56 protein-coding genes are annotated in these 55,665 nt (G+C 70.7%); 26 read left to right on the forward strand and 30 right to left on the reverse strand.

Going from position 1 to position 55,665, the window contains the following annotated elements; all coding sequences use genetic code 11:
* Positions 1-422, reverse strand: a 422-nt coding sequence (locus ACM9LD_RS09925) for a limonene-1,2-epoxide hydrolase family protein (protein ID WP_415676506.1), incomplete at its 3' end; no start/stop codon positions are given.
* Positions 423-654: 232 nt separating this feature from the next.
* On the opposite strand from ACM9LD_RS09925, the gene ACM9LD_RS09930 reads away from it, so the two are divergent.
* From ACM9LD_RS09930 to ACM9LD_RS09945, 4 genes are read left to right on the forward strand one after another with little or no spacing between them, the layout of a single operon-like run.
* On the forward strand, positions 655-1,251 hold the full coding sequence (locus ACM9LD_RS09930) for a 50S ribosomal protein L25/general stress protein Ctc (RefSeq protein ID WP_415676507.1): 597 nt from the start codon (positions 655-657) through the stop codon (positions 1,249-1,251).
* A 5-nt stretch (positions 1,252-1,256) separates the two neighbouring features.
* Positions 1,257-1,835, forward strand: a complete 579-nt coding sequence (gene pth / locus ACM9LD_RS09935; RefSeq protein ID WP_415676508.1) for an aminoacyl-tRNA hydrolase — start codon at positions 1,257-1,259, stop codon at positions 1,833-1,835.
* Positions 1,832-2,374: a GNAT family N-acetyltransferase gene (locus tag ACM9LD_RS09940; RefSeq protein ID WP_415676509.1), complete on the forward strand. Its 543-nt coding sequence runs from the start codon at positions 1,832-1,834 to the stop codon at positions 2,372-2,374. The genes pth and ACM9LD_RS09940 overlap by 4 nt, the downstream gene beginning before the upstream one ends.
* A 43-nt stretch (positions 2,375-2,417) precedes the next feature.
* Entirely contained in the window at positions 2,418-4,022 is a 1,605-nt protein-coding gene (locus ACM9LD_RS09945; RefSeq protein ID WP_415676510.1) for a peptide chain release factor 3, read from the forward strand.
* 14 nt (positions 4,023-4,036) lie between these two features.
* Here ACM9LD_RS09945 and ACM9LD_RS09950 read toward each other — a convergent pair whose 3' ends face one another.
* Entirely contained in the window at positions 4,037-4,375 is a 339-nt protein-coding gene (locus ACM9LD_RS09950; protein WP_415676511.1) for a hypothetical protein, read from the reverse strand.
* Positions 4,376-4,518: 143 nt separating this feature from the next.
* Positions 4,519-5,130, reverse strand: coding sequence for a TetR/AcrR family transcriptional regulator (locus tag ACM9LD_RS09955; protein WP_415676512.1), 612 nt, complete (start codon positions 5,128-5,130; stop codon positions 4,519-4,521).
* A 51-nt stretch (positions 5,131-5,181) separates the two neighbouring features.
* On the opposite strand from ACM9LD_RS09955, the gene ACM9LD_RS09960 reads away from it, so the two are divergent.
* Positions 5,182-5,625 carry a PaaI family thioesterase gene (locus ACM9LD_RS09960; RefSeq protein ID WP_415676513.1) on the forward strand — a complete coding sequence of 148 codons (444 nt, stop codon included), beginning with the start codon at positions 5,182-5,184 and terminating at the stop codon, positions 5,623-5,625.
* 9 nt (positions 5,626-5,634) lie between these two features.
* Here the strand turns inward: ACM9LD_RS09960 and ACM9LD_RS09965 are convergent, their stop codons facing one another.
* Together ACM9LD_RS09965 and ACM9LD_RS09970 are read right to left on the reverse strand one after the other, a co-directional pair.
* Complete coding sequence (locus ACM9LD_RS09965) at positions 5,635-6,279, reverse strand: LysE family translocator (RefSeq protein WP_415676718.1); 645 nt, start codon at positions 6,277-6,279, stop codon at positions 5,635-5,637.
* Positions 6,280-6,347: 68 nt separating this feature from the next.
* On the reverse strand, positions 6,348-6,875 hold the full coding sequence (locus ACM9LD_RS09970; RefSeq protein ID WP_415676514.1) for a DUF6790 family protein: 528 nt from the start codon (positions 6,873-6,875) through the stop codon (positions 6,348-6,350).
* Positions 6,876-6,930: 55 nt separating this feature from the next.
* Between ACM9LD_RS09970 and ACM9LD_RS09975 the strand changes: the two genes are divergently transcribed.
* Positions 6,931-7,368 carry a MarR family winged helix-turn-helix transcriptional regulator gene (locus ACM9LD_RS09975; protein ID WP_415676515.1) on the forward strand — a complete coding sequence of 146 codons (438 nt, stop codon included), beginning with the start codon at positions 6,931-6,933 and terminating at the stop codon, positions 7,366-7,368.
* 47 nt (positions 7,369-7,415) lie between these two features.
* Here ACM9LD_RS09975 and ACM9LD_RS09980 read toward each other — a convergent pair whose 3' ends face one another.
* Positions 7,416-8,417 (reverse strand): enoyl-CoA hydratase/isomerase family protein, encoded by a 1,002-nt coding sequence (locus ACM9LD_RS09980; RefSeq protein ID WP_415676516.1) that lies wholly within the window; start codon positions 8,415-8,417, stop codon positions 7,416-7,418.
* 73 nt (positions 8,418-8,490) lie between these two features.
* Here ACM9LD_RS09980 and ACM9LD_RS09985 point away from each other — a divergent pair, with 73 nt between their 5' ends.
* Complete coding sequence (locus tag ACM9LD_RS09985; protein WP_415676517.1) at positions 8,491-10,320, forward strand: ABC-F family ATP-binding cassette domain-containing protein; 1,830 nt, start codon at positions 8,491-8,493, stop codon at positions 10,318-10,320.
* A 203-nt stretch (positions 10,321-10,523) separates the two neighbouring features.
* Positions 10,524-12,518 carry a serine/threonine-protein kinase gene (locus ACM9LD_RS09990; RefSeq protein ID WP_415676518.1) on the forward strand — a complete coding sequence of 665 codons (1,995 nt, stop codon included), beginning with the start codon at positions 10,524-10,526 and terminating at the stop codon, positions 12,516-12,518.
* A gap of 129 nt (positions 12,519-12,647) precedes the next feature.
* Here ACM9LD_RS09990 and ACM9LD_RS09995 read toward each other — a convergent pair whose 3' ends face one another.
* The 6 genes from ACM9LD_RS09995 to ACM9LD_RS10020 form a co-directional block, all read right to left on the reverse strand.
* A complete protein-coding gene (locus tag ACM9LD_RS09995; RefSeq protein ID WP_415676519.1) occupies positions 12,648-15,230 on the reverse strand; it encodes a heavy metal translocating P-type ATPase in 2,583 nt (860 codons plus the stop codon).
* Positions 15,231-15,262: 32 nt separating this feature from the next.
* Positions 15,263-16,225, reverse strand: a complete 963-nt coding sequence (locus tag ACM9LD_RS10000) for a heavy-metal-associated domain-containing protein (protein WP_415676719.1) — start codon at positions 16,223-16,225, stop codon at positions 15,263-15,265.
* A gap of 1,382 nt (positions 16,226-17,607) precedes the next feature.
* Positions 17,608-18,522: a 4-(cytidine 5'-diphospho)-2-C-methyl-D-erythritol kinase gene (locus ACM9LD_RS10005; protein ID WP_415676520.1), complete on the reverse strand. Its 915-nt coding sequence runs from the start codon at positions 18,520-18,522 to the stop codon at positions 17,608-17,610.
* A gap of 10 nt (positions 18,523-18,532) precedes the next feature.
* Positions 18,533-19,426, reverse strand: coding sequence for a 16S rRNA (adenine(1518)-N(6)/adenine(1519)-N(6))-dimethyltransferase RsmA (gene rsmA, locus ACM9LD_RS10010; protein WP_415676521.1), 894 nt, complete (start codon positions 19,424-19,426; stop codon positions 18,533-18,535).
* Between the two features lie 18 nt (positions 19,427-19,444).
* Complete coding sequence (locus ACM9LD_RS10015; protein WP_415676522.1) at positions 19,445-20,950, reverse strand: transglycosylase family protein; 1,506 nt, start codon at positions 20,948-20,950, stop codon at positions 19,445-19,447.
* Between the two features lie 106 nt (positions 20,951-21,056).
* Positions 21,057-21,905: a TatD family hydrolase gene (locus ACM9LD_RS10020; RefSeq protein WP_415676523.1), complete on the reverse strand. Its 849-nt coding sequence runs from the start codon at positions 21,903-21,905 to the stop codon at positions 21,057-21,059.
* A gap of 120 nt (positions 21,906-22,025) precedes the next feature.
* On the opposite strand from ACM9LD_RS10020, the gene ACM9LD_RS10025 reads away from it, so the two are divergent.
* Positions 22,026-23,210: a DUF7373 family lipoprotein gene (locus tag ACM9LD_RS10025; protein ID WP_415676524.1), complete on the forward strand. Its 1,185-nt coding sequence runs from the start codon at positions 22,026-22,028 to the stop codon at positions 23,208-23,210.
* Positions 23,211-23,279: 69 nt separating this feature from the next.
* Here ACM9LD_RS10025 and metG read toward each other — a convergent pair whose 3' ends face one another.
* Positions 23,280-24,830: a methionine--tRNA ligase gene (gene metG, locus ACM9LD_RS10030; protein WP_415676525.1), complete on the reverse strand. Its 1,551-nt coding sequence runs from the start codon at positions 24,828-24,830 to the stop codon at positions 23,280-23,282.
* A gap of 160 nt (positions 24,831-24,990) precedes the next feature.
* Here metG and ACM9LD_RS10035 point away from each other — a divergent pair, with 160 nt between their 5' ends.
* The gene (locus ACM9LD_RS10035) at positions 24,991-26,283 is read left to right on the forward strand and encodes a DUF998 domain-containing protein (protein ID WP_415676526.1); all 1,293 of its coding nucleotides are present in this window, start codon (positions 24,991-24,993) and stop codon (positions 26,281-26,283) included.
* Here the strand turns inward: ACM9LD_RS10035 and ACM9LD_RS10040 are convergent.
* A complete protein-coding gene (locus tag ACM9LD_RS10040) occupies positions 26,240-26,512 on the reverse strand; it encodes a hypothetical protein (protein ID WP_068524278.1) in 273 nt (90 codons plus the stop codon). The two genes, ACM9LD_RS10035 and ACM9LD_RS10040, sit on opposite strands and share 44 nt — an antisense overlap.
* Positions 26,513-26,669: 157 nt before the next feature.
* On the opposite strand from ACM9LD_RS10040, the gene ACM9LD_RS10045 reads away from it, so the two are divergent.
* Together ACM9LD_RS10045 and ACM9LD_RS10050 are read left to right on the forward strand one after the other, a co-directional pair.
* On the forward strand, positions 26,670-27,788 hold the full coding sequence (locus tag ACM9LD_RS10045; protein WP_415676527.1) for an aminodeoxychorismate synthase component I: 1,119 nt from the start codon (positions 26,670-26,672) through the stop codon (positions 27,786-27,788).
* 35 nt (positions 27,789-27,823) lie between these two features.
* The gene (locus tag ACM9LD_RS10050) at positions 27,824-28,294 is read left to right on the forward strand and encodes a hypothetical protein (RefSeq protein WP_415676528.1); all 471 of its coding nucleotides are present in this window, start codon (positions 27,824-27,826) and stop codon (positions 28,292-28,294) included.
* Here the strand turns inward: ACM9LD_RS10050 and rsmI are convergent.
* Entirely contained in the window at positions 28,267-29,109 is an 843-nt protein-coding gene (rsmI, locus tag ACM9LD_RS10055; RefSeq protein ID WP_415676529.1) for a 16S rRNA (cytidine(1402)-2'-O)-methyltransferase, read from the reverse strand. The genes ACM9LD_RS10050 and rsmI overlap by 28 nt on opposite strands.
* 15 nt (positions 29,110-29,124) lie before the next feature.
* On the opposite strand from rsmI, the gene ACM9LD_RS10060 reads away from it, so the two are divergent.
* Positions 29,125-30,726 carry a dolichyl-phosphate-mannose--protein mannosyltransferase gene (locus ACM9LD_RS10060; RefSeq protein ID WP_415676530.1) on the forward strand — a complete coding sequence of 534 codons (1,602 nt, stop codon included), beginning with the start codon at positions 29,125-29,127 and terminating at the stop codon, positions 30,724-30,726.
* Between the two features lie 185 nt (positions 30,727-30,911).
* On the opposite strand, the gene ACM9LD_RS10065 is transcribed toward ACM9LD_RS10060, so the two are convergent.
* A complete protein-coding gene (locus ACM9LD_RS10065; protein ID WP_415676531.1) occupies positions 30,912-32,114 on the reverse strand; it encodes an MFS transporter in 1,203 nt (400 codons plus the stop codon).
* Positions 32,115-32,206: 92 nt separating this feature from the next.
* Between ACM9LD_RS10065 and ACM9LD_RS10070 the strand changes: the two genes are divergently transcribed.
* From ACM9LD_RS10070 to ACM9LD_RS10095, 6 genes are read left to right on the forward strand one after another with little or no spacing between them, the layout of a single operon-like run.
* Positions 32,207-32,296: a potassium-transporting ATPase subunit F gene (locus ACM9LD_RS10070; RefSeq protein WP_074850389.1), complete on the forward strand. Its 90-nt coding sequence runs from the start codon at positions 32,207-32,209 to the stop codon at positions 32,294-32,296.
* Positions 32,296-33,954 (forward strand): potassium-transporting ATPase subunit KdpA, encoded by a 1,659-nt coding sequence (gene kdpA, locus ACM9LD_RS10075; RefSeq protein ID WP_415676532.1) that lies wholly within the window; start codon positions 32,296-32,298, stop codon positions 33,952-33,954. The genes ACM9LD_RS10070 and kdpA overlap by 1 nt, the downstream gene beginning before the upstream one ends.
* Complete coding sequence (kdpB, locus tag ACM9LD_RS10080) at positions 33,951-36,074, forward strand: potassium-transporting ATPase subunit KdpB (protein ID WP_415676533.1); 2,124 nt, start codon at positions 33,951-33,953, stop codon at positions 36,072-36,074. The genes kdpA and kdpB overlap by 4 nt, the downstream gene beginning before the upstream one ends.
* Positions 36,075-36,085: 11 nt before the next feature.
* Positions 36,086-36,667, forward strand: a complete 582-nt coding sequence (kdpC, locus tag ACM9LD_RS10085) for a potassium-transporting ATPase subunit KdpC (RefSeq protein ID WP_415676534.1) — start codon at positions 36,086-36,088, stop codon at positions 36,665-36,667.
* 25 nt (positions 36,668-36,692) lie between these two features.
* Positions 36,693-39,260, forward strand: coding sequence for an ATP-binding protein (locus ACM9LD_RS10090; protein WP_415676535.1), 2,568 nt, complete (start codon positions 36,693-36,695; stop codon positions 39,258-39,260).
* The gene (locus ACM9LD_RS10095) at positions 39,257-39,937 is read left to right on the forward strand and encodes a response regulator (RefSeq protein ID WP_415676536.1); all 681 of its coding nucleotides are present in this window, start codon (positions 39,257-39,259) and stop codon (positions 39,935-39,937) included. Before ACM9LD_RS10090 ends, ACM9LD_RS10095 begins: the two co-directional genes overlap by 4 nt.
* Before the next feature lie 173 nt (positions 39,938-40,110).
* On the opposite strand, the gene ACM9LD_RS10100 is transcribed toward ACM9LD_RS10095, so the two are convergent.
* Positions 40,111-40,548, reverse strand: a complete 438-nt coding sequence (locus ACM9LD_RS10100; RefSeq protein ID WP_415676537.1) for a PaaI family thioesterase — start codon at positions 40,546-40,548, stop codon at positions 40,111-40,113.
* A gap of 36 nt (positions 40,549-40,584) precedes the next feature.
* Here ACM9LD_RS10100 and ACM9LD_RS10105 point away from each other — a divergent pair, with 36 nt between their 5' ends.
* Positions 40,585-41,157, forward strand: a complete 573-nt coding sequence (locus ACM9LD_RS10105) for a TetR/AcrR family transcriptional regulator (protein ID WP_415676538.1) — start codon at positions 40,585-40,587, stop codon at positions 41,155-41,157.
* Between the two features lies 1 nt (position 41,158).
* Here ACM9LD_RS10105 and ACM9LD_RS10110 read toward each other — a convergent pair whose 3' ends face one another.
* From ACM9LD_RS10110 to ACM9LD_RS10130, 5 genes are all read right to left on the reverse strand, one after another.
* A complete protein-coding gene (locus tag ACM9LD_RS10110) occupies positions 41,159-42,118 on the reverse strand; it encodes an RNA polymerase subunit sigma-70 (protein WP_415676539.1) in 960 nt (319 codons plus the stop codon).
* A gap of 1 nt (position 42,119) precedes the next feature.
* Positions 42,120-42,539, reverse strand: coding sequence for a VOC family protein (locus tag ACM9LD_RS10115; RefSeq protein ID WP_415676540.1), 420 nt, complete (start codon positions 42,537-42,539; stop codon positions 42,120-42,122).
* Between the two features lie 114 nt (positions 42,540-42,653).
* Positions 42,654-43,928 carry an aspartate aminotransferase family protein gene (locus tag ACM9LD_RS10120; protein WP_415676541.1) on the reverse strand — a complete coding sequence of 425 codons (1,275 nt, stop codon included), beginning with the start codon at positions 43,926-43,928 and terminating at the stop codon, positions 42,654-42,656.
* A gap of 4 nt (positions 43,929-43,932) precedes the next feature.
* On the reverse strand, positions 43,933-44,871 hold the full coding sequence (locus ACM9LD_RS10125; protein WP_415676542.1) for a phosphotransferase enzyme family protein: 939 nt from the start codon (positions 44,869-44,871) through the stop codon (positions 43,933-43,935).
* Positions 44,868-45,299 (reverse strand): Lrp/AsnC family transcriptional regulator, encoded by a 432-nt coding sequence (locus ACM9LD_RS10130; protein WP_415676543.1) that lies wholly within the window; start codon positions 45,297-45,299, stop codon positions 44,868-44,870. The genes ACM9LD_RS10125 and ACM9LD_RS10130 overlap by 4 nt, the downstream gene beginning before the upstream one ends.
* 81 nt (positions 45,300-45,380) lie before the next feature.
* On the opposite strand from ACM9LD_RS10130, the gene ACM9LD_RS10135 reads away from it, so the two are divergent.
* The 3 genes from ACM9LD_RS10135 to ACM9LD_RS10145 are packed head-to-tail and all read left to right on the forward strand — an operon-like array spanning position 45,381 to position 47,127.
* Complete coding sequence (locus tag ACM9LD_RS10135) at positions 45,381-46,049, forward strand: AzlC family ABC transporter permease (RefSeq protein ID WP_415676544.1); 669 nt, start codon at positions 45,381-45,383, stop codon at positions 46,047-46,049.
* On the forward strand, positions 46,042-46,368 hold the full coding sequence (locus tag ACM9LD_RS10140; protein WP_415676545.1) for a branched-chain amino acid transporter permease: 327 nt from the start codon (positions 46,042-46,044) through the stop codon (positions 46,366-46,368). Before ACM9LD_RS10135 ends, ACM9LD_RS10140 begins: the two co-directional genes overlap by 8 nt.
* Positions 46,369-46,383: 15 nt before the next feature.
* Positions 46,384-47,127 carry an alpha/beta fold hydrolase gene (locus ACM9LD_RS10145; protein ID WP_415676546.1) on the forward strand — a complete coding sequence of 248 codons (744 nt, stop codon included), beginning with the start codon at positions 46,384-46,386 and terminating at the stop codon, positions 47,125-47,127.
* Positions 47,128-47,131: 4 nt separating this feature from the next.
* Here the strand turns inward: ACM9LD_RS10145 and ACM9LD_RS10150 are convergent, their stop codons facing one another.
* From ACM9LD_RS10150 to ACM9LD_RS10175, 6 genes are all read right to left on the reverse strand, one after another.
* Complete coding sequence (locus ACM9LD_RS10150; RefSeq protein ID WP_415676547.1) at positions 47,132-48,034, reverse strand: 3-hydroxyacyl-CoA dehydrogenase NAD-binding domain-containing protein; 903 nt, start codon at positions 48,032-48,034, stop codon at positions 47,132-47,134.
* 19 nt (positions 48,035-48,053) lie between these two features.
* The gene (locus ACM9LD_RS10155; protein ID WP_415676548.1) at positions 48,054-48,941 is read right to left on the reverse strand and encodes a hypothetical protein; all 888 of its coding nucleotides are present in this window, start codon (positions 48,939-48,941) and stop codon (positions 48,054-48,056) included.
* A gap of 129 nt (positions 48,942-49,070) precedes the next feature.
* Positions 49,071-50,054 (reverse strand): DUF2189 domain-containing protein, encoded by a 984-nt coding sequence (locus tag ACM9LD_RS10160; RefSeq protein ID WP_415676549.1) that lies wholly within the window; start codon positions 50,052-50,054, stop codon positions 49,071-49,073.
* A 75-nt stretch (positions 50,055-50,129) separates the two neighbouring features.
* Positions 50,130-50,903, reverse strand: a complete 774-nt coding sequence (locus ACM9LD_RS10165) for a lysophospholipid acyltransferase family protein (RefSeq protein WP_415676550.1) — start codon at positions 50,901-50,903, stop codon at positions 50,130-50,132.
* Between the two features lie 62 nt (positions 50,904-50,965).
* Positions 50,966-51,607 (reverse strand): NAD(P)-dependent oxidoreductase, encoded by a 642-nt coding sequence (locus ACM9LD_RS10170; protein ID WP_415676551.1) that lies wholly within the window; start codon positions 51,605-51,607, stop codon positions 50,966-50,968.
* Entirely contained in the window at positions 51,604-52,035 is a 432-nt protein-coding gene (locus tag ACM9LD_RS10175; protein WP_415676552.1) for a DoxX family protein, read from the reverse strand. Before ACM9LD_RS10175 ends, ACM9LD_RS10170 begins: the two co-directional genes overlap by 4 nt.
* 100 nt (positions 52,036-52,135) lie before the next feature.
* Here ACM9LD_RS10175 and ACM9LD_RS10180 point away from each other — a divergent pair, with 100 nt between their 5' ends.
* On the forward strand, positions 52,136-52,468 hold the full coding sequence (locus tag ACM9LD_RS10180) for a winged helix-turn-helix transcriptional regulator (RefSeq protein ID WP_415676553.1): 333 nt from the start codon (positions 52,136-52,138) through the stop codon (positions 52,466-52,468).
* Positions 52,469-52,498: 30 nt separating this feature from the next.
* On the forward strand, positions 52,499-53,275 hold the full coding sequence (locus ACM9LD_RS10185; RefSeq protein WP_415676554.1) for a dioxygenase family protein: 777 nt from the start codon (positions 52,499-52,501) through the stop codon (positions 53,273-53,275).
* Positions 53,276-53,283: 8 nt separating this feature from the next.
* Here the strand turns inward: ACM9LD_RS10185 and ACM9LD_RS10190 are convergent, their stop codons facing one another.
* Positions 53,284-53,472, reverse strand: coding sequence for a hypothetical protein (locus tag ACM9LD_RS10190; RefSeq protein WP_415676555.1), 189 nt, complete (start codon positions 53,470-53,472; stop codon positions 53,284-53,286).
* A gap of 13 nt (positions 53,473-53,485) precedes the next feature.
* The gene (locus ACM9LD_RS10195) at positions 53,486-53,824 is read right to left on the reverse strand and encodes a DUF1801 domain-containing protein (RefSeq protein ID WP_336670001.1); all 339 of its coding nucleotides are present in this window, start codon (positions 53,822-53,824) and stop codon (positions 53,486-53,488) included.
* A 358-nt stretch (positions 53,825-54,182) separates the two neighbouring features.
* Between ACM9LD_RS10195 and ACM9LD_RS10200 the strand changes: the two genes are divergently transcribed.
* Complete coding sequence (locus ACM9LD_RS10200; protein WP_415676556.1) at positions 54,183-55,535, forward strand: hypothetical protein; 1,353 nt, start codon at positions 54,183-54,185, stop codon at positions 55,533-55,535.
* Positions 55,536-55,665: the final 130 nt, after the last annotated feature.

The following is a 55,665-nucleotide window of genomic DNA, read 5'->3' on the forward strand; positions in this document are numbered from 1 at the left end:
GGCCGGGCGGGCGCGTAGAAGACGCCGGCGACGGCGCGCGCGCCGGCGCGGGCGACCGCACGCACGTCGGCCTCGTCGCGCCAGGCGACGATGCGACCACCGTCGACCTCGAAGGTGCCCCGGACCTGGAACTGGACCCGCAGCGGCCCGTACACGAGGGCCGTGACGCGCTCGGTGACGGCCGCGGCGCAGCCGGACTGCTCGGACGCTAGCAGGACCGCCTGCATCGCGACGCGCGTGCGCGCGTGCCAGCGGAAATGGCGCGCGATCGCGGCCCGGCCGCGCAGGGGCCGGCCGCCGGTGCGCCGGTAGACGACGTGCTTCGCGAGCAACCTCTCGGCGATGTCGTAGTCGCCGCTGCCCAGGGCGTCGACGAAGCGCTCCGCGACGTCCTGCGGCGACCACAGCGGGGAGTTGTTCACGTTATCGATGGTGCCGATGTGGCGTGGACGCCGCGCGAACTGGACATGACGGAATGGCGAAGCTTCGATTTCGCTCCTGAGCGGGGGTTCGGTAGACTGTGCGGCGACCTTCTCGGCGAGGGCGGCCCCGGCCGCCGTGATCGACGCGAACGGCACTTCTCCCGCGGATCCGCAGGGCGCAGTGCGGGCCGCCTCGGACGCCGGGGCCGCATCACCGCACCGAAGGAGTCTCATGTCCGAGACCAACAAGCTCGTCGCCACCGTCCGCACCGAGTTCGGCAAGGGCGCCGCGCGTCGCGCCCGCCGCGACGGCCTCGTGCCCGTCGTGCTCTACGGCCACGGCACCGAGCCGCAGCACTTCACCGTCGTCGCCCGTGACTTCGCCACCATCCTGCGTAAGGACGGCACCAACGCCGTGCTGAACCTGGACATCGACGGCAAGGAGCAGCTGGCGCTGACCAAGCAGGTCGTCGTGCACCCGCTGCGCAACTACATCGAGCACACCGACCTCCTCGTCATCAAGAAGGGCGAGAAGGTCACCGTCTCCGTGCCCGTGGTCGTCGAGGGCGAGCCCGCCGGCGGCACCCAGGTCGCGCAGGACCTCAACGAGGTCGAGATCGAGGCCGACGCGCTGAACATCCCCGAGAACATCACGTTCAACGTCCACAACCTCGAGGCCGGCACGCAGATCACCGTCGGCCAGCTCGAGGTCCCCGCCGGCGCCACCATCGTCACCGACGCCGACGCGCTGGTCATCAACATCACCGAGATCGCCGCGGCCCAGACCGACGAGGACGAGGCCGAGGCCACCGACGAGGCTGCCGAGTAACCGAAATGACCGACCGGCCACTCATCGTCGTGGGGCTGGGTAACCCCGGCGAGAAGTACGCCGGAACCCGGCACAACATCGGCTTCGACGTGGTCGACGAGCTCGCATCGCGCGCCCGCACCTCCTTCTCCCGGCACAAGAAGTCGGGGGCGGAGGTCGCGGGCGCGCGGCTCGTCGGCCGCCAGGTGTACCTGGCGAAGCCGCAGTCCTTCATGAACCTCTCGGGCGAGCCCGTGGGCGCGCTCGCGCGGTTCTACTCGGTGCAGCCCACCGACGTGATCGCCGTGCACGACGAGCTGGACATCGACTTCGGTCTCGTCCGGCTCAAGCGCGGCGGCGGCGAGGGCGGCCACAACGGGCTCAAGTCCCTCACGCAGCACCTCGGTACGCGCGACTACCTGCGCGTCCGGGCCGGGATCGGCCGGCCGCCCGGCCGGCAGGACCCGGCCGACTACGTGCTCAAGCCCTTCGCCAAGACGGAGAAGCCCGAGGTGCCGCTGCTGATCGCCAACGCCGCGGACGCCGTCGAGCTGCTGATCCGCGACGGCCTCGAGCCCGCCCAGAACACGGTGCACACCTGGTGATCGCCTTCCGGCGGGTCACGCGCGAGGACTTCCCCCTCCTCGCGTCGTGGCTCGGCGAGCCGCACAACCGACGGTGGTGGAACCACGAGACCTCCCCCGAGGCGATCGAGCGCGACTTCGGGCCGTCGGTCCACGGTGCCGAGCCCTCGCTCGATTTCCTCGCCCTCGACGAGACGGGGGTGGCGTTCGGCCTGATCCAGCGGCAGCGGTGGATCGACTACGCCGACGAGCCGGAGACCGCGGCTGTGGGATCGCTGGTCGATCTCGGTCCCGCGGACTGGGGCGTCGACTATCTGATCGGCTCGCCGTCGGCGACCGGGCAGGGCCTCGGCACTGCCATGATCGCCGCGATGTGCGAGGTGATCTTCACCGAGCTCGGCGGCGAGCGGATCGTGGTCGCCGTCGCGGCGGGCAACCGCCGTTCCTGGCGCGCATTGGAGCGCGCCGGCTTCGCCCTCGCCGGACACGTCGACATCCCGCCCGACAACCCCGTCGACCCGCCGGACCACGTGGTCTACACCCTTTCGCGCCCCGCCTGACCGCGACACGATCTACCTGCGCGAACAGGTAGACTGGCTCCCCGTGAGTTCCATTGCCGACGAGGTCTCCCGCCGCCGTACCTTCGCCATCATCAGCCACCCGGACGCGGGTAAGTCCACGATGACGGAGGCCCTGGCGCTGCACGCCCGGGTGATCAACGAGGCCGGCGCGATCCACGGCAAGGCCGGCCGCAAGTCGACGGTCTCCGACTGGATGGAGATGGAGAAGGCGCGCGGCATCTCCGTCAGCTCGACGGCGCTGCAGTTCAACTACACCTCCGCGGGTGCGGACGCGGACGCCGAGCCGTCCGTGATCAACCTGGTGGACACCCCGGGCCACGCCGACTTCTCCGAGGACACCTACCGCGTGCTGACGGCCGTCGACGCGGCGGTCATGCTCATCGACGCCGCGAAGGGCCTGGAGCCGCAGACGCTCAAGCTCTTCCAGGTGTGCCGCCACCGCGGGATCCCCGTCATCACCGTCATCAACAAGTGGGACCGGCCGGGCCGCACGCCGCTGGAGCTGCTCGACGAGATCTCCGAGCGCATCGGCCTGACCCCCACTCCCCTGTTCTGGCCCGTCGGCATCGCGGGCGACTTCCGCGGCCTGCGCGACGTCCGCAAGGACGAGTACGTGCACTTCACCCGCACGGCGGGCGGCGCGAAGATCGCTCCGGAGGAGCACCTTTCGACCGACGCCGCGCTCGACCGCGAGGGTGACGTGTGGGCCGAGGCGGTCGAGGAGACCGAGCTCATGACGGAGATGGGGCAGAGTCACGATCAGGAGATGTTCCTGGCGGGCCAGACCTCGCCGGTGATCTTCACCTCGGCGATCCTCAATTTCGGTGTGCGGCAGCTGCTGGAGGCCCTCGTCGAGCTGGCGCCCGCGCCGCATTCGCGCACCGCGATCGACGAGTCCGAGCGCGAAGTGACCGATCCCTTCAGCGCGGTGGTCTTCAAGGTGCAGGCGGGTATGGATGCCGCGCACCGGGATCGCCTGGCGTTCATGCGGATCGTCTCCGGTGAGTTCGAGCGCGGCATGGTCGTGCAGCACGCGCAGACCGGCAAGCCCTTCGCCACCAAGTACGCGATGACGGTGGTCGGCCGCGACCGCGAGACCGTCGAGACCGCCTACCCCGGCGACGTCGTGGGCCTGGTCAACGCCAACGCGCTCGCCCCGGGCGACACCCTGTACGACGGTGCCAAGGTCCAGTTCCCGCCGATCCCCTCGTTCGCGCCGGAGCACTTCGCGGTGGTCCGCGCCGACTCCGCGGGCAAGTACAAGCAGTTCCGCAAGGGCATCGAGCAGCTCGGCACCGAGGGCGTGGTCCAGTTGCTGCGCAACGACGTCCGCGGCGACGCCTCGCCCGTCATGGCAGCGGTCGGCCCCATGCAGTTCGAGGTCGTGGTCGCGCGCATGAAGACGGAGTTCAACGTCGACGTGCAGGTCGAGCATCTGGGCTACTCGGTGGCGCGCCGCACCGATTCCGCGAGCGCCGACGAGCTCAACCGGCAGCGCGGCGTCGAGGTCTTCGAGCGCAACGACGGCGCGCTGCTCGCCCTGTTCTCGGACAAGTGGAGGCTGCAGTACATCGAGAAGGAGCACCCTTCCCTCTCGCTCGAGCCGCTGGTCGCCGCGGCCGACTGATTCCCGCCGCCCCGTCAGGACCGGGGGCTGTCGGCGCCCGGTGCGTCGCGCGGGTGATCTCCCGGGTCGATGGGCGTCGCGGAGCTCGGCCCCGCATCGCGGGCCGATCCCGAATCCGCGTCCGGATTCATGTTTCCGGGCCACAACGCGGACCCCGGCGGCACGTTCGCGTGATTGGCGCCGCCGCCGGGCGCGCCGCCGGGCGCCACCGCCGACGGGCTCACCACGTGGTCTCTGGGCTGTGCGGCGGCCGGCCCGGCCGCGAGGAGGGCGGCGCCGGCTCCGGCGGCGATCAGTCCGGCGGCGAGCCGTCGTGCGAGGGGCGGGACTGCGGGATTCCGTTTCTCGTTCATACTTCGACCGTACCGATGGAATTCACGAAACCGACTGGCTGAATACAGCTTTCACGAATCCGACACAAACGGACGGATGTCACGGAACCGACGGTCGGACCGTCGCGATTCCTTCACAACGTCGTGCGTGCCGCGCGCCCCGGTCAGCGCGGAGACGCCAGGTTCGTGGCGCAGCGGTCGCGGACCTCGCCGATGAGCCGGTCGGCCTCGGCGGCGTCGATGAGTCCCCGCGCGGCGAGGGCGAGTAGCCCGTTGATCCCGGCCCAGCACTGGATGACCTCACTCCGGGCCGTGTCGGCGGGGTCACCGACAGCGTCGATCACCACGTCGAGCGCCTGCGCGAGGTAGCCGCGCACCTCCGCCCGGGCGGCGCGCACCGTCTCCGAGTCCTCACCGTGCACGTCGGTGAGCCCCAGCAGCCGGAAGGCGATCGGCTCGCGACGATGGAAGTCGAGGTACTCGTCGAAGGCCCGGCGCGCGGCCTCCTCCCCCGTGCTTCCCGCGACCGCGGCCTCCATCGCCGCGACGTGCTCGCTGCCGACCCGGCAGGCGAGCACTGCGTACAGGTCCGCCTTCCCGCCAGGGAAGTTCGAGTAGATGCTGGTCAGCGCGACGTCCGCAGCGCCGGCGAGCTCGTCGACGGAGGTGCCGCGATACCCCTGCGGCCGGGCGTACAGCGCGTGCGCGGCGTCCAGCAGCGCAGCGCGGGTGCGGCGGCGGCGCTTGTCGGAGGGTTCCGCCAGGAGTGATTCCATGGCACTATCCTAGCCATCCTTCGTTTTCATAGTCCTACTAGGAGAACTTCGATGACCATCTCGCCCGATCAGCTCGACGCCGGCGCCGCCGACGGCTCCGAGATCATGCGGCAGTTCGTGCCCGCGTCGCCCTTCGTCGCGCTGCTCGGGGTGCAGCTGGAGGAGATCTCCGACGGCGCCGCCACCCTCCTGGTGCCCTACCGGCCCGACCTCACGACGGTCGGCACGATGATGCACGGCGGCCTCATCGCGGCGGCCGCGGACATCGGCGTGATGGTCGCGGCGTGGGCGGGCCGCCCGGTGCCGGACAAGCTGCGCGGCGTCACCGCGTCGCTGTCGCTGAACTTCATCGCCCCGCTGATCGAGGACGGCCTCCGGGTGCGGGCGCACCGCCTGTCCACTGGTCGGAAGACCAGCCACGTGCGGTGCGACATGTACTCGCAGACCGGCGACGTGTTGGTCGCGAGCGCCACGGGCACGTACCAGGTGGGCTGACGCCGACTCTCACACCCGGGCGCGCTGCGGGACCTCGCGGGCGAGGAGCAGCGCGACGGCGCCGAGCAGCGTGCCCGTGATCCGGCGCTGCCACGCCGCCCACGACGGACGCCGTGCGATGAGCGCCGCCACCGCACCCGCGGCGATCACGATCGCGGCGTTGACCAGCATCGACACCGTGATCTGGATGCCGCCGAGAAGGAAGCCCTGCGCGGCGACGTGCCCGCGGGAGGGGGCGACGAACTGCGGGATCAGAGCGAGGTACATGATCGCCGCCTTGGGGTTGAGCAGGTTGGTGAGGAGCCCCATCCGGAAGAGCTTCGCGCTCGAATCGCGCGGCAGGTCGGTGGTCTCGAACAGCCCGCGGCCGCCCGGACGCAGCGCCTGCCACGCGAGGTAACCCAGGTACAGCGCGCCGGCGGCCTTGAAGCCCATGAACAGCCACGGCACCGCCACGAAGACGACGGCGAGCCCCACGTTCGCGAGGGTGAGGTAGACGAGGAAGCCCGCGCCGGTGCCGGCCAGCGAGATCAGTCCGGCCGCGCGACCCTGGCCGATGCTGCGGGAGACGAGGTAGATCATGTTCGGCCCGGGCGTGAGCACCATCGCCAACGCCGTCACCACCATCCCCGCCACCGCGGTCCACGAAACGATCATGCGACCCATCCTCGTGAGCAACTGGCATCGGAGTACATATCCAGTCGAGTGTGACTGGCCTGCATTCAGGCCGCCGCTGCGACGGCGTCGGGCGAACCGTGCGACCGCGTACGTCGACGGTCCGCGATCGCCAGGGCGATGATCGCTGCCGGGACGAGGATGTCGACGAGGAGGATGCCGCCAGTGTTGCCGGGCTGGTGATCGCCGTGCGCGAACCACTGGTCGAGATGCCCGAAAGCCGCGCCCCACAGGAAGATCGCGTAGCCGACGCCGTAGGCGAGCCGGAACCCCTGATGCCGGACCACCAGCACGAAGGCCATCGCCGCGAAGCCGAGATTGGTGAAGGCGATCTCGAACTGGAAGGGATTCCCGGCGGGGAAACCGATCTCGTTCGCCATCGTGTCCGGGGCGAGGAGGAAGAAGACACCCACCCACGCCGCGCCCAGGCCGGCGGCGACGAGCATCGCCCGCTGCCAGATCTCGAGGCGCTCGCCGGGCCGGCGGGCGGAGCGGACGGCGGCCCAGATCGCCGCGACGACCGGGAAGATCAGCGGGGTGGACGTGTGGATGAGGTACTGCGTCGTTGCGTTCACAACTCAGTCTTAACACGTTAATATTAACGGGTCAAGACTCCTGTATCCTGGAGGCATGGGCGAATCCGACGAGGGCCTGGGCGACGTGCTCAACCACATCACGATGCTGCTCGGCGTCGTGACGCGCGAACACGGAGCCCCCGGCGCGCTGAGCTACAGCAGGATGCGGCTCCTCGGCACCCTCGAGGAGGTGCAGCCCGCCACGCAGCACGAACTCGCGCGGGCGATGCTCGTCTCCGACGCGGCCGTCAGCCGCATGCTGACCGCCCTCGTGCCGGAGGGTCTGGTCACCGTCGAACCCGATCCCGAGCACGCCCGCCGGCGCCTGGTGCGCCTGACCGAGAAGGGCGCGGAGCAGTTCCACGCGTCGAGCACCGACTACGCGGCCCAGCTCGAAAAGGCCCTCACCGCACAGGACTTCCCGTACGAGCGCTACCTGCGCGACAGCATCGCGCTGCGCGACTTCCTCGCGACCGCGGCCGGCCGCGGCTGACCCCTGCGCCTCCCTAGCGGGACGTGCAGCGAGCAGAGCCGAGCGGATCAGCCGCCGATGATCGCCTCGATCTCGCGCTCCTCGACGTCGCCGACCGACGCCGGCGAGAACTTCGGGTCGCGGGTCTTGTCGATGAGCACAGCGCGGATGCCCTCGACGAAGTCGGGGCGGCGGACCAGGCGGGCGCCCACGACGGCCTCCTCGGCGAGACACTGGGCCAGGGTGCGGTTGCGCGACTCCTGAATCAAGTCGAAGGTGACGAAGACCGAGGTGGGGCAGGCCGTGGACAGCTGCTCGCGGGCCGTATCGGCCCACGCGCCGGACGTCGTGGCGAGGCCCGCGAGGATCTCGGTCACCGAGTCGCGGCCGAAGACGTCGGCGATCTCGTCGAGCGGCAGCGTCGACGCGGGGGCGGTGTCGCCGAAGCGGGCGAGGACACCGTCGAGCTCCTCCCCGGCGAGGAGGGCGGCCTTGACGTCGGGCATGGCCGACGAGGGCACGAAGTGCGTCGCGAGCCCGACGGCGAGCGCGTCGCCGGCGCCGATCCGGGCGGCGGTCATGCCCATGAGCTCGCCGAAGCCCTTCGGGAGGCGGCCGAGGATGTGCGTGGCGCCCACGTCGGGGAGGAAGCCGATCGCGACCTCGGGCATGGCGATGAGCGCCTTCTCCGAGACGACGCGGTGCGAGCCGTGGATCGAGACGCCCACGCCGCCGCCCATGTTCACGCCGTCGATGAGGGCGATCACGGGCTTGGGGAACTCCGCGAGCCGCAGGTTCATGTCGTACTCGTCGCGGAAGAACGGGGTGAAGTCCTCCCCCGCCACCACCTGGTCGCGGATGGCGCGGATGTCGCCGCCCGCGCAGTACGCCTTGGGCGACGCGGAGGTGAGGAGCACGCGGGTCACGGCGTCGTCGGACTCCCACGCCTGCAGCGCCGCGTCGATCGCGTGCACCATGTCCATGGTGAGCGCGTTGAGCGCCTTCGGACGGTTCAGCTCGATGTGGCCGGTGCCCCCGGCCACGGTGGTGACGATCTCGGCGTCGCTCACAGCCCACTCCTCGCGATTAGTCGCATATCCAACTAAATCAGTATGGCAGGTGCCCGCGTAACCTGGACGCGCGATGGCGAATCTTCTCGGCGCGGATGCGCTGCACCTCGAGTACCCGACCAAGACGGTCTTCGATTCGGTGTCCCTCGGCGTCAACGAGGGCGACCGGATCGGCATCGTCGGCCGCAACGGCGACGGCAAGTCGAGCCTGCTCGGCATGCTCGCCGGCACCCGCGAGCCCGACTCCGGCCGCGTGACCCGACGGGGCGGCGTCCGGGTGGGCGTGCTCACCCAGACCGACCTCTTCGACGACGAGGACACCGTCGGCCACGCCGTCGTCGGCGACACCCCCGAGCACGTCTGGGCGGGCGACCCGAAGGTGCGCGACATCCTCGCCGGCCTGCTCACCGACCTGCCGTGGGACGCGCGCCTGGGCGAGCTCTCCGGTGGGCAGCGGCGGCGCGTGCAGCTGGCGCAGCTCCTCGCGGGCGAGCACGACGTGCTCATCCTCGACGAGCCGACGAACCACCTGGACGTCGAGGCCATCGAGTGGCTCGCCGGCCACCTCAAGACCCGCTGGCCCGCGAACCAGGGCGGCCTGCTCATGGTGACCCACGACCGGTGGATCCTCGACGAGGTCTGCACCGCCACGTGGGAGGTGCACGACCGCATCGTCGAGCCCTTCGAAGGCGGCTACGCCGCGTACATCCTGCAGCGCGTGGAGCGCGACCGGCAGGCGGCGTCCATCGAGCAGAAGCGGCAGAACCTCGCGCGCAAGGAGCTGGCCTGGCTGCGCCGCGGCGCCCCCGCCCGCACCAGCAAGCCCAAGTTCCGGATCGACGCGGCGAACGCCCTCATCTCGGACGTCCCGGAGATCCGCAACAAGACCGAACTGCAGTCGCTCGCGGTCTCGCGGCTCGGCAAGGACGTCGTCGACATCCTCGACGTCGGCGTGGCCTACGGCGACAAGCAGGTGCTCAGCGACATCGAGTGGCGCATCGCCCCCGGCGAGCGCACGGGGATCCTCGGCGTCAACGGGGCGGGCAAGTCGACGCTGCTCGGCCTGATCGACGGCGCCGTGCAGCCCACGACCGGAACCGTCAAGCGCGGCAAGACCGTCAAGGTACAGACCCTGACGCAGCGCCTCGACGAGCTCGAGCAGCACTGGGACGATCCCGTGCGGGTGGTGCTGGCGAACCTCGCCACCAGCTTCACCGTGGGCAGCGGGTCCAAGGCGCAGGAGCTCACCCCGTCGCAGCTGCTGGAGCGGCTGGGCTTCGCGAGCGCGCAACTCTCGACGCCGGTCAAGGACCTCTCCGGCGGGCAGAAGCGCCGGCTGCAGCTGCTGCTCATCCTGCTGGACTCGCCGAACGTGCTGATCCTCGACGAGCCGACCAACGACCTGGACACCGACATGCTGGCCGCGATGGAGGACCTCCTCGACTCGTGGCCGGGCACCCTGATCGTGGTCTCGCACGACCGGTACTTCCTCGAGCGCGTCACCGACCAGCAGTACGGCATCCTCGAGCGGCGCCTCCGGCACCTGCCCGGCGGCGTCGACGAGTACCTCGCGCTGCGGCGCGCCCAGCACGGCGCGGCGTCCGCCTCCGGGTCGGGCCGTTCGGGTTCGACGGTGCCGGCCACCTCCGATTCCGGCGCCCCGGCCGAGTCCGGGCTCAGCGGCGCGGAGCTGCGGGCGGCGCAGAAGGAGGTCACGGCCGTCGAGCGCCGGATGACCAAGCTGACGGAGCAGGTCGAGAAGGCGAAACTGGCGCTCGCCGAGCACGATCAGGGCGACTACGCGGGCCTCGCGGAGGAGATGAAGAAGATCTCCGCACTGGAGGACGAGCTGGCCGAGCAGGAACTGCGCTGGCTGGAGCTGTCGGAGGCACTGGAGGGCTGAACCGTTCTGAAAGTCCAATCGGCTTCCCCGATAAGGCGTTTGGAGCCGCATCAGCTCGCTGAACTGGAGACCGGGCGTTTGCTCGACGACGACAGACGGCTGCCACCGACCTCAACTTCACACCCGACCAAGGACGTTCGAACGACAATCACGCCAAGGTCGCCACAAGCGAGCCCCAAGCACGTTGGCGGTATTCTCCCCAGGTGACCGATGAGACCGACCGACATGAGGTGATTCCGGGTTTCCATGTCATCCGCCCCCTGGGAGCCGGGGGTATGGGCGAGGTGCTCTTAGCGGAACAACTGACCCTGGGCCGCTTCGTCGCACTGAAGATGCTGGACGTCCTCCGTAGCACCGACGATGACCTGGCAAGACGTTTCGTTCGCGAAGCGCTTACTCTTGCCCGCACCGGACATCCCAACATCGTCACGATCTACGACAGCGGAGTTACGCCCGACGGCCGAAGGTGGCTGTCGATGGAGTACGTCGATGGTGCCGATGCCATGGAGTTGGTCAGCCACTATGGGCCCCTTCCTCCGACTCTCGTGGCGGACATCATCGATGGCGTCGCCAGTGCACTCGACCATGTTTGGTCAACACAGAGAATGGTCCACAGGGACGTTAAGCCTGCAAATATCATGGTGCAAGTTGCGAATACCGGCACCGCAGCGAAAACAGTCAAACTCGCGGACTTCGGCATCGCCAAGATCGCTGAGCAGACCGGCAAGATCACACGAACCGGCCAGACAATCGGCTCGGTCGCATACATGGCGCCTGAGGCGCTCGACGGCAAACAGCTCGACAATCGCGCAGACATATACTCGTTGGGCGCCAGCGCATTTCTCATGTTGACGGGCAACTACCCATACGGCACCGCCGACCCCTCCGTGATCGCCGTTGCACACTTCCGCCGACCGATTCCCGCACCGTCGGACACCAATCCATCTCTCTCCAAAGGCGTCGATGCCGCCATCAAAAAAGCCCTCGCCATCCATCCAACCGAGCGGTTCGACAACGCGACGGAATTCGCGACTGCGCTCCGCTCCGCTTTGACTGAAACACGAAACGTCGCACAGGCCCGAGATGGGGAACACAAAACCGCAGTCACATACCCGTCCGAAACCCCAGGCACCCCCCACTCAGAATCACGGAAAAACGTGGGATCACCCACCGTCTCCGCACCCGGAATTCGAATCAAGCCGCTCGTCGCGGCAGCGACAACCATTATTGCCATCACCGCCGCGGTCTTGCTCATGCTGTACCTCATTCAGACCGGCTCAACTTCTGGAGACGCCACCACGCAACAAAATTTCTCGGGCGTCGCCGACGTCGGCCACCAGCCTGTTGCCATCGCCGTCGACAGTTCCACTCAGACAGGCTACGTCGCCAACGCGTCGAGCAACTCAGTATCTGTAATCGACTTCGCCATCCCGAGGACAGTAGCAACAATCTCGCTCAGAGATCGCCCGGGCCGTATCGCCCTTGCTGCGACAACCCAGAAATTGATTGTCGTCAACCAGAACTCGTCATCGGTGTTCATCATCAACACTCGGACACGAAAGGTCGAAACATCGATAGCGGTAGGAAGAGAGCCTACAGATATCGCAATCGACACCGATGGAAGGACCGCGTACGTGGCCAACCACCGCAGTTCGACCGTGTCTGTGATCGATACCGAATCGGGCATCGTGACAACAACCCTCAACGTCGCCAATAAACCGTCTTCGATCGCGGCTTCGCGTGCCGGAGGCAAGCTTTTCACTACAAACAGAGATGAGGGATCAGTATCAATTCTCGATGCACGTTCGGGATCGACGCTCAGTACAGTGCGAGTCGGAGCGTCTCCTTCACAATTATCCCTGTCGCACGACGAAGGCCTCTTATTCGTAACCGACTCGAACACCAACACGATATCGATCATTGACACAGCCTCCTCTCGACTGCGGTCCTCTATAGACGTAGGACAAAGACCATTCTGCATCGCGACATCAATGAATAACGAAAACGCGTACGTGACAACCTCAAATAGCAGCAGCTTGAAGACTCTGGACATCTCGAGCAACGTAGTCTCGCACACGATTGCATTGTCCCCACCCATCGCGGCGGGATGCATGACCGTTGATCCAGAGAAACCCATAGCCTACATTCTCGATCCATACAGTGGAAAAGCATACGTCGTCCCAATCACCGACCAGTGATTGAGCTCTGGACGTCAATAACTGACGCATGAGTCGTCGATTCTCGCCCCCAGCAGAAATCTCCGCGCGCCGCGAGGATCTGCGGGGCGAGCGGAGATATCCATGGGGAGCGGAGATATCTGCCGCGCGTCAGGCGACGTTCGCCGCGTACTTCGCCGGGTCCGAATCGAACTTCGGCGCGCACGAGGGGCAGCAGAAGAAGTACCGCTCGCCGTCGTAGTCGCGGAACAGTCCGCGCGCCTCGGCGGTGGACTTCACCACCGGGTTGCCCACCATGACCGGGCAGGTGGTCTTCTCGTCCGAGGCCGGCCCCTCCGGTGCGGCGCTCGCGGGCGCGGCGCCCAGCCGGATGTCGTCGGGCCCGGTGGAATTCGTGCTGCAGCAGCTCATGTCGGTGGTGTCCTCTCGGTCGGTGGAAGGGATCCGGTTCTCGGGGCGATCGGCGGGAGCCCGCCCCGCCGCGCTGCGGAATCCACGCAGGCGCAGGCTGTTCCCGACGACGAAGACGCTGGAGAAGGCCATCGCCGCGCCGGCGAGCATCGGATTGAGCATGCCGAGCGCCGCCACCGGGATGGCCGCGACGTTGTAGGCGAAGGCCCAGAACAGGTTCGTCTTGATCGTCCGGAGCGTGCTGCGCGACAGGCGGATCGCGTCGACGGCGGCGCGCAGGTCGCCGCGGACCAGGGTGATGTCCGCCGCCTCGATCGCGACGTCGGTGCCCGTGCCCATCGCCAGGCCCAGGTCGGCGGCGGCGAGCGCGGGGGCGTCGTTGACCCCGTCGCCGACCATCGCCACCACGCGGCCCTCGGCCTGCAGGCGGGTCACCACGGCGACCTTGTCCTGCGGCATGACCTCGGCTATCACTTCGTCGATGCCGACCTCGGCCGCGATCTTGCGGGCGGCGGCCTCGTTGTCGCCGGTGAGCAGCACGGGCGTCAGTCCCAGCGCCCGCAGCTCCCGGATCGCCTCGGCGCTGGTCGGTTTCACGACGTCGGAGACCACGAGGATCCCGCGGGCCGCACCGTCCCAGCCGACGGCGACGACCGTCGCGCCCTGCGCCTCCGCGGCCGCCTTGGCCGCGGCGAGCTCGTCGGACAGGCGCAGCGCCCAGTCGGCGAGCAGCGACTCGCGGCCGACGATCACGCCGTGGCCGTCGACGACGCCCTGCACGCCCTGCCCCTCGATGTTCGCGAAACCCTCGACGGGCGCGAGGGGTCCGATCTTCGCGGTCGCGCCCGTGGCGATGGCCTGGGCGATCGGGTGCTCGGAGGCGTCCTCGAGGGCGCCGGCGTAGCGCAGCACGTCGAGCGGGTCGACGCCCTGCTCGGTGATCACGTCGACGAGGGTCATGCGGCCGGTGGTCACGGTGCCGGTCTTGTCGAGCACGACGGTGTCGACGCGGCGGGTCGATTCGAGCACCTCGGGGCCCTTGATCAGGATGCCCAGCTGGGCGCCCCGGCCGGTGCCGACGAGCAGCGCTGTCGGCGTCGCCAGGCCCAGCGCGCAGGGGCAGGCGATGACGAGGACCGCGACCGCGGCGGTGAAGGCCGCGGAGACCGGGAAGCCCGCCCCCAGCCAGCCGCCCAGGGCGATCGCGGCGATCGCGATGACGATCGGCACGAAGATGCCGGAGATCCGGTCGGCGAGGCGCTGGACCTCGGCCTTGCCGGTCTGGGCCTCCTCCACGAGCCGCGCCATCTGCGCGAGCTGCGTGTCCGCGCCGACGCGGGTGGCCCGCACCACGAGTCGTCCGCCGGCGTTGACGGTGGCGCCGGTGACCGCGTCGCCGGGGCCGACCTCGACGGGCACCGATTCGCCGGTGAGCATCGAGGCGTCGACCGCGGAGGTGCCGGAGACGACGACGCCGTCGGTCGCGATCTTCTCGCCGGGCCGCACGACGAACTCGTCGTCCGCGCGCAGCTCGTCGACGCCGATCTTCACCTCGGCCCCGTCCCGCAGGACGGAGACCTCCTTGGCGCCGAGCTCGAGCAGCGCGCGCAGCGCCGCCCCGGCCCGCCGCTTGGAGCGCTTCTCGAAGTAGCGCCCGGCGAGGATGAACATGGTGACGCCCGCGGCCACCTCGAGGTAGATGTTCGCGGCACCGGCGGACGGGGCGAGCGTGAGGCTGAACGGGTGCTTCATCCCCGGCTCCCCCGCCATGCCGAGGAAGAGGGCGTACAGCGACCACAGGAACGCCGACAGCGTGCCCATGGAGATGAGCGTGTCCATCGTGGCAGTGCCGTGCTTGAGGTTCGCCCACGCCGCCTTGTGGAAGGGCCATGCGCCCCAGAGGATCACGGGCGCGGCGAGGGCCAGGGAGGCCCACTGCCAGTACGTGAACTGGAGCGCGGGCACCATCGCCATCGCGATGACGGGGATGCTGAGGACCGCGGCGCCGATGAGCCTGGTGCGCAGCGACTCGAGCTCGCGGTCGGCCGGCGAGGCGCCGTCGGCATCCGGGCCCGACGGTGCCGCCGCCCCGGACAGCGTGGCGCTGTAGCCGGTGCCGACCACCTCGTCGATGATGCGCTGCGGGTCGACGCCCTCGGGCGCGACGACCTTCGCCTTCTCAGTGGCGTAGTTGACGGTAGCGCTCACGCCGTCGATCTTGTTGAGGCGCCGCTCGATCCGGTTGGCGCACGAGGCGCAGGTCATGCCACCGATGTCCAGCTCGATGTGCGTGCCGCCGGTGGTACTGCCGGGTGTGCTCATGGTCGATCCCTCCTCTTCTTCGGTGGTGGTGGTCAGTGCCCGCCGTGGCCGGCGGCCGGCGGGACGGATGCGGTGGGGGCGGTGGGGTTCTGCGGCGACGCAGACGCGCCCGCGTCGACGACGAAGCTCGCGGTGCGGACCACCCCGTCGACCTGGAAGTCCAGGTAGAGCAGGTAGCGCCCCGCGGTGGGGGCCTGCGCCTGGAAGGCGATCGCGGGCCCGCCGGTGTCGCCCGGCTTCGGCTCGGCGCCCTCGGGGTGCACGTGCAGGAAGGCGAGGTCGCCCTGGCGGAGCGCGACGAGGTGGCCGAAGGCGCCGAGGTAGGGCTGCAGCGCGGTGACGGGCGCGCCGTCGCGGCTCACGCGCAGCGTGACGGGGCTCGAGGCGCCGGCGACGAGGTCACCGTCGAGGGTGACGGTGAAGCCGTCGACCTGCGCGGTGCGCGAGGGCGCCGGGTCGGCGGGCGTGTAGCCGCCCGCGACCTCGACGGTGCGGGTGAGCGTGACGGCGGAGCCCGTCGCGGGGGCGAAGTCGGCGTAGAGGCGGTAGGTGCCCGCCTCGGCCCAGCTCCACGGCAATGACCAGGTGCCCGTGGCGCGGTCGAGGACGGGGTGGACGTGGCGGAACAGGCTGCCGTCGGACCGCACGGCGATGAGGTGCAGATCCTTCTCGTGCGTCGTCGTGTAGGCGGTCACGGGGGCACCGGCGGCGTCCTCGATGCGGAAGCTCAGGGTCCCGGCCTCGCCCACCGCGCGCGGCGCGCTGACGGGGGCGAAGGTGAGCCCCTCCGCGCTCAGGGAGACGCCCTTGAGCGCCGCGGCCGCCGCGGGGGCGGTCGCGGCCGGCGCGGCGTGCCCGCCGTGCCCGTCGTCCGCCTGCGCGTTCCACTGCGCGACGGTGCTGTCGGGCACCACGGCGCCGGCGATGCCGTAGGCCCCGCCGAAGGCGACCACGAGGCCGGCGCCGTAGACCGCCAGTTTCGCCGCCGGGTTCATCGAGCGCCGCGTCGTCTCCCGGCCGTCCATGGTTCCTCCTCGATCAGGGGTACCCCTAGTGGGTATCTGATCCGAACCTATACCCCTAGGGGGTATCTGGCAACCCCTGAGGCCGGGGCGTCACCCATGCCGTGTCGAGCGGATGTGCATACCCGATTCGCCAGGAGGCTCAACACTCCCGCCCGGCCGAACGGCCGTCAGATCATTGAAGGTCGGACAGCGCCGCGGGCAGCTGGAGCGACGATCCCCTATTCACCCCGATTCAGGTTCGGAAAAAAGCGCGACGGATTCTTTTTATTCACGATTCCGGTCAGATTCCAGCGGCGACTGCGAGGGTGAATGCCTTCATATATTATATGCCATTATCGAATCCGTTCGATTGTTACCTCAATTTTCAGGCATTATATATGTTCCTTCGTCAGACCGACGCCTCCGCGTGTACCCTCCCGGAGGAACGACACGACTCCACAAGAGCAACGAATGCCGTTCCAGCGCAAGCGTGCCGGAAATCTGATCGGATCCGCCGCGCTGCACCACCGTCGCAGCACGACCTCCGAGCAGCGACTCGGAAATCCCGGCCCGCCGGGCCTTCCCACTGTCCGGCGCGAACAACATCCCGCCCGAAGTCGGTTCGTCGCCGACAATTCGTCGCGCGGAACAACCGACAGAAATGGTTTCATCGTCCATCACCGCAGCGTGCGCCGCATTCGACGATCACGGAAGAATACGGTGCCCCCGCTCGCCGTCCAGCTCCGCCCGGCCGAATGGACAGGATTTCCACCCACAGCGGACACAATTCTCGACGGGCGCCCGAAAGGGCGGCACCGTCGGGACACCTTCTCCACCCACTCGCCCCCCATCCCGAAGGGAACCCGATTCCATGCTCCGTCTCCGTGTCGCCTCCGCCGCCGCTGCCGTCGCCGCCGGTGCCGCCCTGCTCCTCCCCGCCACCGCCCTCGCGGCACCGAACGGGGCAGCACCCGCACCGAAGCCCGCCNCAGCNGCCGCGGCGAAGCCCGCCCCGGCCGCTGCGGCGAAGCCCGCGTCGACGGCGAAGCCCGTCACCGCGAAGCCCGGGGCCGCGGTGAAGCCGGCCACCCCGGCGGCGGCGAAGCCGGCGGCGCCACTCGATCCGCTCACCGGATTCGTCTGCACCGTCATCGGATTCATCCCGGGCGGGCTCCAGACCGTGCAGTCCACCCTGCAGACGGTCGGCACCGCCGAGAAGGAGCTCGTCGCCGGGGCCAGGCAGATCGCACCGGGTGCAGCGGACGCCTACACGGCCTTCCGGGCCCCAATCGACCAGCAGGTCAGCGGCCTGCTGACCGCCTGCGCGGGCGCGGCGAAGTAGTTCAGCACCGTCGGTGCCGAGGAGGCGACCCCTACGGCACGACGGTGGCGCCCGGCACCGGACCCGAGGCGACTCGCACCGTCCGGCAGACGCCCGCGCCCGCGAGCTCGGTGCCAACGTCGACGGCGTCGTCGGCGCTGGCGCAGAGGAAGGCGCAGGTGGGGCCGCTGCCGGAGACGATGCCGGCGAGCGCGCCCGCCTCGATCCCGGCGCGCAGCGTGCGTCGCAGACCCGGCTGCAGAGAGAGCGCGGCGGCCTGGAGATCGTTGGTGAGCAGCGGCGCCAGGCGGTGCGGATCGCCGGAGGCAACGGCGGCGAGCAGCGCATCGGGGCTGCCGGCGCGCGGCGGGTCGCCCGCCTCGCGCAGCCGGTCGAGCTCGCGGTACACGGCGGGGGTACTCAGGCCCTCGCGGGCCAGCGCGAGCGTCCAGTGGAACTCGCCGCGGGCCAGCGCGGGGATGAGCCGCTCGCCGCGGCCGGTGCCGAGCGCGGTGTGGCCGTGCAGCGAGAAGGGCACGTCGGAGCCGAGCGTCGCGGCCACCTCGTCGAGGTCGTCGCGGCCGATCTCGAGGCCCCAGAGGGTGGCGGCGCCGAGCAGCGCGGCGGCCGCGTCCGCGGATCCGCCGGCCATCCCGCCCGCCACCGGGATGCCCTTGGCGATGTCGATGCGCATGTTCGGGTCGCGGCCGTACCGCTCCGCGAGCGCGACGACGGCGCGCGCCGCCAGGTTGGTGGGGTCGGTCGGCACGTCGCGGACGCCCTCGCCGGTCACGTGCAGGGTCAGCGCATCGGACGGAGTGAGGGTCACGTCGTCGTGCAGGGAGAGCGCCTGGAAGACGGTGACCAGCTCGTGGAAGCCGTCGGGCCGCACCTCGCCCACCCCGAGGTGGAGGTTCACCTTGGCGGGCGCCCGCACTGTCAAGGGGGTCGGTACCACGGAAAGCACGCGGTCCAGACTACGGGGCGGCGTCGGCGGGCCGAGCGGCGGCGAGGGCGGCGAACTGCTCGACCGACAGCTTCTCGCCGCGCTCCCGCGGATCGATACCCGCCGCGACCAGCAGCTCCTCCGCCGCGGCGGGCGATCCCGCCCAGGTCGCGAGGGCGGCGCGCAGGGTCTTGCGGCGCTGCGCGAAGGCCGCGTCGACGGCCGCCCACAGCCGGGCGCGGTCCACGTCGGGCCGGCCGTCGGGGCCGTGCAGATCGATCCGGACGAGGCCGGACTCCACGTTGGGCTCGGGCCAGAAGACCGCCCGCCCGACGGTGCCGGCCTTGCGGACGCGCCCGTAGTACGCCGCCTTCACCGACGGGACGCCGTAGACGCGCGAGCCCGGGGCCGCGGCGAGCCGGTCGGCGACCTCCAGCTGCACCATGACCAGCACGGTCCGCAGCGTGGGGACCTCGGCCAGCAGGTGCAGCAGCACCGGCACCGAGACGTTGTACGGGAGGTTCGCGACGAGCACCGTCGGCGATCCCGCGGCGGACACCTGCGCACCGGACACCTTGAGCGCGTCCTCGCCGATCACCGTGAGGTTCCCGGCCAGCTCGGGCGCGCGTTCGGCCACCGTCTTCGGGAGCTGTTCCGCGAGAACGGGATCGATCTCGATGGCGGTGACGGACGCGGCGGCGTCGAGCAGAGCGAGCGTGAGCGAGCCGAGGCCGGGGCCCACCTCGAGCGCGACGTCGTCGGGACGCACGTCGGCGGCAGCGACGATCTTGCGGACCGTGTTCGGGTCGTGCACGAAGTTCTGCCCCAGCGTCTTCGTGGGACGAACGGACAACTGCCCGGCCAGCGCGCGGATCTCCGCGGGGCCGAGCAGTCGTGCCTGATTCTTGAATTCGGCGCCGGTCACCGGTGTGACTCTACCGAGCTACTCCGAGTTACCGGAGAGCCCGAGGCGCGCGGAGCAGGACGGCCATGCGCCCCAGCCCTGCGCCTTGAGGGTCTTGCGGGCGATGTCGATCTGCTCCTCGCGGGTGGCGAGATCGGCGCGGGGCGCGTACTTGCCGCCGCCGTGCCGCAGCCAGGTGCCGTAGTCGAACTGGACGCCACCGTAGAAGCCGTTGCCCGTGTTGATCGACCAGTTGCCGGTCGACTCGCACTGCACCAGGCGGTCCCACACGGAGCCCGGCGCGACATAGGGCGCACCCGGGGCGGTGCCGACGGCGGTGACGCCGGCGACGCCCGCGTCGAGGACCTTGGAGCCGATCCGCTCGCGGGAGACGACCTTGCCGTCCACCACGTGCTCGCGGTACTGGACCTCCTGCTTACCCGGCTTGCCCGGGTCCGTGACCTGGGTCTTGCCGTTGGTCAGCTTCGGATCGTCGACCTTCTTCGGCGGCGCCGTGTACGGCTCGGTGACCGTCACGGTGGCCGTCCGGTTCCGGTTGACCGAGATGGTCATGCCGGGGGTGACGGGGGTGTTGGCGCTCGGCTTGACAGAGTCCTGCTGGATCAGCGGGACGCCCATCTTGGCCAGGTACTCGCCGACGGTGCGGCCGGCGGCGTTGGCGACGACCTTGCCGCCCGCGTCGAGCACGGTGGCGGTGACGGGCGTGACCACCGAGACGGCGGCACCGTCGAGCGGCACCTGCGCGTCGAGCGGGAGGGAGACGAAGTTCTTCGCATCGCCGAGGCCGGCCGAGGCGAGGGCGGCGCCCATCGTCAGGTCGGTGGTCTTGACGGTGCGGACCTTGCCGTTGACGTTGACAGCGATGTCACGGTCGTGCTGCACGGTGATCTGCTGGCCGGGCTTGACCGACTCGCCGAGGCCTGGGCTCACCCGGTCCGAGGCGTCGGCGTCGATGCCGGCGGAGCCGAGGATCGACTTCACCGAGCGGCTCATCGTGGAGACCTCGTGGGTCTGTCCATCGACGGTGACCGTGAAGTCCTGGTACAGCGCCGCGGCGGTGCCGCCGGAGGCCATGAGGGCGACGAGCATGGCGCCGGTCACGGCGCGGACGGGCGTGTTCTCGAGCTTGGCGGACAGGCCGCCGAGGACGCCGGGCCCGTCGTCGTCGGACGCGGCCTGCGCGGCGGGCTCGGGGGCCTCGTCGGTCTCGGCGTCGAGGACGGCCGGCTCCGGGAGAGCCTCGGCCTGCGGGTGCTCCGCGTTGTACTTCTCCTCGGCCTCGAGGGCCAGGCTCTCGGCCTCGGCGACGGCGTCGTCGCCGTAGACCTCGGCCTCGAGGTCGATGATCTCGCGGTCCGCCTCGGGGTCGAGCGGCGTGCCCTCGAGGTCGGTGAACCGGGCGAAGACCTGGGTCACGTCGAACTCGGCGGTGCGCTCCCGGGTGGAGCCGAAGGCGCCGCGGCGCGGGTGCGAGGTGGGCTGATCCACCGTGGTGGTGTTGTCGTCTGCGTCGAGCTCAGGCACTGGTGACTTCCCATGGGTGGACTGCAGGTGTGGCGCTCGGCGACGTTTCGGTCGCCGTTACATCACAGTACGGTAACGGAGAAGTGGGAGGCGTGCCAGCTTCTGTTCATTTCGCGCCCGCGAATGTGGCCCCGAACACACGATCCGCCGTCGCGGTGGTGGCCGCCGCGATCTCCTCGGGAGCGACTCCGCGCAGGTCAGCGAGGTAGCGGGCCGTATAGGGGATGCAGTACGACTCGTTGGGCGTACCCCGGTACGGGTGGGGTGTGAGATACGGCGCGTCGGTCTCGACGAGCAGTTGACCGTCCGGAACGAGGCGCGCGGCCTCCTGGAGTTCCGTGGCGTTCGTGAACGTCACGGTGCCCGAGAAGCTCAGGACGTAGCCGCGGTCCACGCACTCGCGTGCCATCGCCGCGTCGCCGGAGAAGCAGTGGAAGATCACCGTCTCCGGGGCGCCGAAGCGCTCGAGGTCCGAGAGGATGTCGGCGTCGGCCTCGCGGTTGTGGATCATCAGCGGCTTGCCGAGCCGCTTCGCCAGGTCGATGTGCCACTCGAAGGCCGCGTGCTGCTGCGCCGGCGTCGCGACGTCCTCCCGCTTGCCGAGCCAGTACCAATCGAGGCCCGTCTCCCCGATCGCCACGCACCGCGGGTCGGAGGCCAGGCGCTCGAGCTCCGCCGGCGCACCGTCGACCTCGAGCTGGTGCGCGTCGGTCGGATGCAGGGCCACGGCGGCGAAGACGCGCTCGTCCCAGCGGCTCGCCTCGATGACGTACCGCGCCTGCTCGAGATCGCAGGCGACCGTGACCACGCGGTCGACGCCGACGGACGCCGACCGGTCGACCAACTCCCGCACGGCCTCGGGCGTGCGGGCGCGGCAGCCGTCGAGGTGGGTGTGCGCGTCGACGAGGCCCGGCAGCGGCGCGGGCAGCGGAGGCGGCGGCTTCTTCTTCCCCATGTGCCCCATTGTCCCGGTACCGCCCCCGAGGCCGGTCTTCGGACCATGTTTAATCCGACGTTAAGCAGCCGCGAAGAGGTGCCAGGTGTGCTCTGTGCGGTGTCCGATCGAGGAGAACGCATGAAGAAGCCCGTCCTGTCCGCAGCCGTCGTCGCCGGCGCCGCGCTGCTCGCCGCCTGCGCCACCACCGGCGGGGAGCCGGTAGCCACACCGTCGTCGGGGTCGCCCGCCGCGGCCCCGTCGTCGGCCGGCGCTTCCCCCGGGACGACGGTGCCGGTCCCCGCAGGCCTGGACTTCGGCACCTACCCGTCGAAGGCACGCACCATCACCGCCTCCGAGAACCGGTCCTGGGTCGCGGAGGGCAACCGGATGGGCGACGAGGCGCTCATCCAGGCCAACGAGGTCGACCCCCGGCTCATCATCGGCGGCGCGAGCCTGCGCTCGTACCCCGTGCTCGTGGGCGATGGCCTCCGCAGCCGCGTGCCCGACGCCACGGCCCGGGCCTTCCAGGCCAACAAGATGCGCGTCGGCATGACCACGACGCGCGGCGATGCGCTCGACAAGCCGACCGTCGCCGTGCGCATCGGCCTCTACCGCTTCGAGACCCCCGACGCCGCGAAGCAGGCCGTCGACGCCATCCGCTCCGCGACCCAGGCCGCGCCGAAGGTCCGCGTCACCGTCGACGGTGCGCCCGACGTGCTCGCCTCCGAGTTCAAGCCCGGCACCGTCGACGCCTACGTCGTGCAGGGGCCCTTCGTCGTGAACGTGAGCGGAACCGGACCGACCACCGACCAGGGCGCGCAGTTCGTCACGAAGGCGTTCTCCCTCGAGCTGCCGAAGCTCAAGGGCTTCGCGCCGACCGCGCTCGACCAGATCCGCAAGCTGGACCTCGACAAGGACGGCATCCTGTCCAGGACGCTCCCCGCGCCCGACGCGCAGGATCCGACCCTCTTCGAGAACTGGTACACGTGGAACGGGCAGCTGCACCGGATCCAGGACATCACCAGGACCGAGACCTATCTCGCCGCCGGCATCGACCTGATCGGCAACACGGGCGCCGGCAGCGTCGTCTACCGCACCCGCGATGCGGCGGCCGCGACCACGATGGTGCAGACCATCGCGGGGAAGAATCCCGCCGTCGCCGGGATCCCTCAGCTCCCGACGGTGAAATGCATGACCGGCGGCGACGCCACGTACTGCTGGATCCCCGTCGGGCGCTACGTCGCCTCGGTGTACGACACCAACGCCGCCCTCGCGCGGCAGAAGGCCGCCGCCCAGTTCTCCATCCTCGCGACCACGCCGTAGCCCCGCTGCCGGGCGGTAGCCCCGCCGCCGGGCGCGGGACACCCGCGTCCGGCCGGGGTGCCGCGGAGGCTAGTCGGACTCGGGCTCGACGTACCGCGGGAAGACGCCCTGCGGCTTGGGCAGCGCGGTGCCGGGCACCAGGCGGGTGCCGACGGCCTCGAACATGCGCTGGTCCTTGGGCTGCTCCAGCAGGGTGAGCAGCTCCTCCGCGGACTCCGGCATCACCGGCTGCAGCAGCAGCGCGACCTGGCGGACGACCTCGGCGGTCGTGTAGAGCACCGTGCCCATGCGCTCGGGATCGCTCGCCTTGAGCTTCCACGGCTCCTGGGCCGAGAAGTACCGGTTGGTCTCGGCGAGGACCTCCCAGATCGCCTCCAGGTAGAGGTGCAGGGCCTGGTCGCCGACGTGCCGGCGGACCGTCGCCAGCAGGCCGTCCGCCCGGGCGAGGAGGGCCTCGTCGTCCTGCGTGAACGGGCCCGGCGTGGGGACCGTACCCGCGCAGTTCTTGTTGATCATCGACAGCGAGCGCTGCGCGAGGTTGCCGAGCTCGTTCGCGAGGTCGGCGTTGATCCGTCCCACGATCGCCTCGTGGCTGTAACTGCCGTCCTGGCCGAAGCTGACCTCGCGGAGCAGGAAGAAGCGCAGCGCGTCGAGGCCGTACTCGGCGATGAGGGCGTGCGGATCGACGACGTTGCCGACCGACTTGCTCATCTTCTCACCCTTGTTGAACAGGAAGCCGTGGGCGAAGACCCGCTCGGGCAGCTCGATCCCGGCGCTCATGAGGAACGCCGGCCAGTAGACGGCGTGGAACCGGATGATGTCCTTGCCGATGATCTGCAGTTTCGGCGGCCAGAAGCGCTGGAACTGCGCCGACTCCGTGGCGGGGTAGCCGGCGCCGGTGAGGTAGTTGGTCAGCGCGTCCACCCAGACGTACATCACGTGGTCCGGGTCGCCGGGGACGGGCACGCCCCAGTCGAAGGTGTCGCGGCTGATCGAGAGGTCCCGGAGTCCGCCCTTGATGAAGCTGACGATCTCGTTGCGCCGCGTCGCGGGCTCGAGGTAGCCGCCCTCGCGGTCGAGCAGGGCGAGCAGCCGGTCCTGGTAGGCGGACAGCTTGAAGAAGTACGACGCCTCCTCGGTCCACTCGACCTCGGTGCCGGTGTCGGTGGAGACGCGGGTGCCGTCCTCGGTGACGGTGGTCTCGTCCTCGGCGTAGTAGGCCTCGTCGCGCACGGAGTACCAACCCGAGTACTTGCCCAGGTAGATGTCGCCCGCGTCGACCATCTTCTGCCAGATGGCCTTCGACGCCTCGTAGTGGTCGGCGTCGGTGGTGCGGATGAACCGGTCGAAGGTCGAGCCGACGGCGCGCTGCAGCGCTTCGAACGCGGCGGCGTTGCGGTCGGCGAGGGCCTTGGTCTCGATGCCCTCCTTGGCGGCGGTCTGCTGCATCTTCAGGCCGTGCTCGTCCGTGCCGGTGAGGAAGAAGACCTCGTGACCGTCGAGTCGCTGGAACCGCGCGATCACGTCGGTGGCGATGTACTCGTAGGCGTGCCCGATGTGGGGCACGCCGTTCGGGTAGGCGATCGCCGTGGTGATGTAGAAAGCCTTGTCTGCAGCCATGGTGCGCCCAGCTTATCGGTGCACCGCAAGCGTGTTCCGGGCGGAATCGCCGACCGCGGGGTGCTGCGCCGGCGATCTCCTCCTTCCGGGTGATTCCGTCCGGCACCGCGGAGGGGGCACCATCCGGAAGGAACCTCAAGCGCACGCAACGGAATCGGACATGACACTCAGCTTCCTCTACGGACTCCTCTTCCTCGCCTCCTGGCGGATCCTCCGGCTCGCACCTCCGGCGCGGCGACCACGCCCGCGGTGGCCGGCGGCTCTCGTCGTCGTCGCCGTAGCCGGGTCGGCGGCCCAACTCCTGCTTCCCGGCCTCGAACGGGCCTGGGAACGCTCGGCCTCCGCGATCGACGGTGGCGAACTGTGGCGGATCGGGACGTCGTTCCTCATCCAGGGCGGCGGCGCCTGGGGCATGGGCTTCAACCTCGTCACCCTCGTGGTCACCGCGCTCCTCGCGGCCCGCGTCTTCGGCGGCGGTACCGGCGTCCCGGACCGAGCGGGCGGCGCGGCCGCGCTGCCCGCCGTCCTCGGGCCGGTGGTCTGGGTCGCCGGCGGCGTGCTCGGCAACCTGCTGGCGCTCGCGGTCGGTTTCCCCGATGGCGCGGGCAGCTCGCTGGCAACGATGACGCTCGCGGTCACGGCGGCGGTCGCGGCAGCGCCGCTGTCCGCGCGGACCGGCCGCGTCGCGATCGGCGTCCTCGCCGCGGTGGCGCTCGCGCTGTTGGCACTGCACGACGAGCACGCGATCGCCGCCGTGCTCGGTGCGGTCCTGGGGCTGGGGCTGCGCTGGGGCGGTGCGCCGGACCGGATCGTCGCGGGCGCGGCCTGCTGGGCGGGCGCGGCGGTCTTCTTCGTCGGGCAGGGGATCGCGATGGCGGGCGTGAAGAACGGCTACGGCCCGGTGCGGCACATGGTCAGCGACCTCGGGATGGTCGGCTGCGACCCGGCCGACGTGGGCGGTTACCACACGGAGGTGTGCTCGCCCTGGCACCTCGCGATGAACCTCGGCTTCGCCGGAACCGGCGTGGCGCTCCTCGCCGGCACCGTCCTCCTGCGGCCGCTGCTGCCGCCCGGCCGGCTCGCGGCCACGGGCGCGGCGCTCCTCGGCGTGGGCGGGCTGGGCAAGATCGGGGCCGGGCTGACCCCGGGCGACCTCTACCCCACTGCGCACATGGCGGTCGCGGTGTTCAGCGGCCCCGCACCGACGGTCGGCGTGCTCCTGCTCGGGCTGTCGCTCCGCGCGACGCACCGGACGGCGGGCCGCGCCGCGGTGCTGTGCGGCACCGTCGGGATCGCGGGCTTCGCGGCGACGTCGGTGGCGATGACCGCCGGCTGGGCCGGGCTGGCGGAGCGGAGCGCGATGTACCCGGTGATCGCGTGGGTGATCGGCGCCGGGGTCACGCTGCTCGTCAGCCGGCGAGGACGGACGCCGGCACCGCGTCCAGCGCGATGACGGCGCCGGACTCGTCAAGGCGGAAGCGGGCGATGTCCCGGCCGTAGCGCACATAGACCACGTCGTAGTCCACGCCGATGACCTCGGTGTCGACGGTCGGCAGCGCAGTGGCGGTACCCGCGTACTCGCCCTCCGCGTAGAACCGGACCTGGCTGCGCTCGCCGTGGGCGACGTGCACCCAGGCCAGTCGCCCGCCGAGGTCCGTGCCGCCGTCGATCACCGGGTTCATCGCTCCTCCTCCGTGGTTCGGGTGGCGGGCGGATCGGGTGGGTGGGAGAGATCCGCCGGCCGAGACCCACTCTTCCGGCCCGCGCCCTCCGCGCACATCCGGTGAAACCCCCATTCCTCCCCGAGATCGTCCGGCGGCGCCGTGACAGGATGGCGCGGTGCAACCGGTCGACATGCTGCGGGCGCTCCGCGAACGCGGCCACCGGCCCGCCGCGCTGCTCGGCGCGTGGGGCGGGTTTCGCGCCGTGATCGCACCGTCGCCGACACTCGTTCCGGGCGCCGCGCCCGTCGGTGCGCCGTGGCTCGGCATCGTCGGCTATCCGGACCCGACCGAGGAGCCCCGCCTCGTCCCGGAGGTCGTCGGCGGCGAACCCGGCCCACTGCTGCTCCTCGATCACGACGGCCACTGGGCCTGCACGGATCCGACGTTCCCGATCCCCGACACCGCGCCCGCCGCGCGGCCGTGGAGCGCCACCTGGACCGCGCCCGACCGGGCCGACCACCGCGCCGCCGTCCTCGCCTGCCAGGAGGCGATCCGCGCGGGCGACGTGTACCAGGTGAACGTGTGCACCCGGTTCGGCGGCGCGCTCACCGGCGACCCGCTGGACCTGTTCGCCGACATCGCCGCCGCCACCCGCCCCGCCAAGGCCGCCTACCTCGAGGGCGACTGGGGCGCGGTCGCCTCCTTCTCCCCCGAGACCTTCCTCACCGAGCGCGACGGCATGCTCACCTCGCGGCCCATCAAGGGCACGCTGCCGCTGACCCGGCCACCGGAGGATCTGCGCGCGAGCGTCAAGGACGTCGCGGAGAACGTGATGATCGTCGACCTGGTGCGCAACGACCTCAGCCGCGTCGCCGCGACCGGCACCGTCCGCACGCCGGAACTCCTCCGCGTCGAGCCCGCGCCCGGCGTCTGGCACCTGGTCTCGACGGTGACCGCACGCCAGCGGCCCGGCACCACCCGCGCTCAGCTGCTCGACGCGACCTTCCCGCCCGCGTCGGTCACGGGCACCCCGAAGCTCTCCGCCCGCAGCCGCATCACCGCGTGGGAGCGGCACACGCGCGGCAGCTACTGCGGCGCGATCGGGATCGACCACCCGCTGACGGGCCTGGACCTGAGCGTCGCGATCCGCACCGTCGAGGCGCGCGACGGTGCGCTGCGGCTCGGCGTGGGCGGCGGCATCACCATCGACTCCCAGCCCGACGCCGAGTGGCGCGAGTGCCTCGACAAGGCGGCGTCGATCGTCGGCCATCGCGGATCTCCCCCGCACGGGTGACGACGCCCCGCGTCGCGGCCCGCGACACTGGCCGCATGGTCGACCTCCGCGCCCCCGCCGTGCGCCGCTTCCTGCTGCTCCTGGCGGCGGCCTTCGCCGCCGGGCTCTGCTTCGGCGGCTACCTCTACACGCAGCGCGACCCGGTCGTCGCCGGCTTCGTCCCGTGGACCGCGGCGTGGCCGCAGCACGCGGCGGTCGCGGTGGTCGGGGTGGTGCTGGCAGCGGTGCTGGTGACGCGGCGCTGGCAGCCGCGCCGCCCGGCGCTGACGCCGCCGCGGATCCTGGCGGCGCTGCCCCTGCTGGGACTGCTGGTGTTCGCGGCCTTCCGCGCCGGGGTGCAGGTGCTGGCCGGGCTGGATCCGAACTTCACGGTGAACGCGTGGGGCGGCCCCACCTACCTGGGCGCGATGGCGTGCCACTACCTCGATCTCGCGGTCGGCGCGACGGTGGTGGTGTGGGCGCTGCGGTCGATCCTGACTCAGCGGGCGGCGAGCGCCGCCTCGTAGAGCTCCCGCTTCGAGGCGCCGGTCTCCGCGGCGACGGCGGCGCAGGCGTCCTTGAGCCGCTCCCCCGCGTCGACCCGGCGCAGCACGGCGGCGATGTGATCCTCCGGGTTCGCTGAGACCGGGTCGGCTCCGGCGACCACGACGGTGATCTCGCCGCGCACCCCGTCGGCGGCCCAGGCGGCGAGCTCGCCCAGCGTGCCCCGGCGGACCTCCTCGTAGGTCTTGGTGAGCTCGCGACACACCGCGGCGCGACGGTCGGTTCCGAGAACCTCGACGGCGTCGGCGAGGGTCTCGGCGAGGCGGTGCGGCGACTCGAAGAACACGGCCGCCCGCCGCTCGGAAACGAGCTCCGTGAGCCAGGACCGGCGGGCACCGGACTTGCGCGGGGCGAAGCCGTCGAACAGGAACCGCTCGACGGGCAGCCCGGACAGGGCCAGCGCGGTCGTGACGGCGGACGGCCCGGGCAGGCACGTGACCCGGTGACCGGCCTCGACGACCGCCGCGACCAGGCGGTATCCGGGGTCGGAGACCGACGGCATGCCCGCGTCCGTGACGAGAAGGACCGTGTCTCCGGCGTCGAGCGCGGCGAGCAGCTGCGGGATGCGACCGGCCTCGTTGTGGTCGTAGAAGCTGAGGATCCGGCCGCGCGGTTCGACGTCCAGCGAGGCGGCCAGGGAGCGGGCCCGGCGGGTGTCCTCGGCGGCGATGACGTCGGCATCGCCGAGCGCGGAGACCAGCCGCGCCGTGGCGTCACCCGGGTTGCCCATCGGCACCCCGGCGACGATCAGTGCCCCGCGCGCGTCCTCTGCTCCCACAGGACACACCCTACGATGGGTCGCGTGACAGCTGTGGCGATGCCCGAGGGGCGTAGCGAGGACCGCGAGATGGTGAGCCCGGGCCCGCGGCTCCCGCCCGCCGTGTTCGGCGCCACCGACCGCGCCTTCGGCTGGACCGTGACGCTGGTGCTGACCGCCGTCGCGGCGGCCACGCGGTTCTTCAACCTGGGCTACCCGAGCAACACGGGCTTCATCGGCAGCACGCCGGTGCAGACCCCGGTCTTCGACGAGAAGCACTACGCGCCGCAGGGCTGGCAGGTGCTCTCGGGCGGGCAGTGGATCGAGGACAACCCCGGATTCGGGCTGGTCGTGCACCCGCCCGTGGGCAAGTGGATGATCGCGATCGGCGAGTGGCTGTTCGGCTACAGTCCGCTGGGCTGGCGGTTCATGTCGGCGGTGTGCGGCACGCTGCTCGTCTTCCTGGTGATCCGCGCGGCGCGGCGGCTGTCGCGGTCCACGCTGATCGGCGGCCTCGCCGGGCTGTTCCTCATCTGCGACGGCCTGACGATGGTCTCCTCGCGCGTCGCGCTGCTCGACATCTTCCTCGTGTTCTTCGGCTTCGCCGCCTTCTCGATGATCCTCGTGGACCGCGACCAGATGCGGGAGCGCCTGCACCGCGCGGCACTCGAGGGCCGGATCACCGATTCGCTGTACGGGCCGCGGCTGGGCTTCCGCTGGTGGCGCTTCTCCGCCGCGATCATGGTGGGCCTGGCGTGCGGCGTGAAGTGGTCGGGGGCGTACTTCCTCATCGGCGTCCTGGTGCTCTCGCTGGCCTTCGACGTGGCGAACCGGCGCCAGTACGGCGTGCTGCGGCCGTGGCGCGGGGTGCTGCTGCGCGACCTGGTCCCATCGGGCATGTCACTCGGGGTGGTCCCGGTGCTGGTGTACCTCGGGACCTTCTGGCCGTGGTTCTCCTCGGAGACCTCGGTCTACCGGTACGCGGTGGGCAACCAGATCGGCGAGGGCGGCCCGTTCGGGTGGGTCCCCGCGGCGCTGCGGTCCCTGTTCTTCTACGAGACCACGATCCTCGACTTCCACGACGGGCTGACCAACTCGGCCGGCAACCACCACCCGTGGGAATCGAAACCGTGGACCTGGCCGATGGGCCTGCGGCCGATGCTCTACCACTACACGGCGGACCAGTCCGGGGGCATGTGCGGCGACGGGCCGTGCGTCCGCGCGGTGATGGCGGTCGGCACGCCGGCGCTGACGTGGATCGCCGTGCCCGTGGTGCTGTGGGCACTGTGGAAGATGGTCGTCAAGCGGGACTGGGCCTACGCCGCGCCCGTGACCATGTACTTCGCGACCTACCTGCCGTGGTTCCTCAACCTCGACCGGCAGATGTACTACTTCTACGCGCTCACCCTGATGCCCTTCCTGTGCATCATGATCGCGCTGATCTGTCGCGAGGTGCTGGGGCTCGACGGTCGCGCCCGGTACTTCGGCTTCGAGCGGCTGCAGCTCGGCCGCTGGCTGGTGGTGCTCTACGCGACGATCGTGGTGCTGAACTTCGCCTGGCTGTGGCCGATCCTCACCGCCACGCCGATCCCCATGTGGTGGTGGCGCCTCGAGCTCTGGTTGCCGAGCTGGCAGTAGGCCCGGAGGGCGGGGGCGGCGGCCCGGCAGGCACGGGCGGAGGTCCACGTCCACGCTGCGACGGGACTCCGAATTCTGTCCGGTTCGGACACCGTGTCCGAACCGGACAGAATCCGAGAGTCGTCGATGCGGTGCACGTCGCCGACCGCACGATCAGGAAACGGCGCTCCTCTGGGCAGCCGCACTCAGACCGTCGCGGCGACGCGGGTCTCCCGGGCCAGCATCCACGCGAACGCGGCGACCACGCACAGCGCGGCAGTGACGGCGAAGGCCCAGGTGAAGCCGAGGTACTGGGCGATGGCGCCGGCGAGCAGCGGGCCGGAGATGGTGCCCGCATCCTGTGCCATCTGATACGCCGAGAGCGCGCCGCCGCTGCGGCCCTTGCCCTGCAGCACGTCGGCGAGGGAGGCCTGCATGGTCGGGGCGACGAGGCCCGTCCCGATCCCGGCGACCACGGTGACGAGGAACGCGACCAGCACCGAGTCGGTGAAGCCCAGCGCTACCGTGCCCGCGGCGATGACGAGCATGCCGGTCACGATGAACGGCCGGCGGCCGTAGCGGTCGGAGGCGCGGCCCGCGGGGAACATGGCGAGCACGTCGCCGGCGGCGTAGGCGGCCAGCGCGTAGCCGGCGATCGCGGCGGGCTGGTCCAGCACGGCGGCGAAGAACAGCGGCAGCAGCGAGACCCGCATCGAGTACACCCAGCCGAACACCACCGCGGTGAACAAGGCGGCCCGATAGGCGGAGTCGGCGAGGGCCTCGCGCACCGTCGTGCCCGGTTCGGAGGAGGCCTCCTCCCGGCCCGCGAGGGTGCTGCCGCGCAGCGCGATGCCCACGACGAGCGTCGCGACGACGAGCGCGATGGCGTAGACGACGAACGGCACCCGCAGGCCGAAGCCGACGAGCGCGCCGCCCAGCAGCGGGCCGCAGATGCCGCCGAGCACGAAGCTCGACGAGTACACGCCGCTGACCCTGCCGCGGATCGCGGCGGGCGCGATGCGGATCATCAGGCCCATCGCCGAGACGGTGAACATCACCGAGCCGACGCCGCCCAGCCCGCGGAAGAGCATGAGCTGCCAGTAGCTCTGCGCGAAGGCGACGGCGAGCGTCGAGGCGGCGACGATCAGGAGCCCCGTCATGTAGATCCAGCGTTCGCCGAAGGCCTTCACCAGCGGGCCGGTGGCGGGTGCGAAGGCGAGCCGCATGATCGCGAAGGCGCTCACGACCGCGGAGGCGGCGCCGATGCCCACGTCGAAGGTGCGGGCGAAGGCGGGCAGCGCGGGCGCCACGACGCCGTAGCCGAGGGCGATCACGAAGCTCGCCGCGACGAGGACCCAGACCTCCGGCGGTACCCGCTGCGGCGCGGGCGCGGAAGCTGCTGAGTTCACCGAAACATCATCCGCTAAGAACGCGTCAAGACCCGCATCGGGGGCGTTAACGCGGCCTTGATCCGGCCCCGAACGGTGGTCGAGTGGAGCGCATGGACATCTCCAACGCGCTGGCCCTGGCGGCCACGATCCTCACCCTGGCGTACCTGCTGTACGCCCTGCTGCGCCCGGAGCGCTTCTGATGAGCGGCACCCTCTCCGGCCTGCTGACGATCGGCACCCTGGTCGCGGCGCTCGCCATCGCGTACCGCCCGCTCGGCGACTACCTGGCGCACGTGGTCACCACGCCCAAGCACTGGCGCGTCGAGCGCGTCGTCTACCGCCTCGTGGGCGCCGACCCCGAGGCCGAGCAGGGCTACCGGGTCTACGCGCTGGCGGCGCTCGCGTTCAGCGCCGTCAGCATCGTCGGGCTCACGATCCTGCTCCTCGTGCAGGGCTGGCTGCCCGGCGTCGAGCCGAAGCAGTGGCGCTTCGACGAGGCCCTCAACACCGCGATCTCCTTCGTCACCAACACCAACTGGCAGTGGTACTCGGGCGAGAGCGCCATGAACCTCATCGCGCAGGCGATCGGCCTCGCGGTGCAGAACTTCGTCTCCGCGGCCGTCGGCATCGCCGTGGCCGTCGCGCTGATCCGCGGCTTCGTCCGCTCCCGCACCGACCGGCTCGGCAACTTCTGGGTGGACCTCACCCGCATCACGCTGCGCGTGCTGCTGCCGATCGCTGTGATCGGCGCCGTCATCCTCATGGCGCAGGGCGTCGTGCAGACGCTGTGGCAGCGGCACGAGATCGTCGGGCTCGACGGGCAGAAGCAGGTGCTCACCGGCGGCCTCGTCGCGAGCCAGGAGGTCATCAAGCTCCTCGGCACCAACGGCGGCGGCTACTTCAACGCCAACTCCGCGCACGCCTTCGAGAACCCGACGGCCGCGACCAACCTGTTCCAGATCTTCCTCATCCTGCTCATCCCCGTGGCGCTGCCCCGCATGCTGGGCAACCTCGTCGGCAACCACCGGCAGGGCTACGCGATCCTCGGCTCGATGACGGTGATCTTCGCCGTCTCCACGGCGATCTCCATCGGCGCGCAGCTGGGCAACCAGGGCACGGCCGGCCAGGCCGCGGGCGCCGCCCTCGAGGGCCAGGAGCTGCGGATCGGCCAGTGGGGCACCGGCCTGTTCGCCACCGCCACCACCAGCACGTCGACGGGGGCCGTCAACGCCGCGCACGACAGCCTCACCCCCGGCGCCGGCGGCGCCGCGCTGGTGAACATGCTGCTCGGTGAGATCAGCCCCGGCGGCGTGGGATCCGGCCTCTACGGCATGCTCGTCATCGCCGTCCTCACCGTCTTCCTCTGCGGTCTCATGGTGGGCCGCACCCCCGAGTACCTGGGCAAGAAGATCGGCCGCACCGAGATCACCCTCGCCGCGCTGTACATCCTGGTGATGCCCGCGCTGGTGCTGGTCGGCACCGCCGCCACCGTGGTCCAGGAGCAGGGCGTCGCCGCCATGACCAACGACGGTGCGCACGGCCTCTCCGAGGTCCTCTACGCCTACGCCTCGGCCGCGAACAACAACGGCAGCGCCTTCGCGGGCCTCGCCGTCGACACCCCGTGGTTCAACTACACCCTCGGCGCCGCGATGCTCCTCGGCCGCTTCGCGCCCATGGTCGCGATCCTCGCCCTGGCGGGCGCGCTCGCCAAGCAGCACCCCGTGCCCGCCACCGCGGGCACCATCCCCACCCACCGCCCGCTGTTCGTGGGCCTCACCGTGGGCGTCGTGGTCCTGGTGGCCGGATTGACCTTCGTCCCCGCCCTCGCGCTCGCACCGATCTCGGAGGTCACCCAGTGACGAACACGCTGACCGACACCACCCCGTCGGACCCGAAGGCCGTCACCCAGGCACCGAAGCGGCGCTCCGCGTTCTCGCTCGCCGAGCTCAAGTCGGCGCTGCCCCGCGCGGCCGCGAAGCTGGACCCGCGCACGCAGATCCGGCAGCCCGTCGTCTTCGTGGTGTGGATCGCCTCGGTGTACACCACCGCGCTGGCGATCGTGAACCCGTCGGTGTTCGCGTGGTCCGTGGCCGTCTTCCTCTGGGCGACGGTGCTCTTCGCGAACCTCGCCGAGGCCGTCGCCGAGGGCCGCGGCCGCGCGCAGGCCGATTCGCTGCGCAAGGCCAAGACGGAGACCATCGCGCGGCGCAGGACCGCGTCGGGCGAGGAGCAGGTCCCCGGCTCGCAGCTGCACGTCGGCGACCTCGTGATCGTCGAGGCCGGCGAGGTCATCCCCGGCGACGGCGACGTCGTCGAGGGCATGGCGACCGTCGACGAGTCGGCGATCACCGGCGAGTCCGCCCCCGTCGTGCGCGAGTCCGGCGGCGACCGCTGCGCCGTCACCGGCGGCACCCGGGTGCTGTCCGACCGCATCGTCGTCGAGATCAAGACCGAGCCGGGCAAGAGCTTCATCGACCGGATGATCGGCCTCGTCGAGGGCGCCAACCGGCAGAAGACGCCGAACGAGATCGCCCTGAACATCCTGCTCACGGTGCTCACGATCATCTTCCTGCTGGCGGTCGCGACGCTGCAGCCGATGGCGATCTACTCGGGCGGCGCGGTCGACGTGGTGGTGCTCGTGGCGCTGCTCGTCTGCCTCATCCCCACGACGATCGGCGCGCTGCTCTCCGCGATCGGCATCGCCGGCATGGACCGGCTGGTGCAGCGCAACGTGATCGCCAAGTCGGGCCGCGCGGTGGAGGCCGCGGGCGACGTCTCGACGCTGCTGCTCGACAAGACCGGCACCATCACCTACGGCAACCGCCGGGCCACGTCGTTCCACCCCGTCGCGGGGGTCGACGAGCACACGCTCGCCGGGCACGCGCTGCTCGCCTCGCTGGCCGACGAGACGCCCGAGGGGCGCTCCATCGTCGACCTGGCGACGGAGCGCGGCCACGAGGTCCCGACGGTGCGCCTCGGCACCGTCGTGCCGTTCACGGCGCAGACCCGCATGTCGGGCGTCGACCTGCCCGACGGCACCCGCATCCGCAAGGGCGCCTCGGCGGCCGTGCTGGCGTGGGTCGCCGCGGAGCACCGGGTCGACGGGCCCGGCGAGACCCTGGGCGAGGCCGTCAGCGAGGCGCTCGGCGCCGTCGACGTGCGGCTGGCCGTCGATGAGATCTCGGCCTCCGGCGGCACCCCGCTGGTCGTCGCCTACGCCGAGCCCGGCGCGGCGCCGACCCTGCAGGGCGTCGTGCACCTCAAGGACGTGGTCAAGGCGGGCATGCGGGAGCGCTTCGCGCAGCTGCGCGCGATGGGCATCCGCACCGTCATGATCACCGGCGACAACCCGCTCACCGCGAAGGCCATCGCCGAGGAGGCGGGTGTCGACGATTACCTCGCCGAGGCCACCCCCGAGGACAAGCTGGCGCTCATCAAGCAGCAGCAGGAGGGCGGCCGCCTCGTCGCGATGACCGGCGACGGCACCAACGATGCGCCGGCGCTCGCGCAGGCCGACGTGGGCGTCGCGATGAACACGGGCACCTCCGCCGCGAAGGAGGCCGGGAACATGATCGACCTGGACTCCGACCCGACGAAGCTCATCGACATCGTGGAGATCGGCAAGCAGCTGCTCATCACCCGCGGTGCGCTGACCACGTTCTCGATCGCCAACGACATCGCGAAGTACTTCGCGATCATCCCGGCGATGTTCGTGCCCCTGGCGCCCGGCCTCGACGTGCTCAACGTGATGCGGCTGCACAGCCCGCAGTCGGCGATCCTCTCGGCGGTGATCTTCAACGCGCTCATCATCGTCGCGCTGATTCCGCTGGCGATGCGGGGCGTGAAGTACACCGCCAAGTCGGCCGACAAGCTGCTGGCGCGCAACCTCACCATCTACGGCCTCGGCGGCATCGTCGTCCCCTTCCTCGGCATCAAGCTGATCGACCTCGTCGTGCAGCTCCTGCCCGGCCTCTCCTGAAAGGCTCTGACATGTTGAGTTCCACACCGCGCCAGCTCCTCGCCGGCCTGCGCATGCTGATCGTCATGACCGTCGTCCTCGGGGCGCTGTTCCCGCTGGCGATCTGGGGCGTCGGGCAGGTCGCGTTCAGCGCGAAGGCGAACGGCTCGCAGATCGAGCAGAACGGGACCGTCGTCGGGTCCGAGCTGCTGGCCCAGAAGTTCGACGGTCCGCAGTGGTTCCACCCGCGCCCGTCCGCCGGCGAGTACGACACCCTCGCCTCCGGCGGCACCAACCTCGGGCCGAACAGCGAGAAGCTGGTCGCGCTCATCGCGGAGCGCCGCGCGAAGGTCGCCGCGGAGGACGGCGTGGCACCGTCGGACGTGCCGACCGACGCCGTGACGGCGAGCTTCTCCGGGCTCGATCCGCACATCTCCCCCGCGTACGCGCGGCAGCAGGTGGCGCGCGTCGCGAAGGCCCGCGGTCTGGCGGCGGAGCGGGTGACCGCGCTGGTCTCCGCGCACACCGAGGGGCGTCAGCTCGGCTACCTGGGCGAGGAGCGGGTTAACGTGGTGAATCTGAACGCCGCGCTCACCGACATCGCCGCGAAGTAGCCCGGTCGGAGAAGGAGGGGGACACATGCCGAAGGGGCTTCTTCGCGTCTACCTGGGCGCCGCGCCCGGCGTGGGCAAGACCTACGCCATGCTCACCGAGGGCGTGCGTCGTGCCTCGCGCGGGACGTCGGTGGTCGTGGGTTACGTCGAGACCCACGGCCGGCCCCAGACCGAGGCCCAGGTCCAGGGGCTGCAGGTGATCCCCCGGCGGAAGGTCGAGTACCGCGGCGCGGTGCTCGAGGAGATGGACGTCGACGCGGTGATCGCCGCGCACCCGACGGTGGTCCTCGTCGACGAGCTCGCCCACACGAACGCCCCCGGATCGAAGAACGAGAAGCGCTGGCAGGACATCGCCGAGCTGCTCGACGCCGGGATCACCGTGGTCACCACGGTCAACATCCAGCACCTCGAGTCCCTCGGCGACGTCGTCGAGTCGATCACCGGCGTGCGGCAGCGCGAGACGATCCCCGACACCGTCGTCCGCCGCGCCGAGCAGGTGCAGCTCGTGGACATGACCCCCGAGGCGCTGCGGCGGCGCATGGCGCACGGCAACATCTACGCCCCCGACAAGGTGGACGCGGCCCTCTCGCACTTCTTCCGCATCGGGAACCTCACGGCGCTAAGGGAACTCGCGCTGCTGTGGCTGGCCGACCGCGTGGACGAGCGGCTCGAGCAGTACCGCTCCGAGCAGGGCATATCGGCGGCGTGGCCGACCCGCGACCGCACCGTCGTCGCGCTCACCGGCGGCCCCGAGGGCGGGACGCTGCTGCGGCGCGGCGCCCGGATCGCGGCGAAGGGTGCGGGCGGCGAGCTGCGCGCGGTGTACGTCGCGCGCAGCGACGGCCTCTCGGGCGCCTCCCCCGCCTCGCTGGCGCAGCTGCGGCAGCTCACCGAATCGCTGGGCGGCACCTTCCAGGTCGTCACCGGCGACGACGTGGCCGCCGCGATCCTGCAGTACGCCACGTCGGTCAACGCCTCGCGGATCGTCCTCGGCAAGTCGCGGCACCGCGCGCTCACGTCGATGGTCCGCCGGCCCGTCTCCGACGCGGTGATCGAGGGCTCCGGCGACATCGACGTGCAGGTGGTCACGCACGAGCGGGCCGCGGGCGCGGGCCGCCGCCGGCTGCTGCCCCGCATCGACGGCCCCGACCCCGTGCTGCTCGGCAAGCGGCGCACCATCGCCGGCTGGGTGCTGGCGATCGCGGGGCCGGTGATCCTGACGGCCCTGCTCGCGCAGACCCGCCAGTGGCACTCGCTGCCCACCGAGCTCATGCTCTTCCTCATGCTGACGGTGGCCGTCGCCCTGGTGGGCGGTATCCGGCCGGCGGTGCCCGCGGCGATCCTCGGATCGTTCCTGCTCAACTACTACTTCGCCCCGCCCCTCTACACGTTCACCGTGGCGTCGGGCGAGAACGTCTTCGCCGTGGCGATGTTCGTGCTCACGGCGATCGCGGTCGCGTCGGTGGTCTCGCTCGCGGCCCGGCAGACCGCCCGCGCCGCCCGGGCCCGCGCCGAGGCCGACGTGCTCAGCGGCCTCGCGGACACCCTGCTCGCGACCGAGAACGCGGACGACGAGATCCCCGCCCTGCTCGAGGAGGCCATCGCGACCTTCGGGCTGCGCGGCGCCTCGCTGCTGCGGCGCGACGACGCCGACTCCCCCTGGCAGCTGGTCGCGGGCCGCCGCGAGTCGCCGCTCACCCCGGAGGACGGCACCGATGCGGCGATGGTCGGCGACACCGTGGCGCTGGTGGTCGACGGCGACAGCCTCAGCGCGTCCGAGCACGGCCTGCTCGTCGCCTTCGCGGCGCACGCGGCGGCCCGGCTCGACCGGGAGGAGCTCAGCGCGGAGGCGAAGCAGGCCCGGGCCCTGGCCGAGGGCAACCGCGCCCGGACGGCCCTCCTCAGCGCGGTCTCGCACGACCTGCGCACGCCCCTGGCGGGGATCAAGGCCGCCGTCGGCTCGCTGCGCAGCGACGACGTGGAGTGGTCCGACGAGGACGAGGCGGAGCTGCTCGCGACCATCGAGGAGAGCGCCGACCGGCTGGACTCGTTGGTGGGGAACCTGCTCGACATGTCGCGGCTGCAGTCCGATTCGCTGACGCTGCTCACCCGCGAGGTGGGGATCGAGGAGGTGCTGCCCGCCATCTGGACCGCGCTCCCCGATGCCGACCTGGCGTTCGACTTCGCCTGCGACGACACGGATGCGACGCCCACGGCGCTCGCCGATCCGGGCCTGCTGGAGCGGGTGCTCGCGAACCTCGTGGAGAACGCGGTGCGGCATTCGCGGGGCGGCCCGGTCACGGTCGGCGTCTCCGGCGTGCACACCCCGGACGGGGATCGGCTGCAGGTACACGTGCGCGACCACGGCCCGGGCGTGCCGCAGGAGCAGCGCGAGGCGATGTTCAAGCCCTTCCAGCGGATGGGCGACGCCCCGGCCGGCAACGGCGTGGGGCTGGGGCTCGCGGTGGCCCGCGGGCTCACCGAGGCGATGGGCGGCACGCTCACCGCGGAGGACACCCCGGGCGGCGGCCTGACGATGATCGTGGACCTGCCCGCCGCGCAGCCGGTGTCGAGTGATGAGGTGGTCTCGTGACGTTCGTTCTGGTGGTCGACGATGAGCCCGCGATCCTGCGCACCCTGCGGATCAACCTCAAGGCCCGTGGCTACGAGGTGGAGACGGCCGCCGACGGCCGGTCCGCGCTGCAGATCGCGCGCGAGCGGACGCCCGACGTCATCGTCCTCGACCTGGGCCTGCCCGACATCGACGGCACCGCGGTGCTGGCGAAGCTGCGGGAGTTCTGCACGTCACCGGTGATCGTGCTCTCGGCGCGGCACGGCAGCGACGACAAGGTGGAATCGCTGGACATCGGCGCCGACGACTACGTGACCAAGCCCTTCGCCATGGACGAGTTCCTGGCCCGGGTGCGGGCACAGGTCCGGCGGACGGGCCTCGTCGACGCCCCCGCCCCCGCCAAGACGGAGGCCTTCGAGGTGAACTTCGAGGCGCGGACGGTGACCCGCGACGGCACGACGGTGCGCCTCACCCCCACCGAGTGGAAGATCGTGGACGTGCTGGTCCGCAACGCCGACCGCCTCGTCTCCCAGCAGACCCTGCTGCACGAGGTGTGGGGGCCGTCGTACTCGCGCGAGACCAACTACCTGCGCGTGTACATGGCGCAGCTGCGCCGCAAGCTGGAGCCGGATCCGTCCCACCCGCGCTACTTCGTCACCGAGCCCGGGATGGGTTACCGCTTCATCCCGTACCCGTAGCGCCCCGACGGGCCCGGTTCGGGAGCGCGGCGTACCTCCCGCCGGGTACGACGGTGCTCCTGCCGCGCGACTCTCGGATTCTGTCCAGTTCGGACGACGAGTCCACAACGGACAGAATCCGAGAGTCGACGGGAAGGCACCATCGCTCCCCTCCGGGCGCGCCGCCGCGAGACTCAGTCGGCGGGTGCGGTGAGCGGGCGGTCGAGGGCGGTGGCGGTGTAGAGGCCGGTGAGGCAGCGGGTGCCGTCGAGGGTGTCGGTGTAGACGTCGGCCGCGGCGATCATGGTGCGGCCGGGAGGTCCGACGAGGCGGCCGACCGCGACCAGGCGCTCCCCGCGCGCCGGGCGGAGGTTGTGGGAGTTCATGGCGGTGGTCGCGGCGACGCGGCCGGAGTCGTGGATCGCGGCGTACGCCGCGCCGACCGCGGCGATGTCGGCCAGCATGGCGACGATGCCGCCGTGGCAGTGCACCCCGTCGAAGGTGACGTCGGGGACGACCGGCATCGAGAGGACGGCGCGGTCGGGTGTGACATCGTCGACCGAGAGCTGGAGCCAACGGGCGACGGGCATGGAGTCGAGGACACGAGCGAGGACGCGTTCCAGGGTCGTCATGGCCGAAACATATCACTGATACAATTGCCGAGGAAGATGCCGAGACAGAGAACCAGGACGCCCGAGGTCGCGGACGGGATCGCCGCCGCCGCACTGGAGATCGTCCGCGCCGAGGGCGTGGACGGGCTCACGACCCGGCGCGCCGCGGCCGCCGCGGGCACGAACATCGCCGCGCTGGGCCAGCTCTTCGGGAACCGCGACGGCCTCGTGAACGCGGTCGCGCTGCGCGGCTTCGCCCTGCTCGTCGAGACCCTGCCGCAGGCGGAGGGCGCGCCCCGCGAGGTGCTCTCCGCCTGGGCCGACGCCTACCGCCGCTTCGCCGCCGACGAGCCCGCGCTGGTCGACGTGATGTTCGCGCGCCCACTCACGGGCCCGATCCCGCCCGAGCACCCGGTGCACGAGTGCCGGCGCGTGCTCGTCGAGGCCTTCGGCGCACTCACGGGCAGCGCCGACCGGGCGGACGTCGAGGCGATCGCGCTCGGCTTCGGCGCACTCCTCGAAGGCCTGGCGACGAAGGACCGGCACGGCCTGCTCGGCCCCACCGCAGACGCACGCGACCGGTCCTGGCGCCTCGCCGTCGCCGCCTACGCCGACGGCGCCGCCCGCTGATTCAGCGCAGTTCGGCCGGCAGCCCGGCGAGCGCGAACAGGTCCGCGGGATCGAGGAACGCGGAGACGTGGGTGAGCTCGCCGTCGGTGAAGGTCAGCACGTCCAGCTGGAAGGGCAGCCACACTCCTGCGCCGGGATCGCGCAGGTACATCGCGGCGGCGGGCAGGCCGTTGCACACCGTCGGGACCATCCGCAGATCCCCGGCGACCTGCGCGGGGCACTGCGTCCGCGACAGCTCACCGATGGCCTCCGCACCGCGGTACCAGCCGGGAATCGGCGGCATCTCCCACGTGGCGTCGGCGGCGAGGATGCGCACCACCCCGTCGATGTCGTGCCGCTCGAAGGCGGCGCAGAACTCGCCCCACACCCGCTTCTCGTCGTCGGACAGCTCCGCGGCCTTCCGGCCGTCGCGGGCGGCACCGTCGCCGATCGAGGCCCGGGCCCGCTGCAGGGCGCTGTTCGCCGACGCCACGGAGGTCTCGAGGGCCGCGGCCGTCTCGGCGGCGGAGAACTCGAGGACGTCGCGCAGGATCAGCGCGGCCCGCTGCTTGGCCGGCAGCACCTGCAGCGCCGCGACCATCGCGAGCCCGATGCCCTCCCGGGCGACCGCCGCCTCCCCCGGATCGCCGAGCGCGCGGTCCGGGAGGGGCTGCAGCCACAGCACCTCGGTCGACGGCGCGACCGGCTCCAGCGGATTCGACGGCTCGCCGCCGAGCCCGACTGGCAGCACCCGCCGGGCCGTGGCGGCGGTGAGGCAGACGTTGGTCGCGATGGAGTACATCCACGTGCGCACCGACGACCGGCCCTCGAAGCGGTGGAAGGCCTTCCACGCGCGCAGGTAGGTCTCCTGCACCAGGTCCTCCGCGTCGGACGCGGAGCCCGACATGCGGTAGCAGTGCGCCAGCAACTCGGCGCGGAGCGGGGCGGTGGCCTGGTCGAAGCCGGCGTCGGCGACGGTCATGTCAGCTCTGCGCGGCCTCGGGCCCGCCCGCAGCCGCGGCCGGATCCATCCACATGATCTCCCAGCCGTGGCCGTCCGGATCGTCGAAGGAGCGGCCGTACATGAAGCCGTGGTCCTCCGACCGTCCCTCCGTGCCGCCGGCGGCGACGGCTCGGCCGACGATCTCGTCGACCTCCTCTCGGCTCTCCGCGCTCAGCGCGATGAGGGTCTCCTTGACCCCGGGGGCGGCGGTGGTGGACTCGTGGAAAGTGCCGAAGAAGTCGGTCTTGAGCAGCATCGCGGCGATGTTCTCGCCCAGCTCGACGGCGACGGCGTTCTCGTCGCTGAACTGCTCGTTGATGGTGTAGCCCACGGCGGTGAAGAAGTCGCGCGAGCGCTGGATGTCGGCGATGGGCAGGTTCACGAAGATCATCTTGTGCATGGCGTCGCTCCTTGGTCTGCGGCATCCGACTCTCGAACACCGTCACATGGTTAGACGGGCCGCGCCGCCGGAACTCATCGGTCCGCGCGGATATATTTTCCGAAGGCCGATGAGCTACCCCCGCAGTGCCGAATCGAGGATCTCCAGGCCCGCGTCGATCTCGGCGTCCGAGGCGGTGAGCGGGGGCGCGATGCGGAAGATCGAGCCCATGCCGGGCAGCTGCACCACGTTCATGTGCAGGCCGCGCTCGTAGCAGCGCTCGGTCACCAGCTTACCCAGCTCGTTCGCCGGCTCCTTGGACTCCCGGTCGCGGACCAGCTCGATGCCCTGCATCAGGCCGCGCCCGCGCACGTCGCCGATCGCCTCGTGGCGCAGCGCCAGCTCGTCGAGCCCGGCCCGCAGCCGCGCCCCGCGCGCCGCGACCGAGGCGGCGACCCCGTCGTCCAGGACGTCCAGCACCGTCGTCGCGACGGCGGCGACCATCGGATCGCTGACGTGCGTGGTGAAGAACAGGAAGCCCCGCTCGTGGCAGACGCGCTCGATCTCCGCGGAGGTCACCACCGCGGCGATCGGCAGGCCCGCGCCGAGCGTCTTCGAGAGGGTGAGGATGTCGGGCACGATGCCGTCGCGCTCGAAGGCGTACGCGGCGCCGGTGCGCCACAGGCCGGTCTGCGCCTCGTCGACGATGAGCAGCATGCCCCGCTCCTCGCACTTGCGCTTGAGCGCCGCGAGGTACCCGACGGGCACGTCGATGATCCCGCCCGAGGACAGGATCGGCTCCACCAGGCAGGCGGCGAGCGAGCCCGTCGACTGCGCGTCGATGAGCTCGAAACCGAAGTCCAGCTCGGATTCCCAGTCGTACTTGCCCGCGGCGTCGACGAACCGGGAGCGGTACGCATTCGGCGTCGGCAGCGCGAAGTTGCCGGGCGCGGTGGGCCCGTAGCCCTTGTGCCCCGACGAGTAGGTCGCCGCGGCGGCGCCGGCGGTCATGCCGTGCCAGGACTTCGAGAAGCTGACGATCTCGTGCTTGCCCGTGTACAGCTTGGCCATCCGCAGCGCGGCCTCGTTCGACTCCGCGCCCGTGGTCAGCTGCAGAACGTGGCTCAGCGGCTCCGGCAGGGTGGCCGCGAGCCGCTCGGCCAGCGTCACCACCTGCGGCGAGAGCATCCCCGAGAACAGATGGTCGAGCGTCGCGATCTCCCGGTGCACCGTCGCCACGATGGCCGGATGACTGTGCCCCAGAATGGCGCTCATCTGGCCGGAGGTGAAGTCGAGCCACCGCCGCTCCCCCGAGTACACGTAGGTGCCCGCGGCGCGGTCGATGGGCAGGGGCGCGAAGGTGCCGCCGTAGCGCACGACGTGCGCGGCGACCGATTCCGAGAAGCTCACGCGCTCACAGTAGCCGCCCGGCCAGGTACGCCTGCGCCAGTTCGACGGTGCCGTCGGCGAATCCGGGATCCGCCTCCAGTGCATGCGCGTGCGTGCCGAGCCAGCCGAGCAGTTGCAGCCGCCGCAGCAGCACGAAGTCGGGCAGGAGTGCGGCGTGCGCGTCGGGCAGCGCCCGACGGTGGCGGTACGCCGCGGTCCAGGCCGCTGCCCACTCCGGCAGCCGCGGGTCCGTCTCGACGAAGGACGCGGCGGCCGCGAATTCGAAGAGGTGCCAGCCGAACCCGGCGTCGTCGAAGTCGATGACGGTGAATCCCGCGCCGGGCGTGATGAGGTTCGCGGCGCGCAGGTCGCCGTGGATCAGCCCGAATCGGTCGGCGGTGCGGCCGAAGGCGTCGATCCGTTCCGCCGCGCGGTCGGCCGCCGGCGCGATCGCCCGACGGTGCGCCTCCCCCACCGCGAGGCCGTCGCGCCAGGAACCCCAGCGGGGCCGCGGCCCGATAGTCTCCGCCACGCCCCAGGTGAAGCGCGTGAATTCGGCGGGCCGACGCCAGGACTCGGCGTGCTCGTGGAAGACCGCGGCGATCTCGCCGAGCGCCGCGAAGTGCGCGACGTCGAGCGCGTCGTCGGGCACGGGGCCGCCCGGCAGCTCCGCGAACAGCACCGCGCGGCGCCCCGTCGGGCCGTCGACGAGGACGTCGCTCAGCGGCTCGACCACGGGCACCGTCGTATCGCGGCGGAGGGCGGCGATCCACGCCAGCTCGGAGGCGATCGCCGCGTCGCCGACGTACCCGGGCCGGTGCAGCCGCAGCACCGCCGGCCGCGGCCCGCCGCGCACGCGGAACGTGGCGTTCTCGCTGACCAGCAGCGGTTCGACGGTGCCGCCGGGCCACGCATCGTCGGCGATCCGCTGCGCGACGAGGGAATCGGCGTCCGCGGCGCTCACTTGACCACCTTCATCGTCATGCGGGAGTCCACGCGCACGATCGCCGGGTCGCCCATGAGGTGCGTGGTGACCCAGCGCTCGTACGTCGCGAGATCCGCGACGCGCACGCGGATCAGGTAATCGGGCAGGCCGAACATGCGGCGCACCTCGATGACCTCGTCGAAGGAGGCGATCCGCGCCTCGAAGGCCTCCACCGACGCGCGGTCGTTGGCGCCGAGATCGGCGTTGATGACGACCTCGAAGCCGCGGCCCAGCGCCGCCTGGTCGAGGACGGCGGTGTAGCCGGTGATCACGCCGTCGGCCTCGAGGCGGCGCACGCGGCGCAGGCACGGCGCGGGCGTGAGTCCCACGCGCTGCGCCAACTCCTGGTTGGTGAGCCGGCCGTCGCGCACCAACTCGTCGATGATTGCTCGATCGAGTGCATCCACGTCGGAAATATTGCCACAACCACCATTGATCCGACCATTTACGCAAGCACATTGCGCGCGATGCGAAATAGAATTGTTCCCATGGGAGTTCCGTCGAAGGTCGCCGTGGTGCAGCTGGGCCTGTTCGTGCTCGGCATCGGCCTCGGTGTGGTGGTCACGGGCAACGGCCTGCCGTGGTGGATCGCGCCGGTGCTGTCGATGGCGGTGTACGCGGGATCGGTCGAGTTCCTGCTCGCGGGCCTGCTGGCCGCGGCGACGCCGCTCGCCGCGATCGCCGCCACGACGTTCCTCGTGAACTCGCGACACCTGTTCTACGGCCTCACGTTCCCGCTAGACCGGATCCGCGGCCGCGTCGGGAAGGCGTACGGCGTCTACGCCCTCACCGACGAGGCCTACGCCCTGGTGAGCACGGCCCCGTCGGCCACGATGACCGGGAAGATGATCCTGCGCACCCAGATCGGCCTGCACGTGGCGTGGGTCGCGGGCTCGCTGGTGGGCGGGCTCGCGGGCGGCGCCTTCCTGCGCGACGTGCCGGGCGTCGACTTCGTACTCACCGCGTTGTTCGTGGTGCTCGCGATGGACGCGCACCCGGACCGCACGACGCTCGCGCTCGCGCTGGCCGCCTGCGCTGTCGCGCTGGCCGCGGCGCCGGGCGCGATGCTGCTGGTCGCGATGGGCGGCTTCGCCGGGCTGCTGGTGGTGCGGCACGTCCTGGCCCGCCGGAACGCGAAGGAGGCGGCGCATGCCTAGTACCGGATACCTGCTGGCGGGCATCGCGATCGCGGCCGCGGTCACCGTCGCGCTGCGGCTGGCGCCGTTCGGCCTGGCCTCGGTGCTGCGCGATTCGCCGCTGCTCGCCGACTTCGGGCGGTGGATGCCCGCGGGCGCCGTGGTGGTGCTGGCCGCCTACTGCATGGCGCAGGTCGACTATGCCGCGCCGGCGCACGGGATCCCGCAGATCGCGGGCGTGGCGGCGACGGCGCTGGCGCACCTCTGGCGGCGCAACGCGGTGCTGAGCATCGTCGCGGGCACCGGGGTGTGCGTCGCGCTGAGCTACGCGCTGGCGTGATGGCACCATGAACTGATGCGCGAGGAGATCGTCACCACCGGCGACGTGCGCCTGGCGGTGCAGCGCCGCCGCGTGCCGGATCCGACGGGCCCGCCGGTGCTGCTCATCCACGGCATGGCCGCGGACCACCGCACCTGGCGGCGCACCGTCCGCGCCCTGCACGCCGCCGGCCGCGACACCGTGACCTACGACCAGCGCGGCCACGGCCGCAGCGACCACAGCCCCGAGTACCTGCTCGACGAGCTCGCCGCGGACGCCGAGCGGGTGGCGCGGCACGCGGGCCTCGAGACCTTCGACGTGGTCGGGCACTCCCTCGGGGGCCAGGCCGCGCTGCGGCTCGCGTGGCGCCTGCCCGACGGGGTCCGCCGCCTCGTCCTCGAGGAGATGCCGCCCGTGGCGCTCGAACCCGAGCAGGTCGCGGAGTCGATGGACGTGCCACTGACGCCCCGCCGGGTGTGGCTGGGTGTCAAGCAGGTCGTGCAGACGCCGGGCGCCCTCTCGCGGTTCGACAAGACGATGATGGACTCGGTCTCGCCGCAGTTCCACCCCGATCCGGCGTGGTGGGAGCGGCTCGCGGCGACCGACCAGGAGACGCTGGTGATCTCCGGCGGCCCCCGCGACTTCCTCCGCCCCGAGTACCTGCGGCTCGTCGCCGACGCGCTGCCGCACGGCGAGTTCGTCGAGTTGCGGGGCGGGCACACGGTGCACCGCGAGTCCTCCGCCGCGTTCGCCCGCGCGGTCCTCGAGTTCCTGCGGTGACCGGCTACGCCCCGTCGTCTACGGAGCGGAGCGCGTCGAGCACGGCGCGCGTACGGCGGTCGCGGCGGGCGAGCAGGCGCTCGTAATTCTCCTGCCCGGTGCCGTAGGCCGCGTCGACCTTCTCGATGAGGGCCTCCGTCGCCTCGGGGGTCGTCGACGGCGTGCCGAGCGGGATCTTGCCGACCTCGGCGCCGATGCCGGTGAACAGGTGCCGCGCACCCTCGGGGCCGCCGCCCAGCGCGTTGCCCTCGAAGAGGCCCGTCGCGGCCCAGCGCAGGCCCAGCGAGTTGCTCAGCGCGACGTCCAGGTCCTCGACGCTCACCACCCCGTTCTCGACGAGGTAGCGGGCCTCGCGGCTGATCGCCACCTGCAGCCGGTTCGCGACGAACCCCTGGATCTCCTTGCGCAGCACCACCGGTGCGCGGCCGAGCTCCCGGTAGAGCGCCACGGCCCGCTGCACGGTGTCCTCCGACGTGCGCTCGCCGGGCACCACCTCGACCAGGGGCATGAGGGCGGGCGGGTTGAACGGGTGGCCGACGATCACCCGCGACGGATCGTCGAGGTCCGCCGCGATCGGCGTCGCGGGGATCGAGGAACTCGACGTGGCGAGCACCGCGTGAGCCGGAGCCGCGGCGACGATCTGCGCGAACAGGTCCTGCTTGATCGGTAGCCGCTCGGGGCCGTTCTCCTGCACGAGGTCGGCCCCCGCGACTGCGGCCGCGAGATCGGGCGCGACCTCCACCTCCGCGTCGCCGGGGAACTCCGCCGCGACCAGCTCGGCGAGGTCGGGCCTGGGGTCGGTGAACGCGACGCGCCAGCCGTGTGCGCGAGCGAGTTCCGCCCACGACAGGCCGATGACGCCCGCTCCGATGATCGCGATCTTCCGGGTCTGCGCTGCGGCGGCCATGATGGTGTACTCCTCGCCGCTACGACGTCTTCGGCGCCACCGCGCCGCCCGAGATGGAGCGGTACGCGTTGATCAGCACGAGCGACGCGACGGGCGCCGCGACGAGCAGGCCGACGCCGCACAGTGCGCCGCCGATGGCCAGGATCACGACGGTGACGATGTAGACGAGGATCGAGTTGCCCACGTCCTGCTGGAAGACGGCGAAGCCCTGCTTGAAGGCCTCGCCCACGCCCAGCCCGCGGTCCACGACGGTCGGGAGGATGTACATCGTGACCAGGCCGACGACGATCGAGCCGATGTAGCCCACGTACGGGATGGCCGAAATCAGGCTGGCGACGATCGCCAGGAGCAGCGCGGTGAGCATGGACGGGCCGGCGTTGCGCGGCGCGAAGAACGAGCCGATGCTCACCGGCTTGCCGTCCGCGATGTCCAGCAGGCCCGACGTGTACGCGACGAGGCAGATGTACAGGATGAGCGCGCCGACGAAGGAGAAGATCACCGTGGCCACGGATCCCGCGGTGGTGAGATCGACGGTGGTCGAGCCGTCCGACTCCTCGATCACGTCACCGACACCGAACTGGCCGATGAGGAAGTACGCCAGCGCGGAGGCGGCGACCAGCGCGATCGCGTAGACGATGATGGGGACGATCAGCGCGGCGGCGTTCTTCGTGAACTTGTTCCACGCCCAGGAGATCGCGTCGCCCAGGTTGAAGTGCGCCTGCGGCGCAGGCGGGTACTGGCCGAATCCGGGCTGCCCGTAGCCCTGCGGCGGAACGGCCCCCTGTGGCGGAACGGCACCCTGCGGCGGCACCGGCGGCGGGAAGCCCTGCCCGGGCTGCGGGGGTACGGCGCCCTGCGGCGGAACGCCGGGCTGATCGCCTGTCGGATCGTTCGGTGGTTGCGTCACGGAAGCCTCCCCTGGGTCGGGAGCTCGGCGCTCCCGTTTTGCGGTCGCACTCATTTAACGACACAAACCGAGGGCCCGCCCACCGTTCGGTGAGCGGGCCCTGGTTCGGCTTCCGTGAGGACGGTTTCCCTAGGGGGTGGGCGGAGCCACCTGGCCGCCGGAGAGGCGACGCCACGTGTACACGATGACCAGCAGGCCGATCGGCAGCGTGATGAACGCGCAGATGCCCATGATGATCGCGGTGAGGATCCACACCAGCAGCGAGTTGCCGGCGTTGTTCTTGGCGGTCTCGAAGCTGGTGCGCAGCGCATCGCCGAGGCCCAGATTGCGGTCGATCGTCGCGACGACCGCGAACATGAGGAGCCACGCCGCCACGAGGCCAGGAATGACGCACAGCAGGGTTCCGACGCCGACGATCAGGCCGACGACGAGCGCCGCGACGAGCGCGGACCCCGTGTTGCGAGGCTTGAAGAACGAGCCGAGGGTGACCTCCTTGCCGTCGGCGAGATCGAGCAGCCCCGACAGCAGCGCCGTGTGGATCAGGTACTGCACGACGGCGATGACCAGCGCGAACAGCAGGGAACCGCCGAGGCTCGCCCCCAGCGAGACGTTGTCCGCGGTGTAGGTGTTGGTGGTCGGGTCGTACGTCGTGTCACTGGACGCCAGCATCCCGCCGAGCAGCAGGCTGTAACCGATGCCGAACACGACGTAGAAGATCACGCCGTAGATCAGGCCGGCGACCAGGACCGAGCCGGCGTTCTTGCTGAACTTGTTCCAGGCCCAGGAGAAGGCGTCACCGACGTTGAAGGGCTGCTGGCCGCCGAACTGCGGCGCGCCGTAGCCGCCGCCGGGAGGAGGCGGGAAGCCGCCCTGCGGCGGAGGGGGGAAACCCTGGCCACCCTGCGGAGGCGGGAAGCCCTGGCCGCCCTGGCCGTACCCCGGGTCCTGCGGCGGCGGGAAGCCTCCCGCGGGCGGGGGCGGGAAGCCGCCCTGCCCGTACCCCGGCTGCTGCGGGGGCTGCTGCGGGTAGCCACCCTGCTGGTATCCGCCCTGCTGCGGATCCTGCGGGTAGCCGCCCTGGTTGTCACCAGGGTGGTTCGGCGGCTGCGTCATGGGTCTCCTCCACTTGCTCATGAACGATCAGGGAGAACCTACCAACCGCAGGTGGTGCACACCATAGGTGGCAGCTCAGCCCTCGCTCGCCCGACGTTTCGCCTCGCGCTTGGCCCTCCGGAGCGCGAACTCCTCCTGCTCGAGCCGCAGGGCCTCGTCGGGCGGCGGGGCACCGCCGCCGAGCCGGGCCGGCACCCAGTCCTCCCCCGCCGGGGCGGGGAATCCGCGCTGCGCGTCCAGCAGCGTCTCCCCCATGGCGGCGCGCAGCCGGGCGGTCAGGGCGACGGGGTCGTCACCGTCGGGACGGAGGGCGGGACCGACCTCCACGACGACGGGGAAGCGATGCCGGCCGATGCGGCGCTGCGTGCCCTTGGACCAGATGCGTTGCGTGCCCCAGACGGCCATCGGCACGATCGGCACGTCGGCCTCGATGGACATGCGGGCGGCGCCGGACTTGAGCTCCTTGAGCTCGAAACTGCGGCTGATGGTGGCCTCGGGGTACAGGAGGATCACCTCGCCGCGCTCGAGGGCGGCCTCGGCCTCGTGGTAGCTCTCGGCGCCGTGCTCGCGGTCGACGCCGATGGCCCCGCAGTGCTTGATGATGAAGGCCATGATCTTCACCTTGCGGAGCTCGGCCTTGACCATGTAGCGCGGCCACCGGCCCGTGCGCTTGACCGCGAGGCCCGATTCGAGGAAGTCGACGTAGCTGGTGTGGTTGACCGCGACGATCACGCCGCCGGTAGCGGGGATGTTCTCCAGGCCGCGGTACTCCACCCGCAGCCCTTGCGCGCCCACAATGCTTTTCGCGAGCATCAGGACCACCTGATAGACGGGTTCGCGCCGCGCCATCACACCCCCTGCAGTTGCTTCCTGCAGCGAGGATACGACGGCGCGGCGCGGGCCGCGTCGGATCAGTAGGCGACCGAGAACCGCTCCCGCTCGTGGGCGGGGGTGAGGATCTCGTCGACGAACGCGATCGCGTAGTCGGCGCCGGAGATCTCGGAGTTCCCCTCGGCGTCGGTGAGCAGCAGGTCGCCGCTCGTGCGGAAGGTGCCGCGCTTCTCGCCGGGATTGAAGGAGCCGTAGCTCGCGGCGGGGCTCAGGTAGAACCAGTCCACGTCGTCGACGGTGCGCAGGTAGTCCAGCGCGCGGTCGTGCTCCTGGGCGATCGGCTTGACCGCGTCGGGGAACGACGGGGTGTCGACCAGCTTGGGGCCGCCCTCGGCGACCAGCAGGCTGCCGGCGCCGCCGACCACGCCGAGGCGGGCGCCGGAGGTGCGCGCGGCGGCGACCAGGCCCTCCAGGGCGGTCCGCAGCTCGGTGCCGGTATCCGACGGTGCCGCGGTCGGCAGGGCGGAGACGATGACGGCCGCGCCCTCGACCGCGCGGGCCACGAAGGCGGCGTCCGTCACGTCGCCGGCCTCGGCGGTCGCGCCGGCCGGGACCTTCGCGACGTCGCGGGCGACGCCGACGACCTCGATGCCGCGGTTCAGGGCTTCCGTGGTGATGTGGCCGCCCGAGTACCCGGACGCGCCGAAGACGGTGATCCTCACTTGGCGCCCTCCAGCTTCTTCTTGAGCAGCAGCGCGTCGACGCCCAGCGAGGTCTGCGGCACCGCGGCGACGGCGAGCAGGCCGGCGATCAGCACGAGCGGCAGCTCGATGCCGCCACCGGTGGCGAAGAAGCCGTTGTCGATGTGCACCGTGAAGATGGCGCCGAGCATGTCGACGATGAGCACGATCGCGACGATCGGCACCGCGAAGCCGACGATGAGGAGAGCGCCGCCCAGCAGCTCGGCGAGGCCCGCGAACCAGGCGGACAGGGTGGGCGCGGGGACGCCCATCTTCTCGAAAGCACCGGCGGTGCCACTGAGGCCGTTGGTCACGACCTTCTGCCAGCCGTGCGCGAAGAAGACGACGCCGAGGATGACCCGGGCGACCGTGAGGAGGGTGAACTGGGTGGTGACCAGTTTCTTGACCATGCGATCTCCTAAGATGGTTGAAGCTTCAAGCTTTTGCCGTTACCATAGAAGCACAGACGATTCGTAAGCGCAATACTTCCGTACGTGTAAGGTTTCCGCCATGGCTGATTTCGACGTCTTCGCGAAGGACTGCCCTTCACGCGAGGTGTTCGCACACGTCACCGGACGGTGGGGTGCGCTCGTCCTGGGACGCCTCCGGACGGAGCCGCAGCGGTTCGGCGAGATCCGCCGCCAGGTCGAGGGCATCAGCGACCGCATGCTCACGCAGACCCTGCGGGCCCTCGTCGACGACGGACTCGTCAGCCGGTACTCGGCCGACACCAATCCCCCGCGCACCGAGTACCGCCTCACGCCCGCCGGTGCGAACGTGGCGGCGGCGGTGCTGCGGCTCGCCGAGGCCGTGCAGACGGCGATGCCCGCGGCACGGTCGTAGCGCGCTCACTCGATCCCCGGGAGGGAACCCATGACCACCATGCCCGCGCTGTTCCTCAGCCACGGCGCGCCGCCGCTCGTCGACGACGAGCGCTGGGTCGCGCAGCTGCGCCGGCTCGCCGCCGACCTGCCGCGGCCCGAGCAGATCCTCGTGGTCTCCGCGCACTGGGAGGCGGCGCCGCTCACCGTGGGTGCGACGGATTCCCGCGTCCCGCTCACCTACGACTTCGGCGGCTTCCCCGAGCGGTACTACCGCACCGTCTACCCCTCCCCCGGTGCGCCGGAGCTGGCGGACCGGATCGCGTCCATGGCGCCCGACGACCAGCCCGTGCACCGCGACGAGGAGCGCCGGCTGGACCACGGCGCATACGTGCCGCTGACCGTGATGTACCCGGAGGCCGACATCCCGACGCTGCAGGTCTCGCTCCCCACGCTGGAGCCGGAGGCGCTGTTCGGGCTGGGCCGGCGGCTCGCGGAGCTGCGCGAGGAGGGCGTGATGATCATCGGCTCCGGGTTCACCACCCACGGCCTGCCCTTCCTCACCGACCCGAGCGCCGACGCCGTCGCGCCGGGATGGTCGGTCGAGTTCGACGCGTGGGCGCACGAGCGGTTCGCCGCCGGGGATGTGGACGGGCTCATGCGGTTCCGCGAGGAGGCGCCGGGGATGCCCTACGCGCACCCGCGGATCGAGCACTTCTCCCCGCTGTTCGTCACGCTGGGCGCGGCGACGGATCCCGAGGCCGCGCCCGAGGAGCCGATCGACGGCTTCTGGATGGGGCTGGCCAAGCGCAGCATCGTCGCGGCCTGAGGCGCGCGTCAGGCCCCGTCGGCCTGCTCGGTGACGTAGGCGAGGAGGGCGGCATCGTCGGACTCGAGCCGGTCGACGATCTCCCCACCGTCGCAGCGCAGCAGCGCGACGACGGCGTGCCCGCCCGATCGGCTCAGCACCGTCCAGGTGCCGCCGGAGTCCTCCCAGCGGCGCAACTGCTCGAGCGGGGTCGTCACGACCGGGCGCAGATCAAGCGACTGCCTTCGCGACGAGGGCAGCGATCCGCGCCTCGGTCTCGGCGTCGAGCGCGGTGATGTTCCAGACGATGGGATGCATGGTGGCGCCCTCCTCGAAGGCGGGGTTCACCGTCTCGCCGAAACCGAAGGCCACGTACGTGTCTCCCGGCTTGATGTAGCAGACGTCCTCGCCGCCGCCCACGTAGAACGGCAGGCCCCAGCGCACGACGGGCTCGAGCCCGGGCGCGTTCTCGCGGATGATGGCGTGCACGCGCTCCCCGATCTCGGCGTACGGAGCGGGCATGGCGCGGAGCTTGGCGAGAACGGCGGCGTCGCCCTTCTTCGTGAACATGACGGTGGGCCTCCTGCGGTCGGGCGGGAACCTCACGCTACCGCGAGCGCGCCGCCCCAGCGGGCCCGAAAAACGGGATGGCGACCGCTCCAGCCTCGTCGGCCTCCAAACTCTAGCTACCCCGATCGAGAACGCCTGGCACCACGTGCGCGCCCAGACATGGCTGCATCGTCACCAAAGGGCGGGCGGCGATTGCATACTTCCATCTGCAGCCAGCCGAGTGCACGCCACGACCCACCCACCAAACCAATCACCTCCCCACCTGAGTGGGTTCGAAACCGCGCGAGGCGATGGAGCACGGCAGACCATCTCAAACCGTAACCCCAAGTTGTCAGTGCAACGTGCCAACATGCTCAACATGGAAGCAGTCATCAACCGCGCGATCGGCATCGGCATGATCCTTCTGTTGGGGACAGGGTTCATGTACTTAACCTTTCACCAAGCACGGATCGCACGGGACCCCAACGCTCCGCGTACTGAGCGAGCAGAAGCCCTTCGGAAGATGAGCATCGCCTCGACGTTCTCAGTTACCGTCGTAGTAGCTGCTTTCGCGACCGTGACCCCACCCCAGGTCGCAGTCTATCTCTTGTGGCTTGCTCCACTCTGGGCCGTCATTGCAGGCATCGCCTACTTGACCGCTAGACCATTGGTCGCGCTCGAAATCTGGCGACGCTCCAACTCTGTCCTCGCTCAGTTCCAACCGACCTCGCTCAAATCGCATCTGAGGACGGTTTGCGAGCAATTAAGATCGGAGTATGAACGCGGATCGGTTAGTCGAACGGAAGCACTGAAGAGCCCGTCAACCGACCTATGGTACAGCAATAAGACTGGCCGAATTCTATTAGGAGCCGTGGTCGGCAGCGCGTTGATATTCGCCATCGGACTGAACCTCATGCTTGAGAACGACAAGCCCCGAGAATACTTCAAGAACTGGTCGGCCCTGTACGGAATATCGCTTGTATTCTCGATTGGTGGGCCCCTTGGCGTCACATGGTTGACAACTGCAGCGATCACGGGGCAACCCAGATTGCGATACACCCTTCAACGGGTTCGCGGCTGCGTCGGCATGGGCACTTCGTTCGGGCTACTACTGGCCATCGCATCTTTCTTCTACATTCACATGTCGCCGACCGAACCTGGAGCGCGCATCAATATGCAGCCTGCCATTCCTTACTCGATCCAGACGTTTCTTGTGTGCGCGACGTTAGGCACGGTCGCTGGCCTGACGGTGGGAATGTTCGCGGTCACTGTTGAGTCTGCACTTCTCCTCGGTAACAGATATTTGGCGGTGGCATTTTCTGTCACAGCGAGCACTGTGTCTACATACGCAGTCAGCAAGGCATACCCTCCCAAGCAACTTCTCACCGACCTTATCGACGGAGTCACAGCCGGAATCACCCCCATCAGAATTGATGCAATAGCGGAGGAGACCGACTGGAAGACCATCCTAGCAAGCGCGAAACAATATGCCGTCCAGGACATGATGAGCTCCGCAGGGGCGACGTGGCTAGTCGGATCCTCGGTAGCCATTTACGGCTTCGCGATGCTCGGCCGATGGCGAATCTCACTGGCTCCCGATGCCACCGACAAGCAAGCCGCCTCCCCCTCTCCGTCGACAGCGATCGAGGTTCCTCCGAGAAGGTCATCACTTGCCGACAACGCAACGAACGAGGTCAAGCATTGCGAATCTCAGGAGGCACCAGAGGCTTGAGGGCTCACGGACGGACGGTGCAGCATGCGCTCATTCCGACGGAGACTGTTGTGGAACGCGCATCCGGGTCCACAAGCCAGACCCCCGCCAGGCGCAAAGCTGATGCTCTTGAGAACGAAGTAGCACGCTC

The organism is Tsukamurella hominis, from assembly GCF_965137015.1.
Classification (GTDB): Bacteria; Actinomycetota; Actinomycetes; order Mycobacteriales; family Mycobacteriaceae; genus Tsukamurella; species Tsukamurella hominis.

Bases quoted from the DNA above. Each gene is read 5' to 3' on its own strand.
- ACM9LD_RS09930 (WP_415676507.1), top strand. From the start codon at position 655: ATGTCCGAGACCAACAAGCTCGTCGCCACCGTCCGCACCGAGTTCGGC.
- pth (WP_415676508.1), top strand. From the start codon at position 1,257: ATGACCGACCGGCCACTCATCGTCGTGGGGCTGGGTAACCCCGGCGAG.
- ACM9LD_RS09950 (WP_415676511.1), bottom strand. From the start codon at position 4,375: ATGAACGAGAAACGGAATCCCGCAGTCCCGCCCCTCGCACGACGGCTC.
- ACM9LD_RS09955 (WP_415676512.1), bottom strand. From the start codon at position 5,130: ATGGAATCACTCCTGGCGGAACCCTCCGACAAGCGCCGCCGCCGCACC.
- ACM9LD_RS09960 (WP_415676513.1), top strand. From the start codon at position 5,182: ATGACCATCTCGCCCGATCAGCTCGACGCCGGCGCCGCCGACGGCTCC.
- ACM9LD_RS09975 (WP_415676515.1), top strand. From the start codon at position 6,931: ATGGGCGAATCCGACGAGGGCCTGGGCGACGTGCTCAACCACATCACG.
- ACM9LD_RS09985 (WP_415676517.1), top strand. From the start codon at position 8,491: ATGGCGAATCTTCTCGGCGCGGATGCGCTGCACCTCGAGTACCCGACC.
- ACM9LD_RS09995 (WP_415676519.1), bottom strand. From the start codon at position 15,230: ATGAGCACACCCGGCAGTACCACCGGCGGCACGCACATCGAGCTGGAC.
- ACM9LD_RS10000 (WP_415676719.1), bottom strand. From the start codon at position 16,225: ATGAACCCGGCGGCGAAACTGGCGGTCTACGGCGCCGGCCTCGTGGTC.
- ACM9LD_RS10020 (WP_415676523.1), bottom strand. From the start codon at position 21,905: ATGGGGAAGAAGAAGCCGCCGCCTCCGCTGCCCGCGCCGCTGCCGGGC.
- ACM9LD_RS10025 (WP_415676524.1), top strand. From the start codon at position 22,026: ATGAAGAAGCCCGTCCTGTCCGCAGCCGTCGTCGCCGGCGCCGCGCTG.
- metG (WP_415676525.1), bottom strand. From the start codon at position 24,830: ATGGCTGCAGACAAGGCTTTCTACATCACCACGGCGATCGCCTACCCG.
- ACM9LD_RS10035 (WP_415676526.1), top strand. From the start codon at position 24,991: ATGACACTCAGCTTCCTCTACGGACTCCTCTTCCTCGCCTCCTGGCGG.
- ACM9LD_RS10040 (WP_068524278.1), bottom strand. From the start codon at position 26,512: ATGAACCCGGTGATCGACGGCGGCACGGACCTCGGCGGGCGACTGGCC.
- ACM9LD_RS10050 (WP_415676528.1), top strand. From the start codon at position 27,824: ATGGTCGACCTCCGCGCCCCCGCCGTGCGCCGCTTCCTGCTGCTCCTG.
- ACM9LD_RS10060 (WP_415676530.1), top strand. From the start codon at position 29,125: ATGGGTCGCGTGACAGCTGTGGCGATGCCCGAGGGGCGTAGCGAGGAC.
- ACM9LD_RS10070 (WP_074850389.1), top strand. From the start codon at position 32,207: ATGGACATCTCCAACGCGCTGGCCCTGGCGGCCACGATCCTCACCCTG.
- kdpA (WP_415676532.1), top strand. From the start codon at position 32,296: ATGAGCGGCACCCTCTCCGGCCTGCTGACGATCGGCACCCTGGTCGCG.
- kdpC (WP_415676534.1), top strand. From the start codon at position 36,086: ATGTTGAGTTCCACACCGCGCCAGCTCCTCGCCGGCCTGCGCATGCTG.
- ACM9LD_RS10090 (WP_415676535.1), top strand. From the start codon at position 36,693: ATGCCGAAGGGGCTTCTTCGCGTCTACCTGGGCGCCGCGCCCGGCGTG.
- ACM9LD_RS10100 (WP_415676537.1), bottom strand. From the start codon at position 40,548: ATGACGACCCTGGAACGCGTCCTCGCTCGTGTCCTCGACTCCATGCCC.
- ACM9LD_RS10105 (WP_415676538.1), top strand. From the start codon at position 40,585: ATGCCGAGACAGAGAACCAGGACGCCCGAGGTCGCGGACGGGATCGCC.
- ACM9LD_RS10110 (WP_415676539.1), bottom strand. From the start codon at position 42,118: ATGACCGTCGCCGACGCCGGCTTCGACCAGGCCACCGCCCCGCTCCGC.
- ACM9LD_RS10115 (WP_415676540.1), bottom strand. From the start codon at position 42,539: ATGCACAAGATGATCTTCGTGAACCTGCCCATCGCCGACATCCAGCGC.
- ACM9LD_RS10135 (WP_415676544.1), top strand. From the start codon at position 45,381: ATGGGAGTTCCGTCGAAGGTCGCCGTGGTGCAGCTGGGCCTGTTCGTG.
- ACM9LD_RS10140 (WP_415676545.1), top strand. From the start codon at position 46,042: ATGCCTAGTACCGGATACCTGCTGGCGGGCATCGCGATCGCGGCCGCG.
- ACM9LD_RS10145 (WP_415676546.1), top strand. From the start codon at position 46,384: ATGCGCGAGGAGATCGTCACCACCGGCGACGTGCGCCTGGCGGTGCAG.
- ACM9LD_RS10150 (WP_415676547.1), bottom strand. From the start codon at position 48,034: ATGGCCGCCGCAGCGCAGACCCGGAAGATCGCGATCATCGGAGCGGGC.
- ACM9LD_RS10160 (WP_415676549.1), bottom strand. From the start codon at position 50,054: ATGACGCAGCCGCCGAACCACCCTGGTGACAACCAGGGCGGCTACCCG.
- ACM9LD_RS10165 (WP_415676550.1), bottom strand. From the start codon at position 50,903: ATGGCGCGGCGCGAACCCGTCTATCAGGTGGTCCTGATGCTCGCGAAA.
- ACM9LD_RS10175 (WP_415676552.1), bottom strand. From the start codon at position 52,035: ATGGTCAAGAAACTGGTCACCACCCAGTTCACCCTCCTCACGGTCGCC.
- ACM9LD_RS10180 (WP_415676553.1), top strand. From the start codon at position 52,136: ATGGCTGATTTCGACGTCTTCGCGAAGGACTGCCCTTCACGCGAGGTG.
- ACM9LD_RS10185 (WP_415676554.1), top strand. From the start codon at position 52,499: ATGACCACCATGCCCGCGCTGTTCCTCAGCCACGGCGCGCCGCCGCTC.
- ACM9LD_RS10195 (WP_336670001.1), bottom strand. From the start codon at position 53,824: ATGTTCACGAAGAAGGGCGACGCCGCCGTTCTCGCCAAGCTCCGCGCC.
- ACM9LD_RS10200 (WP_415676556.1), top strand. From the start codon at position 54,183: ATGGAAGCAGTCATCAACCGCGCGATCGGCATCGGCATGATCCTTCTG.